Source organism: Pseudoalteromonas sp. NZS11_1 (assembly GCF_015864275.1).
Lineage (GTDB): Bacteria > Pseudomonadota > Gammaproteobacteria > Enterobacterales > Alteromonadaceae > Pseudoalteromonas > Pseudoalteromonas arctica.
In genome coordinates this window covers 57,672-115,342 of record NZ_JADYXK010000012.1, presented here as the reverse complement: position 1 = coordinate 115,342, position 57,671 = coordinate 57,672, and the positions used below count along the sequence as shown (strand labels likewise).

49 protein-coding genes, 1 pseudogene and 1 riboswitch (2 of these 51 cut by a window edge) are annotated in these 57,671 nt (G+C 40.1%); of the genes and pseudogenes, 22 read left to right on the top strand and 28 right to left on the bottom strand.

The features are described 5' to 3' along the window. From ntrC to glnA, 4 genes are all read right to left on the bottom strand, one after another. Window positions 1-672, bottom strand: partial view of a nitrogen regulation protein NR(I) gene (gene ntrC, locus I6F44_RS10710; RefSeq protein ID WP_007582175.1) — the 5' portion only. It extends 714 nt beyond the left edge of the window; 672 of the gene's 1,386 nt are visible here — the first part of the coding sequence; the start codon lies at window positions 670-672; the stop codon falls past the left edge of the window. Between the two features lie 14 nt (window positions 673-686). Next, window positions 687-1,757 carry a nitrogen regulation protein NR(II) gene (gene glnL, locus I6F44_RS10705; RefSeq protein ID WP_007582173.1) on the bottom strand — a complete coding sequence of 357 codons (1,071 nt, stop codon included), beginning with the start codon at window positions 1,755-1,757 and terminating at the stop codon, window positions 687-689. Window positions 1,758-1,839: 82 nt separating this feature from the next. Continuing rightward, window positions 1,840-2,355, bottom strand: a complete 516-nt coding sequence (locus I6F44_RS10700; RefSeq protein WP_197173755.1) for a DUF4124 domain-containing protein — start codon at window positions 2,353-2,355, stop codon at window positions 1,840-1,842. 113 nt (window positions 2,356-2,468) lie between these two features. Then, a complete protein-coding gene (glnA, locus tag I6F44_RS10695) occupies window positions 2,469-3,875 on the bottom strand; it encodes a glutamate--ammonia ligase (RefSeq protein ID WP_010554792.1) in 1,407 nt (468 codons plus the stop codon). A gap of 507 nt (window positions 3,876-4,382) precedes the next feature. Here glnA and typA point away from each other — a divergent pair. Together typA and I6F44_RS10685 are read left to right on the top strand one after the other, a co-directional pair. Continuing rightward, window positions 4,383-6,206: a translational GTPase TypA gene (typA, locus tag I6F44_RS10690; RefSeq protein WP_024589533.1), complete on the top strand. Its 1,824-nt coding sequence runs from the start codon at window positions 4,383-4,385 to the stop codon at window positions 6,204-6,206. A 144-nt stretch (window positions 6,207-6,350) separates the two neighbouring features. Next, on the top strand, window positions 6,351-6,965 hold the full coding sequence (locus tag I6F44_RS10685) for a hypothetical protein (protein WP_121953827.1): 615 nt from the start codon (window positions 6,351-6,353) through the stop codon (window positions 6,963-6,965). 155 nt (window positions 6,966-7,120) lie between these two features. Here I6F44_RS10685 and I6F44_RS10680 read toward each other — a convergent pair whose 3' ends face one another. From I6F44_RS10680 to I6F44_RS10670, 3 genes are all read right to left on the bottom strand, one after another. After that, on the bottom strand, window positions 7,121-7,849 hold the full coding sequence (locus I6F44_RS10680) for a CBM9 family sugar-binding protein (protein ID WP_197173754.1): 729 nt from the start codon (window positions 7,847-7,849) through the stop codon (window positions 7,121-7,123). A gap of 67 nt (window positions 7,850-7,916) precedes the next feature. Continuing rightward, window positions 7,917-8,996: an MBL fold metallo-hydrolase gene (locus I6F44_RS10675; RefSeq protein WP_121953825.1), complete on the bottom strand. Its 1,080-nt coding sequence runs from the start codon at window positions 8,994-8,996 to the stop codon at window positions 7,917-7,919. 74 nt (window positions 8,997-9,070) lie between these two features. Beyond that, window positions 9,071-9,727: a DUF2959 domain-containing protein gene (locus I6F44_RS10670; RefSeq protein WP_024597208.1), complete on the bottom strand. Its 657-nt coding sequence runs from the start codon at window positions 9,725-9,727 to the stop codon at window positions 9,071-9,073. Between the two features lie 87 nt (window positions 9,728-9,814). Between I6F44_RS10670 and I6F44_RS10665 the strand changes: the two genes are divergently transcribed. After that, window positions 9,815-10,720, top strand: coding sequence for a virulence factor BrkB family protein (locus tag I6F44_RS10665; RefSeq protein ID WP_121953823.1), 906 nt, complete (start codon window positions 9,815-9,817; stop codon window positions 10,718-10,720). Beyond that, complete coding sequence (gene dtd, locus I6F44_RS10660; protein WP_121953822.1) at window positions 10,721-11,158, top strand: D-aminoacyl-tRNA deacylase; 438 nt, start codon at window positions 10,721-10,723, stop codon at window positions 11,156-11,158. It begins immediately after the preceding gene. On the opposite strand, the gene I6F44_RS10655 is transcribed toward dtd, so the two are convergent. Next, window positions 11,147-11,860: a spermidine synthase gene (locus I6F44_RS10655; protein WP_121953821.1), complete on the bottom strand. Its 714-nt coding sequence runs from the start codon at window positions 11,858-11,860 to the stop codon at window positions 11,147-11,149. The genes dtd and I6F44_RS10655 overlap by 12 nt on opposite strands. 245 nt (window positions 11,861-12,105) lie before the next feature. Here I6F44_RS10655 and I6F44_RS10650 point away from each other — a divergent pair, with 245 nt between their 5' ends. Then, window positions 12,106-12,999 (top strand): bifunctional GNAT family N-acetyltransferase/hotdog fold thioesterase, encoded by an 894-nt coding sequence (locus I6F44_RS10650; RefSeq protein WP_076925800.1) that lies wholly within the window; start codon window positions 12,106-12,108, stop codon window positions 12,997-12,999. Window positions 13,000-13,057: 58 nt separating this feature from the next. Here the strand turns inward: I6F44_RS10650 and I6F44_RS10645 are convergent, their stop codons facing one another. From I6F44_RS10645 to dapA, 5 genes are all read right to left on the bottom strand, one after another. Further along, window positions 13,058-14,092 carry a phospholipase A gene (locus I6F44_RS10645; RefSeq protein ID WP_121953820.1) on the bottom strand — a complete coding sequence of 345 codons (1,035 nt, stop codon included), beginning with the start codon at window positions 14,090-14,092 and terminating at the stop codon, window positions 13,058-13,060. A gap of 215 nt (window positions 14,093-14,307) precedes the next feature. After that, entirely contained in the window at window positions 14,308-15,429 is a 1,122-nt protein-coding gene (locus tag I6F44_RS10640) for a succinylglutamate desuccinylase/aspartoacylase family protein (protein ID WP_121953819.1), read from the bottom strand. 5 nt (window positions 15,430-15,434) lie between these two features. Next, a complete protein-coding gene (locus I6F44_RS10635; protein WP_197173753.1) occupies window positions 15,435-16,640 on the bottom strand; it encodes a PLP-dependent decarboxylase in 1,206 nt (401 codons plus the stop codon). Further along, window positions 16,640-17,380: a 2,3,4,5-tetrahydropyridine-2,6-dicarboxylate N-succinyltransferase gene (locus I6F44_RS10630; protein WP_007376223.1), complete on the bottom strand. Its 741-nt coding sequence runs from the start codon at window positions 17,378-17,380 to the stop codon at window positions 16,640-16,642. Before I6F44_RS10630 ends, I6F44_RS10635 begins: the two co-directional genes overlap by 1 nt. A 15-nt stretch (window positions 17,381-17,395) precedes the next feature. Next, the gene (gene dapA, locus I6F44_RS10625) at window positions 17,396-18,280 is read right to left on the bottom strand and encodes a 4-hydroxy-tetrahydrodipicolinate synthase (RefSeq protein ID WP_024589542.1); all 885 of its coding nucleotides are present in this window, start codon (window positions 18,278-18,280) and stop codon (window positions 17,396-17,398) included. Between the two features lie 190 nt (window positions 18,281-18,470). Beyond that, window positions 18,471-18,670: riboswitch (Lysine riboswitch) on the bottom strand. Window positions 18,671-18,862: 192 nt separating this feature from the next. Between dapA and I6F44_RS10620 the strand changes: the two genes are divergently transcribed. The 6 genes from I6F44_RS10620 to I6F44_RS10595 all read left to right on the top strand — a co-directional run bounded on the left by I6F44_RS10620 (window position 18,863) and on the right by I6F44_RS10595 (window position 27,402). Further along, entirely contained in the window at window positions 18,863-19,558 is a 696-nt protein-coding gene (locus I6F44_RS10620; RefSeq protein ID WP_024589543.1) for a DNA-3-methyladenine glycosylase I, read from the top strand. Window positions 19,559-19,569: 11 nt separating this feature from the next. Then, window positions 19,570-20,982 carry a protein adenylyltransferase SelO gene (locus I6F44_RS10615; protein ID WP_197173752.1) on the top strand — a complete coding sequence of 471 codons (1,413 nt, stop codon included), beginning with the start codon at window positions 19,570-19,572 and terminating at the stop codon, window positions 20,980-20,982. Window positions 20,983-21,378: 396 nt separating this feature from the next. After that, a complete protein-coding gene (locus I6F44_RS10610; protein ID WP_024597215.1) occupies window positions 21,379-22,434 on the top strand; it encodes an OmpA family protein in 1,056 nt (351 codons plus the stop codon). Between the two features lie 292 nt (window positions 22,435-22,726). Beyond that, the gene (gene acnB / locus I6F44_RS10605) at window positions 22,727-25,324 is read left to right on the top strand and encodes a bifunctional aconitate hydratase 2/2-methylisocitrate dehydratase (RefSeq protein WP_007579986.1); all 2,598 of its coding nucleotides are present in this window, start codon (window positions 22,727-22,729) and stop codon (window positions 25,322-25,324) included. A gap of 200 nt (window positions 25,325-25,524) precedes the next feature. Continuing rightward, the gene (locus tag I6F44_RS10600) at window positions 25,525-26,157 is read left to right on the top strand and encodes a 2OG-Fe dioxygenase family protein (protein ID WP_007579988.1); all 633 of its coding nucleotides are present in this window, start codon (window positions 25,525-25,527) and stop codon (window positions 26,155-26,157) included. 9 nt (window positions 26,158-26,166) lie between these two features. Beyond that, on the top strand, window positions 26,167-27,402 hold the full coding sequence (locus I6F44_RS10595; protein WP_197152451.1) for a cysteine desulfurase-like protein: 1,236 nt from the start codon (window positions 26,167-26,169) through the stop codon (window positions 27,400-27,402). Window positions 27,403-27,422: 20 nt separating this feature from the next. On the opposite strand, the gene I6F44_RS10590 is transcribed toward I6F44_RS10595, so the two are convergent. Beyond that, a complete protein-coding gene (locus tag I6F44_RS10590; RefSeq protein ID WP_197152453.1) occupies window positions 27,423-28,127 on the bottom strand; it encodes a 2OG-Fe(II) oxygenase in 705 nt (234 codons plus the stop codon). 33 nt (window positions 28,128-28,160) lie between these two features. On the opposite strand from I6F44_RS10590, the gene I6F44_RS10585 reads away from it, so the two are divergent. The 7 genes from I6F44_RS10585 (at window position 28,161) to I6F44_RS10555 (ending at window position 39,152) form a co-directional block, all read left to right on the top strand. Beyond that, on the top strand, window positions 28,161-28,559 hold the full coding sequence (locus tag I6F44_RS10585) for an acyl-CoA thioesterase (protein ID WP_024589549.1): 399 nt from the start codon (window positions 28,161-28,163) through the stop codon (window positions 28,557-28,559). 200 nt (window positions 28,560-28,759) lie between these two features. Beyond that, on the top strand, window positions 28,760-29,734 hold the full coding sequence (locus I6F44_RS10580) for an aldose epimerase family protein (RefSeq protein ID WP_101216852.1): 975 nt from the start codon (window positions 28,760-28,762) through the stop codon (window positions 29,732-29,734). A 187-nt stretch (window positions 29,735-29,921) separates the two neighbouring features. Then, on the top strand, window positions 29,922-32,669 hold the full coding sequence (locus tag I6F44_RS10575) for a TonB-dependent receptor (RefSeq protein ID WP_197173751.1): 2,748 nt from the start codon (window positions 29,922-29,924) through the stop codon (window positions 32,667-32,669). Between the two features lie 194 nt (window positions 32,670-32,863). Beyond that, complete coding sequence (locus tag I6F44_RS10570; RefSeq protein WP_197173750.1) at window positions 32,864-34,390, top strand: tryptophan halogenase family protein; 1,527 nt, start codon at window positions 32,864-32,866, stop codon at window positions 34,388-34,390. A gap of 12 nt (window positions 34,391-34,402) precedes the next feature. Beyond that, the gene (locus I6F44_RS10565) at window positions 34,403-35,164 is read left to right on the top strand and encodes a SapC family protein (protein WP_197173749.1); all 762 of its coding nucleotides are present in this window, start codon (window positions 34,403-34,405) and stop codon (window positions 35,162-35,164) included. A gap of 53 nt (window positions 35,165-35,217) precedes the next feature. Further along, complete coding sequence (locus I6F44_RS10560) at window positions 35,218-36,696, top strand: SLC5 family protein (RefSeq protein ID WP_007580003.1); 1,479 nt, start codon at window positions 35,218-35,220, stop codon at window positions 36,694-36,696. A gap of 323 nt (window positions 36,697-37,019) precedes the next feature. Further along, the gene (locus I6F44_RS10555) at window positions 37,020-39,152 is read left to right on the top strand and encodes an alpha-galactosidase (protein ID WP_197173748.1); all 2,133 of its coding nucleotides are present in this window, start codon (window positions 37,020-37,022) and stop codon (window positions 39,150-39,152) included. A 180-nt stretch (window positions 39,153-39,332) separates the two neighbouring features. On the opposite strand, the gene recG is transcribed toward I6F44_RS10555, so the two are convergent. Genes recG through asnC form a run of 3 tightly spaced genes read right to left on the bottom strand, consistent with a single transcriptional unit; the run spans window position 39,333 to window position 42,668 of the window. Next, window positions 39,333-41,414, bottom strand: coding sequence for an ATP-dependent DNA helicase RecG (recG, locus tag I6F44_RS10550; protein WP_197173747.1), 2,082 nt, complete (start codon window positions 41,412-41,414; stop codon window positions 39,333-39,335). Window positions 41,415-41,472: 58 nt separating this feature from the next. Continuing rightward, window positions 41,473-42,159 (bottom strand): tRNA (guanosine(18)-2'-O)-methyltransferase TrmH, encoded by a 687-nt coding sequence (gene trmH, locus I6F44_RS10545; RefSeq protein WP_007580009.1) that lies wholly within the window; start codon window positions 42,157-42,159, stop codon window positions 41,473-41,475. A 41-nt stretch (window positions 42,160-42,200) separates the two neighbouring features. Further along, complete coding sequence (gene asnC / locus I6F44_RS10540; RefSeq protein ID WP_165722215.1) at window positions 42,201-42,668, bottom strand: transcriptional regulator AsnC; 468 nt, start codon at window positions 42,666-42,668, stop codon at window positions 42,201-42,203. 197 nt (window positions 42,669-42,865) lie between these two features. Between asnC and asnA the strand changes: the two genes are divergently transcribed. Then, window positions 42,866-43,861 carry an aspartate--ammonia ligase gene (gene asnA / locus I6F44_RS10535; protein WP_165722213.1) on the top strand — a complete coding sequence of 332 codons (996 nt, stop codon included), beginning with the start codon at window positions 42,866-42,868 and terminating at the stop codon, window positions 43,859-43,861. Between the two features lie 49 nt (window positions 43,862-43,910). Here asnA and I6F44_RS10530 read toward each other — a convergent pair whose 3' ends face one another. The 5 genes from I6F44_RS10530 to gmk form a co-directional block, all read right to left on the bottom strand. Further along, complete coding sequence (locus tag I6F44_RS10530) at window positions 43,911-45,518, bottom strand: DUF342 domain-containing protein (protein WP_007580013.1); 1,608 nt, start codon at window positions 45,516-45,518, stop codon at window positions 43,911-43,913. A gap of 151 nt (window positions 45,519-45,669) precedes the next feature. Beyond that, entirely contained in the window at window positions 45,670-46,062 is a 393-nt protein-coding gene (locus I6F44_RS10525) for a RidA family protein (protein WP_007580015.1), read from the bottom strand. Between the two features lie 12 nt (window positions 46,063-46,074). Then, window positions 46,075-48,180 carry a bifunctional GTP diphosphokinase/guanosine-3',5'-bis pyrophosphate 3'-pyrophosphohydrolase gene (spoT, locus tag I6F44_RS10520; protein WP_007580016.1) on the bottom strand — a complete coding sequence of 702 codons (2,106 nt, stop codon included), beginning with the start codon at window positions 48,178-48,180 and terminating at the stop codon, window positions 46,075-46,077. A gap of 388 nt (window positions 48,181-48,568) precedes the next feature. Then, window positions 48,569-48,844 carry a DNA-directed RNA polymerase subunit omega gene (gene rpoZ / locus I6F44_RS10515; protein WP_007378835.1) on the bottom strand — a complete coding sequence of 92 codons (276 nt, stop codon included), beginning with the start codon at window positions 48,842-48,844 and terminating at the stop codon, window positions 48,569-48,571. A 125-nt stretch (window positions 48,845-48,969) separates the two neighbouring features. Continuing rightward, a complete protein-coding gene (gmk, locus tag I6F44_RS10510) occupies window positions 48,970-49,590 on the bottom strand; it encodes a guanylate kinase (protein ID WP_197173746.1) in 621 nt (206 codons plus the stop codon). A gap of 515 nt (window positions 49,591-50,105) precedes the next feature. On the opposite strand from gmk, the gene I6F44_RS10505 reads away from it, so the two are divergent. After that, a complete protein-coding gene (locus tag I6F44_RS10505) occupies window positions 50,106-51,587 on the top strand; it encodes an NAD(P)H-hydrate dehydratase (RefSeq protein ID WP_197173745.1) in 1,482 nt (493 codons plus the stop codon). A gap of 16 nt (window positions 51,588-51,603) precedes the next feature. Here I6F44_RS10505 and I6F44_RS10500 read toward each other — a convergent pair. The 6 genes and pseudogenes from I6F44_RS10500 to I6F44_RS10475 all read right to left on the bottom strand — a co-directional run bounded on the left by I6F44_RS10500 (window position 51,604) and on the right by I6F44_RS10475 (window position 55,727). Then, a pseudogene (locus tag I6F44_RS10500) lies at window positions 51,604-52,034 on the bottom strand (VOC family protein). A 92-nt stretch (window positions 52,035-52,126) separates the two neighbouring features. After that, window positions 52,127-52,408 (bottom strand): hypothetical protein, encoded by a 282-nt coding sequence (locus I6F44_RS10495; protein ID WP_033016357.1) that lies wholly within the window; start codon window positions 52,406-52,408, stop codon window positions 52,127-52,129. A gap of 142 nt (window positions 52,409-52,550) precedes the next feature. Further along, a complete protein-coding gene (gene rnk, locus I6F44_RS10490; RefSeq protein ID WP_010555031.1) occupies window positions 52,551-52,964 on the bottom strand; it encodes a nucleoside diphosphate kinase regulator in 414 nt (137 codons plus the stop codon). Window positions 52,965-53,157: 193 nt separating this feature from the next. Continuing rightward, the gene (gene groL, locus I6F44_RS10485; protein ID WP_007580030.1) at window positions 53,158-54,804 is read right to left on the bottom strand and encodes a chaperonin GroEL; all 1,647 of its coding nucleotides are present in this window, start codon (window positions 54,802-54,804) and stop codon (window positions 53,158-53,160) included. Window positions 54,805-54,852: 48 nt separating this feature from the next. Next, window positions 54,853-55,140: a co-chaperone GroES gene (locus tag I6F44_RS10480; RefSeq protein WP_007580032.1), complete on the bottom strand. Its 288-nt coding sequence runs from the start codon at window positions 55,138-55,140 to the stop codon at window positions 54,853-54,855. 110 nt (window positions 55,141-55,250) lie between these two features. Then, window positions 55,251-55,727 (bottom strand): FxsA family protein, encoded by a 477-nt coding sequence (locus I6F44_RS10475; protein ID WP_197173744.1) that lies wholly within the window; start codon window positions 55,725-55,727, stop codon window positions 55,251-55,253. 178 nt (window positions 55,728-55,905) lie between these two features. Between I6F44_RS10475 and cutA the strand changes: the two genes are divergently transcribed. Beyond that, complete coding sequence (cutA, locus tag I6F44_RS10470; protein ID WP_007580036.1) at window positions 55,906-56,226, top strand: divalent-cation tolerance protein CutA; 321 nt, start codon at window positions 55,906-55,908, stop codon at window positions 56,224-56,226. Then, on the top strand, window positions 56,226-57,671 hold the 5' portion of the coding sequence (locus tag I6F44_RS10465) for a protein-disulfide reductase DsbD (protein WP_197173743.1). The gene runs 390 nt beyond the window's last position; only the first 1,446 of its 1,836 coding nucleotides appear in the window; it begins with the start codon at window positions 56,226-56,228; the stop codon falls past the right edge of the window. The genes cutA and I6F44_RS10465 overlap by 1 nt, the downstream gene beginning before the upstream one ends.

Below are 57,671 nucleotides of genomic sequence, written 5' to 3'. Positions count from 1 at the left end.
GCGGCCTTTACGCACGCTGTCGGCGCCCGTAAATGCGCCTTTTTCGTGGCCAAATAACTCTGACTCAACAAGCTCTTTTGGAATGGCTGCCATGTTAAGTGCAATAAATTGATTTTCTTTACGTGGGCTATGATTGTGCAGCGCACTGGCGACAAGTTCTTTACCTGTTCCAGATTCGCCATTTATTAATACGCTCATGCTAGAGGCCGATAGTTTACCTATCGCTCTAAACACTTCTTGCATTGCGGGCGCTTCACCAATTATGTGGGCACTTTTTGGTGGAGCTTGCTTTCGCTTAGTTTTTTTAGTGGAGTTTGCTCTGCATGCGCTTTCGACTAGCGCCACTGCTTCGTTTAAATCAAACGGCTTAGCAAGGTATTCAAAAGCACCTTTTTGGAATGCATTTACAGCTGAGTCTAAATCTGAGTGCGCAGTCATTATAATAACCGGCAGCCCAGGGTTTTGCTCTGCAATAAGTTCAAGCAACGCCATACCATCCATACCAGGCATTCGTACGTCAGAAACTAAAACAGTAGGTTGGCTAAACTTTAGTGCGCTTAGTACATCTTGCGCATTAGCAAAGCTCTCTGTGTTAAACCCTGCACGGGTTAGTGCTTTTTCAAGTACAAATCGAATAGAAGCATCATCATCTACAAGCCAAACTGTTTTCATGCAAACTCCAAACATTAATCTGCAAAGGGCAGATAGATATTAAATTCAGTATGTCCAGGCCAGCTATCACATTCTATATAGCCATCATGTTGATCTATCAGTGTTTGCGCTATTGAGAGTCCTAACCCAGAGCCACCTTCTTTATTGGTGATCATAGGGTAGAACAGTGTTTCGCGTACACTGGGATCAATACCTGGTCCGTTATCAGATATTTGGATCAACAAGGCTTTTTTAGGTGCTTTACCTGGGCGACGATGTTGATGATTAATGCGGGTTTTTATTGTTATTTCACCGCCATCTACAAGCGCCTGTTGGGCATTTCGAACAATGTTTAATACCACTTGCTGAATTTTGCCTTGATCAATGTATACATCAGGAATACTCGGGTCGTAATCTTTAACTAAGCTAATGTTAGAACAATTATCTAACGTACTTAGCCTTGCAACTGATTCAAGTGATTGATGTATATTGCCATACGATTTTTGCGGAAGTTGATTGGGCCCCAAAAGCCTATCTACTAGTTCGCGTAATCGGTCGGCTTGCTCAATGATGAGCTCAGCACATTGATCTCTTTCTTGTTGATCAACCTCATACTGCAATAACTGCGCCGCTCCGCGAATTCCACCTAAAGGATTTTTAATTTCGTGAGCTAAGCCTCTAATTAGGTTTCGGGCAGCTTGATATTGATGCATTTGATTAGACGCTTGGTCGTGCTTAATTTCGTCATCGGTTTGGCGCCACTCAAATAAAATATAAAGCGAGCCATTAAACTTAATTTGTCGTGTACTTACGGCTACTTTTGCATGGCGAGAATCGCTAAAAACCACGTCAGCTCTATGCTGCTGGCAATCTACGCCTTCAACTAATGAGTATTGTTCTATACGCTGTAAATCGATTGAATGGTAGTTAAAAAGGCTATCAAACGGTTGTTCTAACAAGCGCTTATTACCAAGGCCAAGCAGCTCGCTGGTACTGGTATTGGCATATACAACGGTGAAGTTTTTATCAAGTAGCATGATAGCGGTTGTTTGATTTTGCCAAATGGCATCGAGTAGCTCAGGGCTAAAGTTTTTATTATTAATCATAGCTGCACCATTTTAGTGCGTGGATGTTTGCAAGCAAGTTATATGGTTAAATACACTGCTGCACGTTTAGTAATGCCCCAATTTAGTTACCTAGGTTTAGCCCTTTTCGGTGCATAAAAAATATGCAGGGTTCGCTTGTAGCAATAACTTGGTTTTTACTATTAAAAAGCTTTAATTGTAGTGTGTGCTGACCACGTTCTACATCTCTAATTGCAAAGGTTGAGCTGTCACTGGCTGGGCCGTGTGCTTTACCATCAATAAAAAGTTGTATAGTAAAACCAGTTTCAAAGCGTGGTTTTATTCGGCTAGTTACATAAACAGTGCCGGTATTTTCACGAATAGTCTGGTTATGATCAGGTGAGGAAATAGCAATACTAAAGGCCGCTTGTTGAGGCTGCTCGTCAAAAATGTCAGTATTTGTTGCAGGCATATTAAGATCTTGGCTGGTGAGCTTTACTTCTTGGGCCCCTTTATGAGGGGTGTCTGAGAACACTAATACGCCATTTTTATCTTTCCAAGCGTATATTTTTGTTTCACCGGCATAACCATAATTACTTAATCCTAAAGTAATTAATAGTAATAAAATCTTGTTATTCACTCTGCAGCCCTGCATTTTTATCGGTAACTTAACTTTAGTGGAGATTGACTAATTTTACCATTAAAAAAGCCCGCAAAGCGGGCTTGAGAACACACATATTTTTTACAGCTTAATTAACAGCTGTAGTACATTTCAAACTCAACTGGGTGAGTTGTCATGTTAAGCTTTTCAACTTCTTTAGACTTAAGTTCGATGTAAGCATCGATTAAGTCATCAGTGAATACGCCACCTTGAGTTAAGAATTCACGGTCTGCGCTAAGTGCAGATAGTGCTTCGTCAAGTGATGCTGCAACAGTTGGAATTTCTGCTGCTTCTTCAGCTGGTAAGTCGTATAAATCTTTATCCATAGCATCGCCAGGATGGATCTTGTTTTTGATACCATCAAGGCCAGCCATAAGCATTGCTGAGAAAGCAAGGTATGGGTTAGCAGTTGGATCCGGGAAGCGTACTTCAATACGACGACCTTTTTCAGATGGAACCACTGGGATACGGATTGATGCAGAACGGTTACGTGCAGAGTATGCAAGCATAACTGGTGCTTCAAAACCTGGTACTAAACGTTTGTACGAGTTAGTAGACGCATTTGCAAAAGCGTTAATTGCTTTAGCATGCTTGATGATGCCGCCAATGTAGTAAAGTGCATCTTCAGAAAGGCCGCCGTACTTATCACCAGCAAAAAGGTTTACACCATCTTTAGCAAGTGACTGGTGACAATGCATACCAGAACCGTTATCACCAACAACTGGCTTAGGCATAAACGTTGCTGTTTTACCGTATAAGTGAGCCATGTTATGGATAACATATTTCATTTCTTGAATTTCATCCGCTTTTAATACCATTGTATTAAAGCGAGTAGCGATTTCGTTTTGACCTGCTGTTGCTACTTCGTGGTGATGTGCTTCTACTACTTGGCCCATTTCTTCTAGAACTAGACACGTAGCTGAACGCCAATCTTGGAAGTCATCAACTGGAGCAACTGGGAAGTAACCGCCTTTAACACCTGGACGGTGACCAGTGTTGCCATCTGCATATTCTTTATCTGAGTTCCAAGCAGCTTGCTTAGAATCAATTTTGTACATAGAACCAGACATATCTGATTTGTATTTAACATCGTCAAATACGAAAAATTCTGGCTCAGGGCCAAATAAAACAGTGTCTGCAATGCCTGTAGAACGCATGTAATCTTCAGCACGCTTAGCAACAGAACGCGGGTCGCGCTCATAGCCTTGTAGTGTAGAAGGCTCTACTACGTCACAACGTAAAATTAATGTCGCTTCTTCAGTGAAAGGGTCTAGTTTGATTGACTCAGGAACTGGCATTAATACCATGTCTGATTCGTTTATGCCTTTCCAGCCTGCAATTGAAGAACCGTCGAACATTTTACCGTCTTCGAAAAAATCTTCATCAACTTGGTGATGAGGAATCGATACATGTTGCTCTTTACCCTTAGTGTCAGTAAAGCGTAAATCAATGAACTTGACGTCATTTTCTTTAATAAAATCTAAAACCGATTGTGACATGTGTCCTCCAACTATTGGGTTTTGTTATTGCTGCATAATTGCTTTGGTATTTACTAAGCTGATTTTGTGCCATTATTGTAACTGGCTGTTTATAAATTAAAAAAATATCATTGCATCAAAATGGAATATATAAACGCACCATGTTGGTGCGTAAATATTCCATTTTAGTGCAAAATTTACAGAGCGTAATTTGTTGTTAATTTAATCAGCTGAAATTAGCATAACCTAAATGTAAAAGAGTAACAAAAAGATCGGAAAAATAGCCAAAAAGACTGTTTTTCAAAAAAATATTGAAATTTAATTCATATAATTGTCATATATAAAACAGATACTTAGTAAAAGTATTGAGAAAGTTTTAAAATATGTATTGGATAAACTTTCATCCATGTCATTAATGAGGGATAATATGCGCCCTTTTAAATCCTATGCTGGGACATCTCGCGAAAGCGTGGATGAGTGCGTAGATCTTGCAGGATCATTGAGAATTTAATTTCTCTGAGTAAATATATGAGCATCGAAAAGTTAAGAAATATAGCGATTATCGCGCACGTTGACCACGGTAAAACAACTCTGGTTGACAAACTACTTGAGCAATCAGGTACATTAGAAACACGCGGCGGTAACGAAGAGCGCGTGATGGACTCAAACGACATTGAGAAAGAACGTGGTATTACCATTTTGGCTAAAAACACAGCCATCTCTTGGAACGACTACCATATCAATATCGTAGATACTCCGGGACACGCCGATTTCGGTGGTGAAGTTGAACGCGTACTTTCGATGGCTGACTCAGTATTATTACTTGTTGATGCTCAAGAAGGTCCAATGCCACAAACGCGTTTCGTTACGCAAAAAGCATTCGCGCAAGGCTTAAAGCCAATCGTAGTTATCAATAAAATTGATAAGCCAGGTTCACGTCCTGATTGGGTTATGGATCAAATCTTTGATTTATTCGACAACCTTGGCGCAACTGACGAACAGTTAGACTTTAAAGTAATCTACGCTTCAGCTATCAACGGCTGGGCAACACTAGATTTAGACGAGCCATCAGACAACATGGAACCTATGTTCAAGATGATCGTTGACGAAGTATCACCACCGGATGCAGATCCTGAAGGTGACTTCCAAATGCAAATTTCTCAACTAGATTACAACTCTTATGTTGGTGTAGTTGGTATTGGTCGTATTAAACGTGGTTCTGTTGCTCCTAACCAACAAGTTACTATTATCAGTGCTGATGGCACTACACGTAATGGTAAAATTGGCGCAGTACAAAGCTACCTAGGTCTTGAACGTATCGAAACTGACAGAGCTTACGCTGGTAACATCGTAACTGTAACAGGTATTGGTGAGCTTAAGATTTCTGATACAGTTTGTTTCCCAGGAAACGTTGAAGCATTACCACCACTAAGTGTTGATGAGCCAACTGTAACAATGACATTCTCTGTAAATAACTCACCTTTCTGTGGTAAAGAAGGTAAGTTTGTAACGTCACGTAATATCCGTGAACGTTTAGACAAAGAATTAGTACACAACGTAGCACTTCGCGTTGAAGATACTGGTAGCCCAGATAGCTTCCGTGTTTCTGGTCGTGGTGAATTACACCTAGGTATCTTAATCGAGAACATGCGTCGTGAAGGTTACGAGCTTTCAGTTTCTCGTCCGGAAGTTATCTTACGTACTGTAGATGGCGTTCTAGAAGAACCGTTTGAAACAGTTACTATTGACTGTCAAGACGAGCATCAGGGTTCTGTTATGGAACAAGTTGGCCTACGTAAAGGTGAGCTTACTAACATGACTCCAGATGGCAAAGGCCGTATGCGTTTAGATTTCATGATCCCTAGCCGTGGTTTAATTGGTTTCCAAACTGATTTCATGACGCTTACTTCGGGTTCTGGTCTTATGTACCATACGTTCGATCATTACGGTCCTCACAAAGGTGGCGACATCGGTGTTCGTAAGAACGGCGTAATGATTGCAAATGCAACTGGTAAAGCACTTACTAACGCATTATTCAACTTACAAGAACGCGGCCGTTTATTCATCGGTCACGGTGTTGAAGTATACGAAGGTATGGTTATCGGTATTCATAACCGTGATAACGACCTTACAGTTAACGCCCTTAAAGGCAAGCAGTTAACTAACGTACGTGCATCTGGTACTGATGAAGCGCAAACGCTTTCTCCACACCTTAACTACTCACTTGAGCAAGCGCTTGAGTTCATCGATGATGACGAGCTAGTTGAAGTAACTCCACTAAACATTCGTATTCGTAAGCGTTACCTTACAGAAAACGAACGTAAACGTGCAGGTCGTGGACCTAAAGCATAATCTATTAATTTAGAATTATGATTTTAAAAGCCGCTGTATTGAAAAATACAGCGGCTTTTTTGTGGGTGAGATTCATTTATTTAAATTTAAATGAGTGCTATTTTGAATATTAAATAAATTGGAAAATGTAAAAAGGAATTAACTATGCATACTGGAATATTACTTAAAAACGATGATGGTGAAAAATATATTTTAGAGAAGCAATATGAACTGTATTACAATTTCACGGTAGACTGTTTTTTTTCAATACAAGCAGCGTATCCTAAATATAAAGAAGCTAGGGAGAGGTCAGGTCAGTTAAGTAAAGAAGATAGATTGCATATTCACTCTTTCATATTTTATTCAAATTCTTTCGTTTTATATGCTGCGCTCACATTAGAAGCATATATTAATTATTATGGCGCAAGGTATTTGAAGTTAAGCAATCGACTTAAAAATTTGAGGGTTAGAGATAAATGGAGAGATTATATAAAGTTAAAATTGGATATAGATCTTGATAAAGAGACTAATGAAAAAATAAGTAAAATAATTAACTTGAGGAATACTCTTGCTCACTCTAATGCTGAGAAAGTGCTTCTAAATACAAACGACAACGGCTGGGAAAAAAATATTCAAGCAAGGTTAGAAGTTTTAGATAAAGGACAATTCCTATTTGACTTGAACAGTATTTTTAAAAGAGTATTTGAGTTTGATGAGTCGGAAAAAAAAGACTTTGAAAATAATCATTGGATAGTGGATCTAGAAAAAACTCAAAATTAATATTGTTACAGGTCAAGTAGGTAATATTTTTACTTTGATCTTTATTTAAGCAATCGATAATGCAAAACCCCCATGTTTGTTGGTAGGGGATTTTTTTCGTTGGGTTTCGCTGCGCTCAACCCAACCTACTTAATTATTTTATTGGTGGGAGTAACTTACTTTTTAGGGAGTAGGGTGATTTTGCCAAATACATCTGCATCTATAAAGCCACGGTTTCTGTCGCCATTTACTGGTTGTACTTCGTGTGAGCCCATAAAGTGCTCGCGCACGTCACTGCCATCGTTATCGCAATACGCTAGCATAAATCCGATTACCTGCTTTTCGCTAAGTGTAATTGGGGTATTTTTAGCACCTTCTTTATAATCATTCGGGTAGAGTTTTATCGCTACTTCCCAGGTAATGTTAAAAGGCGTGGTGGTATTGCGCTTCCAATTACTAACTAGGTGGTCGGTATACAAATGGGCTTTTTTATCAGGTCCGTAATCGGCGGCTTGGTTATCAAGGCCAATATGGTATGCCAAAGCGGTGTGATTAAATTGATGATTACCACCTGATGCATCGCTATCAATAAATACTTCAAGCGCATCGTCATCCCAATATTTATACGTTGGATCGGCGTGTGTATCTATTAAAACGTCATCCACAATATCGGCTTGTAGGTATAAATAGTTTTGATCCCACAGTAAGCGATAACGCCCTTTAAAGTCGGCATCGTTTGATGGCAGTGTGCCATCCATTAAATAAGGCATATCGTGCCAAGCGGCTTTATCCCACGCACTTTCTGATACGCCATCAATAGTAATTGGAGTTGATGTATGTTCAACATCAATAGCCATTGTTGGCGTGCTTAATAAAAAGCTTAAGGCGAGTGCTAATTTTTTCATTAATTTCTCAATTTTATTGTGGATTTGTCTTAATGTAATAACAATCTTAAAACAGCTAAGTAAATAGTTATAGTGAAATACTTTCGCCTTCGTTTAAAATATACAGCGGTACTTTTGAATCCATTTTAGTGTACATATGCAATAAGCGCAGTAAGGCTGAATGACTGCTGTGGTCACCCATTTTCCAACTTGAGTTACCGTATCCCCACGGTATCATTACTTTGCAGTTAAGCTCTTGTGCTGCGTTGAGCGCATCCTCTGGTGTGGTGTGAACGTAACGATAAAATTTACCACTTTCTTTACTGTAGTAAGATGCGATTGGTATTAAGCACACATCTATATCGCCATATTTTTGCTGTATGTCTTTAAAGTGTTTTGAGTAGCCCGTATCGCCTGCAAAAAATAAGGTACTGCCGTTTTGTTCAAGCAGCCAGCCATTCCATAAGTCTTTATTGTTATCTTCGTAAATAAAGGGCACCAATACACGAGCGCTAAAATGATGAGCTGGCACGGCATTAATAACTAAGTCGTCAATGTTGGTTGTTGAATACCACGGCATTTCGCTAATATTAAAACCACCGGTAGGAAAGTTGTCGGCCATACCGAGTGGTGTTAAATAGCGAGGTTTATTGCCAATGCTTTGTATGTCGGCCTTATTAAAGTGATCGTAATGAATATGCGAATACATTACAGCATCAATATTTTCCAGTTCTTGCTCACTAGGCCAAGCGCCTGCTTTACGATAAATACCACCGCCGAGTTTAAAGCCAAGTGCGACTGGAGAATCAAACTGATTTTTTACCGGATCAAACAGCACACTTTGACCATTTGGGGTGTTAATTACAAAACTAGCGTGACCAAGCCAGCGTACGGTATAGCCAGTGCTAAGCTGTGGTTTAGTTTGCTGGCCTTGGTACTGGCAGTTTTCGCTGCCGGTTTTGCATAGTAAGTCTGGGTGGGCTGGGTAGCAGTTTTCAGTACAGGTAGTGGGATATGTTTTTTCACCTGTGTATAAATTTTTATAACGACCATTCTTATCATTAATAACAACAACTGAGTCGGGGCTGGATATATGATTAATATTATTAGGTGCACCGCAGGCCGTTAATATACATAAGAGCGTTGTTGCGATTAAAAAGCGTTTCATTGTAAATCCCTTTTAGCATTCCCTTTAACATAAAAAAGCCTGCAATTGAGCAGGCTTGTTTAAGTAACAAATAATTAGCCAGCGCTGTTCATTTGTTCAATAAATTTGTTTGAATCAGCAATCGATTTGTTCATGTCGTTCATCAACAATTGAATATCGCGCTTAAGGTTAGTGAATTCACCTTTAATAGCCGATACCGCTTGTGCATTTAAGTTATGCTTTAAGTATAAAACGTTATCATGAAGCGAAGTTAATACTGGCTCCATTTTACTCTCTGCGCTGCGCATTGAGCGTAATAGCTGATCAAATTGACGCTTAGTCGCGGCTAGCTTTTTGCTGCTTTCACGCTTAAGTGATGCGCTTTTGTATTGCTCCAACTCATCGCCCCATTCATCAAATAGCGCTTCTGCCACGTCTTCTACCTTATTGATGTTAGTTGAGACTTCGTTAGCGGCATTTAAGCTCGACTCGTAATCGTCGTTTAACTGATTATAAGTGTCTTGTAATTCGCCACCATTAAAATCGATTAGAGTCGTTAAGCGCTCTAGTGCCGATTTAAATTCTTCTTGTGACTCTTCTTGAGAGTCTTTGGTTTCTTCTACGCGGTCAATAAGAATATCGCGTTTATGAACACCCACTTTTTCCATTGCAGAGTAATAAGCTGATTGGCAGCCAGTTAAAGTAAGTGTTACTACAAGCATTGAAACACTGAGTAATGTTTGTTTTTTCATTTGAATTCCTGTTTACGTGCGTTAGTGCTGTAAATTATGGCGCTGATTGTTATTATAATCAAAACTATATAAGCACAAGTCAATTGTATGAATGATAAGCTCTCACATTACAAACAGCAAGTTAAGTCCTTTATACGCCAGCAACCTGGTTGGTGGATGCAGTATTTCAATCGTTGTATAGACGATCAAATAACGGTTAATGCAGGTTACCTTGCTTACGTGACACTTCTGTCGTTAGTGCCATTAATTGCGGTGGGTGTTGCTATATTTTCGGCTTTTCCGGGCTTTGAATCTACTCGCATGGAAATTGAGAGCTTTTTGTTTACCAACTTTGTCCCTACTTCTACCGATGTTATTAGAGAGCACATTAGCTCCTTTGCGGGCAATGCCAACCAAATGACGGCAGTAGGTATTGGTTTTTTAGCTGCAATAGCCTTACTGTTAATACGCAATGTAGACGCCACATTAAACCGAATTTGGCGAATTAAGAAAAAACGCCCAATGATGATCTCATTTGCTGTGTACTGGATGGTTTTGAGCTTAGGGCCTATGCTGCTCGGTGCCAGTATTGGTGTTACCTCTTACATTGTATCGTTGGTATCGTTTGCTGATCAGGGTATTCCTGGGTTTAGCGGATTTTTGTTAAAGTTATTGCCGTACGGGATTTCGATGGTGGGCTTTATTATGCTCTACACCTTAGTGCCTAATACGCGCGTGTCGTTTAGAGCGGCAATACCTGGCGCTTTTTTTGCGGCACTTTTATTTGAGCTGACTAAAAAAGGATTTGCACTTTATATTAGCCATTTTCCGTCGTACGAAGTTATTTACGGCGCAGTAGCTACCATTCCTATTTTGTTTGTATGGGTGTATTTGTCGTGGGTAGTTGTTTTGCTTGGCGCTGAATTTACAGCGTGCATTAGCCCAAATGATATTCCAGAAACACCTGAGCTTGAACTAGAAGATGATGAACCAGCACTAAAGGATACAGTTTAAATGCAAGGTTTAATACAGCGTGTAAAGTATGCCAAAGTAGAAATTAATAACCAAGTAGTAGGCGAGATTGGCAATGGTATATTGTTGCTATTAGGTGTCGAAAAACACGACGACAAGCAAACATCTGACAAACTTTTACACAAAGTAAGTAATTATCGTATTTTTACTGACGAAAACGACAAAATGAACTTAAGCCTTAAAGATATTAAAGGTGAGTTACTTGTGGTTTCGCAATTTACGCTAGCGGCTGACACTAAAAAGGGTATGCGCCCTAGTTTTTCATCTGCGGCAACGCCAAGCCAAGCTAACGAGCTTTACGAATACTTTGTAGCTCAAGCTAAAGAGTTGGGGCTTACAATAGCCACAGGTGAGTTTGGTGCCGATATGCAAGTAAGCTTGTGTAACGATGGGCCCGTTACGTTTAACTTATCTGTTTAAGTTTTTGGTTACCACGACAATATGATTTACATAGCCCGTAATTTTTTGCGGGCTAACATTACAACCAAATACATCGAGTAATAGCTGCTGAAGTTGCTTTAATTGCGATTCATGCTGCGATAAAAAGTTAATAAATAGCACGCCGTTGTTATTTAAAGCCGAGTAGATTTTTTTATAAAATGCCTCTTCAAATAAAAATCGAGGTGCATCTATTTGGCTAAATAAATCTAGAATAACCCAATCAACATTTAGCGCACTTTTTAAAACCTGTTGCGCATCGGCGCAAAGCAGTTGCTCATTTTTATTTGACGAAAAAAACTGGGTATAGCAATCAATAATATCGGCGTTTTTTTCAACCGATGTTATTTGTGCTTTAGGGTATTTATACTGTAAATAATTACGAATTGCTCCACCGCCAAGGCCAAGTTCTAACACATTTTGTGGCGGCTTAAGAGTTTGCCAATGCTTATCTAAGTACAATAAATGCGGAAAAAGTAATAAGCTCGGATTATTTAAATCAATAACAGATTGAAGGGTGTCGTTAATAAGTAACCAGCGTAACTGCTCGTGCTCACGTACTTGAATGTGATCACCACTGCATTTATGCCAATATATTAACTGACCAATGCTGTGGCTATTTTCAATAAATTGATCGCTTAGCAAACCCGTCAGTGAATTTATATAATTGATTTTTTCAGTCATATTCTCAGCATAAACTAGCAACGTTAAAGCGCAATGCCCTTTGCTATTATTTTTTACGTTATTTTGCAGGCATCACCAAAGTCGTATTTGCAGTTTTTTTAGGATGGAGTATGGTATTTGCCATAATAATACCAATCAATTTAATTATTTTATTTTTTTAGCTTGGTAGATAACCAATACGATTAGTATAACGCCGTAGCCTTTTTTGACTTTTATTTGCGGCTTATATAACAACAGGAGTATGTATGTTTCAGGTAAGCACCCCACAAAGTAGCGAAGATTGGCAAGCGTATTATCAATTGCGTTGGCAGGTATTACGCGCGCCTTGGGGCGAGCCTCGTGGCTCTGAACAAGACGATATGGAACAAGATTCTGAGCATCGCTTTATAAAAAATAAAGAAGGTGAAGTGCTAGGCGTAGCACGTTTGCACTTTAACAATCATGAGCAAGCACAAGTGCGTTATATGGCAGTTGCTGAGGGTAATCGTAACCAGCATATTGGTAGTCGCTTACTGCACGAGCTTGAAAAAATTGCATGGGTTCAAAATGCCGGTGAACTTGTATTGTTTGCACGCGAACGAGCACTTGAGTTTTATAAGCGCCACGGTTATGAATTAAAAGAAAAAGCGCATTTAGCGTATGGTGATGTTCAACACTTTAAAATGGTAAAGCAAAAGCCATGTGAACCAGGTTGGTTCCGCCACCCTAATTGGACGCAAGTACTACAAAATATATGGCGTGAGTCTATTCCAATTAGTGACGCGATGGGCATTAAGGTAGAAAGCTATACCGATTGGCAATTTACAACCAGTGCCGACCTTGACGCTAACTTAAACCTACATAACACGATGTTTGCAGGGTCTATTTATAGCTTGGCCACGCTAACAGGTTGGGGCGCTACGTACTTAGCACTTAAAGAAGCTGGGCTTGAAGGTAATATTGTATTGGCCGATGCTAACATTAAGTACTTAAAACCGCTTACTACAGACCCACGTGGTTGTGTTGATATACAAACATGTAAGGGCAAGTTAAGCGATTTAGAAACCGACGGTAAAGCAACCTATATTGTGCCTGTTACTATTTATGATGGTGACAATGTAGTTGCAGAGTTTGAAGGTGTGTTTGCGGTTAAAAAATAATTGTTTAATGTCGAAAAACAAAAAGCCAAGCAATGCTTGGCTTTTTTGTGAGCTCGTTTTATAACAAGTCAGTTAATAATATACCTACACCAATACGTTCTACATCCGCGTTGTAATCAATTAAGCTTTCGCCATAACCGTTAAAATATTGTGCATAACCACGAACGCGACCCCATAACGGAAATGACCAGTCGAGTTGAATTGCACCACGGTTTTCTGAATTTAAGTTGTTACGCGTCATGAAGCTAAATTCATGATCGTTAAGACGGTATGCACCACTAAATTCAAAATAGCCCATGTATTTGTATATGTCTGGGTTGTCGTCGCCTTTAGCTTCTAAAACGTTGTCTTTTTCGTCCTCAGCTATGCGGTACCAAGGTTTAAAACTAAAAACAAAGCCTCTGTTTTCCCAAATAAAGTCTGCATAAATACGGTTCCACGAACGCGAGTTTGGCTGGCTGCGACCATTTGATTGATGCGAAATACCTAGTGAAATTGCCATTTCGTCGCCCCATAATACGTTTTCTGGGTCGAGGTAGTTTATCCAAAATATTTCTGGTTCGTAGTTGGTTTCACGAAATGGAGAAGAGATTTCTGAGTTATAAAGCTGCCAGTAAGATTGCAGAGTAAAGCCAAAAAATATGGCTTGGTCTTCATCAGAAAAATCATCATATAGAGGCACTTTGATTGAAAGCTGGTATTTTGCTTCTAGGTTGTCTAGTGGCTCACCATCGTTATCATCTGTTAATTCGTCAAAACCATCAAAAGGGCGATCGTTTGGGTGTGATACGTACGAAAGCGGTAAAATATAGTTACGCTTATGTGGCGTAATTACGTTTCTATTTTTTTTACCGACTTCTTCTCGAGCTTGGCGTTTATCAAGCGCGGTAAGTTGTTTGTTTTCTTCAAGAGCTGAACACTTTTTACGAAGATCGTCTAATGTCTGTTTACCGTCTCCGCCAATTACTTCATTTAAAATACACTGCTTTACAAGTTCGATGTCGTTATCTTGCTCGTTTGTAGAAACTTCTTCTTGTGCGAAGGTCGCTGTACTTATTAAGGCAGAAAGTGTGATCCAGTGGCGCCAGCTCATTGTAATTCCTTGTGAGTTCGGGTTGTTGTATGCGTTAATTTAATTATAACGTCTTTTTACATATGTAACGGTGAACTTTTACTGAATTTGTATTCACAGCAATCATTATACGTATATAAAGTAAATATAGATCAGAAAAAAAGCGACCTAGGCCGCTTTTTTAATGCAGATTAGTTATTTTAGCTAATCTGCTCTCACGCAATGAGAAGGGTGAGCTAAAGCTCAAATATGTTAGTAAAAAACTTATAAAGCTCGGTGCCTTGGTTAACACTCGCTGAGGCAAAGTGCAAAATGGCAATTGCATCGCAATCTAGAGTAAGTGTCTGCAGTGGTTGCTCGCTTAAGTAGCGTTCCATCCGTAAAATATTAGCAATAGGCTCACCAGCTTTAATGTGCCCGCCAAGTGGTGCTATGTATTCAACCATACCGCCAATGGGGGCGTAGTAAGCAAAATAGTCATCTAAATTACACGCATAACGAGTAATATCAGCAGGGGTATTCGTTGCGTTTTGCAGTACGCCTTTGTGATTTAAGTAACTTAAAATGCTGTTAGCATCGTTTAGTGCTTCTTTTAAGTCTATTTTTTCTTGGCTGCCTAGCTCTACAGTAAATGCTTCTACAGGTATTGATAATTCGCGACCTTGCCCGCTAAGTGCATCACTTAAATGCCACCATGGGCAAAAGTTAGCTTCGTCCATAGCGCCGTCAAAATCACTAGGAATAAGCAGTACATGTTCAATATTAAAATAGCGCGCGCTGTCGGTTGCATAAGTTGGGCAGTACAAGTGTTTGCTTGAAATAGGGCCTGTGTGTAAATCGAGTACTATATCAGCCTGATGAGCGAGCTTTTGTAAGTTAAGCGCAATGCGTTTACCCGTATTAAGTAAATAAGCAGGGCCGTTGAGTTTGCTGTCTACTTCGTCAATAAGCGCCTGTTTAAAGTTACTTTTTAATGTAGCGTCATCATACTGAGTATGATTTTTTGCAAACTGCGTCACTAAATTTTTATTGTAGTGGTACATGCGATTCCAATTAGTACCCGTAATCGGGTCGAACCTACCAAGGGTAAACTCGCCAGATTTTTGATTGCAACCAATTGGGTTGGCATAGGGTACTAATGTAATATCGCCATTAAGATTAAGGTGTTTTAATTGCTCAAGTAGCTGAAAAATAACCGCGTTACCTTGCACTTCAGCGCCATGCATATTGGCCTGAATATAAACACTAGGTCCTGTGCCATCGCCTTTTAAGCGATAAACAGGAATTGTAAGTGGTAAGCCGTTTGCAACTTCCCCTACTACAATGTTCTCTTGGCTGATGTGGGTTGTATTACTCATAGTTATTACCTTAAATAATGACTGGCATTTTCAGCTTGGCGAACACAGGTAAGCTCACCGTTTTGCAGGGTATACTCGGCAGCTAGCTCGTGGCATAAAAAATACGGCATACTTTCGGTAAAGCCGTAAGCACCGCATTGGCTAAACACTAGCCAGTCGTGCTCATTTAAATCGCTTGGTAGGTTATGCTCACCCAAGCAATCAAGCGCGGTACAAAGCGGCCCGTATAAAGTGACCGCTTGAGTTTTTGCATTGGACTCGCGCAGTAACGCAGCAGGGAAATCTTGACTGGTAACAGCGGGGCGCAATAGGTGATTTATACCGCCGGTTAAAATGACTTGTTCTTGATTGTAGTTTTGTTTGCGTTCGACTACTGGGTTGGCGTAATGACCGCATTCGCCAACGGCATAGCGACCAAGCTCCATCCACAACTCTTCTACACCCGCATCACTTTTAATTTTAGCGAGCGCAGCTATTAAATCATCCCAATCAAGCGTTGCTTCATTTTGTGTATAAGGAATACCTAAACCGCCACCTAAATCTAAAACTTTAAGATTGATGTTTAAATCGCTGGCAAGTTGGCTAAGTGGTGCAATCATTTGTGACCACAATTCGCTTAGCTTTTGCGTGCTAAGCATGTTGCCCCACTGAAAAATATGTAAGCCGTCAAACTTAAGTGTAGGGTAGTCGGTTACATTGAGTGCTTGCCACTCATCACAACCCAAACCAAACGGCGTAAGGCTGTCGCCGCCCAGTGGGTTTTTTTCATCTTCAGGCCAGCGTAATTGCACTCGCAGTAATACTTGTAACTGCGTATTTTGTAGTTGCGCTTGTTGGTTTAACCAACGTACTTGATTGAGGCTTTCGGCTACGAATATACGTACTCCGCGCTCAATAAAGTGTTTAATTTGTTTAGGGCTTTTTGCAGGCCCTGTGTTGAGCACGCGCTGTGAGCTAATACCTTGTGCTAGCACTTGCTCAAGCTCACCTTTACTTGCTACGTCAAAATTAAAGCCAGCGCTGTCTAAGCTTTGAATAATTTTAGACAGTGGATTTGCTTTTACCGCGTACCACAGTTTTACATCGGTTTGCGCAACTAAACGTGCAAGATGCGCGTTTAGTTGATCTAGGTCGTAAACAAAAAAAGGTGTATCAAGTTGTTGTGTAATTGTATTTACAGCGGTTTTGATAGGCGTGCTCAAAAAGCTCATTATCGTAAAACCTCTTCAAGCAATAATGATGCATCGCTTTTTTCGTCGCGGTATTTAACTATTAACGCACACGACATGCTTAGGCCTTGCTCGCGCGCCCACTCGTTTGAAGCAGGGCGAGAGCCCGGTATTACAATGGCATATTCTGGGATTGGCTCGCCTTTATCAAGTTGGCGCTCGTTTACGCAGTCGTATACCGGAATAGTTGCTGATAAACGCACGCCTGGGGCAAGTACTGCGCCTTTTTTAATAACTACACCTTCAACAATAATACAGCCAGCGCCAATAAAGGCGTCGTCTTCTACAACTACTGGGCTTGCACCAATTGGCTCAAGTACACCACCAAGCTGCACTGCAGCACTTAAATGTACGTTTTTACCTACTTGTGCACACGAGCCAACTAATGCGTGGCTATCTACCATTGTGCCTTCGTCGATATATGCACCAATGTTTACATACGCTGGTGGCATAATAATCGTGCCTTTAGCAACATAAGCACCACGGCGAACACTAGAGCCACCCGGCACCATACGTACGCCATCGTCAGTACTAAATTCTTGCGGAGCTAAGTTATGCTTATCAACAAAACCACCGGCAAACTCAGTATTAGTGCCATTTTTAAAGGCATCCAAAATGCCTTGTTTTACTTCTACGTTAGCTTGCCATTGGCCGCTTTCGTTTTGTGATGCTGCGCGTACTGCGCCCGATTCTAAATTATTTAATAGTTCTAACCAGCTCATTATAAAAACCTGTATTTAATGCCAAGATAAAATGGTGTTGTTTGCAGTTGTGATGCAATCGGTTTGAGTTAACTCAAGGTGTGTTAAAGGTGGACGAAGTTGCGGGCTGCTTAAGCGACCTTGCAAATGCATCAATACCTTTACGGGAATAGGGTTTGCAACAGCAAATAGGCTATTAATAGCGCTTGACCACTGGGCAAATAAATTAGGGTGTTGACCACTTAAGCTGCGTTTAACAAACTCGTGAGTTTGTGCGGGCCATGCATTTGCAGCTACCGACACTAACCCTTTTGCGCCAGCTTGAGCAAAATAAGGCATTAGCGCATCGTCGCCACTAAAAATAGCTAAATTAGGTGCAGCTTGGCGATAAGCTTCAAACTGAGCAATGCTGCCGCTCGCTTCTTTTAACGCCCATAAATTTTTATTATTTTGTAAGTTTTGAATTGTTGCCGTTGGAATGCTAACAGCACTTCGACCCGGTACGTTATAAAGCATACACGGGTGAACACTTGCATTAAGTAGGCTTTCAAACCAATGAGTTTGACCTATAGCGCCAGGCTTTGCATAAAGCGGTGAGCCAAGTAAAAAGCTATGAATTGGGAGTGTATTACAGTAGTTAACCCACTCAATTTGTTGCTTTAAGTTACTACCGCCCACAGCAACCATGAGTGGTACTGCTGGTTTTAGCTGGCATACGTGTTCAACAATGGCTTGTTGCTCTTTTAGCGTTAGTGCTAAACCTTCGCCCGTGCTGCCAAGTAGTAAAATACCGTTATGCGCTGCTTCTTGATTGCTAACCAGTTTAGTTAACGTGTTGTAGTCAACATCGCCGTGTTGATCAAATGGCGTTACGAGCGCGGTCCACAATGAGTAGTCGTTTAAATTGAAGTTGTTGATCATCTCTCACGAACTTATAATTTGTACCAACTTTATTAAAAGCGTGATCATTTTAGCGATAACTAATTTAATGCAATTGGTATTATTCGAAGAGTTAAAAAGCTTTATGGAAGGAGCCGCATTAACGTCGTTCGAACTAATAATTCGAAGAGCGAATGGGCTTAAAATAATAGGGCGCACGGCCTTAATATTTAAGACCAGAAGCTCTCCACCAAACTAATAAGCTGCTTTTATAAGCAGCTATTGGTGACAGTCGCTAGGGTTCAACCTAGTCGCCCGAAATAAACACCTCGCAAAAGTGGTTACTTCTCGGCGTTAATTCCCCTCACGTATGCTCACTGGAGTTTGCGCTCCTAACATACGCTACCTGAATAACGCACCTCTTCTAGCCCTTTACACCTGTTTGTAGAGTAAAAACTTACAAACCTGTGCAATTTAAATAGGGTAATTACGGCGATTAAAGCATTTTAGCCGTCTAGGTGTCAAGCGACTAAATGCATATTCATTCATCCATAATGGGAGTGGTTACGTATTGGGTGCTTTTCTCGTACACTAGCAATATAAGTAGTGAGGTATTTAATTAGTATGGAAAAATTTAGCGATATTTATAAGCGAGCGGTAGAGCGAAAAGGCTCCGAAAAAATGCTTAAGTTATTACTTGCAAAACCGCTATCTAAAAAACAACTAAGCACGTTAAGTGACGACGATTGGCTTGAGGAATTTACTCGAAAAGTATTTCAAAGCGGCTTTTATTGGTCAGTCATTAATAATAAGTGGCCAGGCTTTAGAGAGGTTTTTTGGGATTTTAGCGTTGATAAGTTATTAATGATGCCACCTGATATGCTGGAACAAAAAGCAACGGATGAGCGAATCGTTCGTAACTATAAAAAAGTAAAAACAATTACCGAAAATGCTTACATGATCCACGAAATAGCAGGGGAACATGGCAGTTTTAGCCAGTTTGTCGCTAATTGGCCAGCAGACGATATTATTGGTTTATGGGCGTATTTAAAAAAACATGGTTCGCGTTTAGGCGGAAATACAGGACCTTATGCGCTACGAGCACTTGGTAAAGATACTTTTTTACTATCACGCGATGTAGAGAATTACTTACGTGCTCATAAAATTATAGACGGCGGCTTACAAACTAAAAAATCACTGAGTGCTGCCCAAGCTTTTTTTAATGAAATGCAAAAGCAAAGCGGCTTAAGTATGCAAGAGTTAAGTTTAATTGTTGCTTATGGCGTTGGTGACAACCGTGTTGGTATAAGTCAGCAATAATAGGAATTACCATGAAATTAGTGCCAAGATACACAGACATTACGGAAAACTTTGCGATAGAAGATTTCCCTGCAAGTGTTGCCTTTCCTCAGTTATTACTGTGGAACGAGAGCTTAGCAAAAGAGTTTAATATTAACGTTGCAGCTGATTTGCGTGCTAGCACTTTTAGCGGTAACGAAAAACAGGCGATTCCTGCAGTAGCACTTGGTTACTCTGGGCACCAATTTGGACATTTTTCACCACGTTTAGGCGATGGGCGAGCGCATTTACTGGGCGCTATTAATGATGATAAAAACCAGTTGTGGGATATTCAATTAAAAGGCTCTGGTGCTACTCCTTACTCAAGAGGGGGAGATGGGCGTTGTGCACTTGGTCCTGCTATTCGTGAATACGTAATGAGCGAGGCAATGCATGCACTAGGCATTAAAACCACACGCTGCTTAGCGGTTGTTGGTAGTGGTGAAACGGTTTATCGTAATCCGCCACAAGCGGGCGCCATAGTGACTCGTTTAGCAACGAGCCATATTCGTGTTGGCTCGTTTCAATATTTAGCGACGCAAGGCGATGTTGAAGGACTTAAAAATTTAGCCGATTTAGCTATAGAGCGACACTACCCAGAAATAACAGATACAGGATCGCAGCGCTATTTAGCATTTTTAGGCGCTGTGATTAAAAACCAAGTTAAGCTAGTTGTGAGCTGGATGCGTGTTGGCTTTATTCACGGAGTAATGAATACCGATAATACGCTAGTAAGCGGAGAAACCATTGATTACGGCCCGTGTGCCATGATGAATAGCTTTGACTTTGATACTGTATTTAGCTCTATCGACAAACAAGGTCGGTATGCATTTGGTAATCAACCTAATATAGCTAACTGGAACTGTGCTCGTTTAGCTGAGAGTTTAATACCGCTTATCAGCGATGATGACGAACAAGCTGTTTCGTTAATGACGCCATACATTAATAGCTTTGCTGAGCAATTTAATACTGAGTTTACGGCTATGTGGGCACAAAAACTGGGTTTAAATGAATCTTGCAATAGTAGTGGCGAGTTAATCGCAGAGTTGTTAACACTATTAAAAGATAACCAGCTCGATTACACCAATACTTTTGATGCGCTTACTGAATCCTTAAAAGAAGAAGTAGTAATAATACCAGAGTCGCTAATTGAATGGAGAGCTAAGTGGGTAAGCTTAACCGACGATAATAGTTATGAAGTAATGAGAACTGCAAATCCTCGTGTAATACCGCGTAATCATGTGATCGAAGAAATAATTGCACAATATAACGCTACTGGGTCTAGTGAGTTGCTACAGCGCTTTATAAAAATAGCCAGTAACCCGTATTCTGACAGTGAAAAATTATCAGAATTTCAAGCTACGCCGATAAATGAGAATGATTACCAGACTTTTTGTGGTACTTAACTCTTAACTTTAAATATAACCACATGATTAAAAAGAGTCATTTTTTAATCAAACATGCGCATATATCTAGGGGAATGTTAATTCTGGTGGTATTATGCGCCGAATTAAAGCCAAGCAATGTTTCTTTGCATTTACATTTATAAGTGCATTTAATTTAATTGCTCTTACATTCCTTGCTAAGTACTAATTTACAAAAAACTACTATATTTATTTTTCAATAAAGTTTTAATTTCGCCTATAGTAAGTGGATGTGTGTTGTGACTGGGCATAGAAAAAAGTTATAAACTTTATTTTTCGTTAAGTATTGATTAACAAAGGCTCAGTTAGTCTATATAAAACTGATTGAGCTAGTATCGATTAGCTACAATTTAAAATTGTTCAAATGGGAAGAAAACAATGAAATTAAAATCACTTACAATTGCAATCGCGTTGGCTGCAACTAGCGCATCTACATTCGCTGCTGATAAAGAAGAAGGTTTCTACATTGGCGCATTTGGCGACTACTATGACGCATCTTGGAAAAACATGCGTGCTCAAGCTGGTCTTGACGTAAATGAATCAACTGGCTGGGGTGTTGAAGCCGGTTACCGTTTCAGTGATTACTGGAGCGCACGTCTTGAATATGCAGATATGGATTTTAATGCTTTTGATAAAGTTGCTGGCAACCGCAACAGTATTGATGGCGAGCGTTACGGTATTGATGCTCTTTACCATTTAAATGGTGGTCCTTTCTACGGTCTTTTCGGTATTAAAGAAATGGACGTAGTAGATGACAACACATTCTTAAATGCAGGTGTTGGTTACCAACATTTCATTACAGATGGCTTATTTGTAAATGCTGAAACAGCTGTATACCAAGGTCTTGACCGTGGCTACACAGATGTAGGCGCTAAAATTGGTATTAACTACTTATTCGGCCAAAATTCAGCTCCTGTAGAGCCAGTTAAACCAGCTCCAGAAATTGTTGAAGTAGCTGTAGCTCCTACAGATAGCGACAACGACAACATTGCTGATGCAGATGATAAGTGTGCTAACACACCTATGACTGATGCAGTTGATGGCACTGGTTGTACTTTATATGAAGATAAAGAAGTAACTGTAAGCTTATTAGTGACTTTCCCTAACAATGCTTCAGCAGTATCTACTCAGTACTTAAACGATATTGAAAAAGTATCTGCATTCTTAAAAGAGTACCCAGATACAACAGTACTTTTAGAAGGTCACACTTCTTCTGTAGGTAAAGCAACTTACAACAAATGGTTATCTAAAAAACGTGCTGATGCAGTAGCTAAGCAATTAGTTTCTGATGGCATTGCTAAAGACCGTATTACTACAGTTGGTTTAGGTGAAGAGCGTCTTAAAAATGATGCAAACACTAAAGCTGCAAACGCAGAAAACCGCCGTGTAGAAGCGCATATCAAAACTATCAAAAACGTTAAAGTTTTACGTTAATTAAATAGTTTGTAATAAAAACCCAGCCAAGTGCTGGGTTTTTTTATGCCTGTAATAAATTAATATTGGTTAATGGTAATGATTCTTACTTAACAAGTATTCATGAAAATAGTTTTTACTACAACCACTATTCATAGTATTTATAATCGGTATAATCAGTTGCGTAACTGGATGGATTTTCATCTATCCATAAAAGCTTTATAATTACGCGTTAGAATACTATAAGTATTGGGTAACTTATTTGCGCTTGAAGCGCTACCGGATACTTTCACGTCACCAAGAGGGCAATATTGTGCTACAAGAATATCGTAAACACGTAGAAGAACGTGCCGCGTTAGGTATCGTACCAGCGCCATTAGATGCTCAGCAAACTGCTGATCTTATTGAATTAATCAAAACTCCACCTGCAGGTGAAGAAGAATTCATTTTAGATTTGTTCATTCAGCGTATACCAGCAGGTGTTGATGATGCTGCTTATATTAAAGCGGGCTTCTTAGCAGCTGTAGCTAAAGGTGAAACTAATTCTCCACTTGTTTCTAAAGAAAAAGCGGCAGAATTATTAGGTACAATGTTGGGCGGTTACAATATCGCACCAATGATTGACCTACTTGATGACGAAACACTTGCACCAATCGTAGTTAAAGGCCTTTCAAATACATTACTTATGTTTGATGCGTTTTACGATGTAGAAGAAAAAGCAAAAGCAGGTAATACATTCGCTAAGCAAATTATTGAGTCTTGGGCAAATGCAGAATGGTTTACTAATAAACCAGCTGTTGCTGAAAAGATTTCAGTTACTGTATTTAAAGTAACTGGCGAAACAAATACTGATGACTTGTCTCCTGCACCAGATGCATGGTCTCGTCCAGATATCCCACTTCATGCTTTAGCAATGCTAAAAATTGAACGCGATGGTATTACACCTGATAAAGCGGGCGAAGTTGGTCCAATTACTCAGATTGAAGAATTAAAAACTAAAGGTTTACCACTTGCTTACGTAGGTGATGTTGTTGGTACGGGTTCTTCTCGTAAGTCTGCAACTAACTCTGTACTTTGGTTTATGGGCGATGATATCCCGTTTGTACCAAACAAGCGTGTTGGCGGTGTATGTCTAGGTAATAAAATTGCTCCAATCTTCTTCAACACAATGGAAGATTCAGGCGCATTACCAATCGAATTAAATGTTGATGAACTCAACATGGGCGAGCAAATCGATATTTATCCGTACGAAGGTGTTGTTAAGCAACATGGTACTGATAAAGTGATTTCTACTTTTGAGCTTAAATCTGATGTGATTTTAGATGAAGTTCGTGCTGGTGGTCGTATTCCACTAATCATCGGTCGTGGTTTAACTGATAAAGCGCGTACATCTCTTGGCTTAGGCGCAACTGATACATTTAAAGTACCAACAGCAACAGAAGTTTCTGATAAAGGCTTCACACTAGCGCAAAAAATGGTTGGTAAAGCATGTAACGTTGCAGGTATTCGCCCAGGTCAGTACTGTGAGCCTAAAATGACAACTGTTGGTTCGCAAGATACAACAGGTCCTATGACACGTGATGAACTTAAAGATCTAGCATGTTTAGGTTTCTCTGCAGATTTAACAATGCAGTCTTTCTGTCATACATCAGCTTATCCTAAGCCTATCGATGTAAGCACTCACCATACGCTTCCTGATTTCATCATGAACCGTGGCGGTGTTTCACTTCGTCCAGGTGATGGTATTATTCACTCGTGGTTAAACCGTATGTTATTACCAGATACCGTAGGTACTGGTGGTGATTCACATACACGTTTCCCATTAGGTATTTCATTCCCAGCAGGTTCGGGTGCAGTAGCATTCGCAGCAGCAACCGGTGTTATGCCACTTGATATGCCTGAATCTATTTTGGTTCGTTTTAAAGGCGAAATGCAACCAGGTATCACTTTACGTGACCTTGTTCATGCAATCCCTTACTACGGTATCAAACAAGGTTTATTAACAGTTGAGAAAAAAGGTAAAATTAACGAATTCTCTGGTCGCGTACTAGAAATTGAAGGCGTTGAGCACCTAACTGTTGAGCAAGCGTTTGAATTATCAGATGCATCTGCAGAGCGTTCGGCAGCAGGTTGTACTGTTAAGTTATCTAAAGAGTCTATCTCTGAATACCTTGAATCAAACATTGTTATGCTTAAGTGGATGATTTCTGAAGGTTACGGCGATGTACGTACGATTGAACGTCGTATTACTGCAATGCAAGATTGGTTAGCTAACCCAGAACTAATGGAAGCTGACGCTGATGCAGAGTACAAGCATATCGTTGAAATTGATTTAGCTGAGATTAAAGAACCTGTTCTTTGTGCTCCAAATGACCCAGATGATGCGCGTCTTCTTTCTGATGTTGCTGGCGAGAAAATTGATGAAGTATTCATCGGTTCTTGTATGACTAACATTGGTCACTTCCGTGCTGCTGGTAAGTTGCTTGATGGCTTTAAAGGTCAACTTCCGACTCAGCTTTGGGTTGCTCCACCTACTAAGATGGACAAAGACCAACTTACAGAAGAAGGTTACTACGGTATTTTTGGTCGTGTTGGCGCACGTATCGAAACTCCAGGTTGTTCACTATGTATGGGTAACCAAGCACGTGTTGCAGATAAAGCAACGGTTGTGTCTACCTCTACACGTAACTTCCCTAACCGTTTAGGTAATGGCGCAAACGTATTCTTAGCATCATCTGAGCTTGCTGCAATTGCTGCAATCATTGGTAAATTACCAACAGTTGCTGAGTACCAAGAATATGCTGCGAAGATCAATGCAACGGCGTCAGATACATACCGTTACTTGAACTTCCACCGTATGCCTGCTTACACTAAAAAAGCAGACAACGTGATTATTCAACAAGCTGTATAATTTTTAGAGTTTGTTTAAAAACCCGCTTAGGCGGGTTTTTTATTGGCTAAAATAAATATTAGATAGTTCATGCTTCTTTTTTTATATTATTGTATTAAATCTAGTCTTAAGTTACTTTTAAAGTAATTAATCGCGCAAAAATTCCTATCAAAATGCATTAAAATCCTCATCAATATTCTCATTATTTTAGGCGAGATTTTATGACAGCATTAAACAACCAGAATTTACTTCAACTACGTTTTGTTAACCAAGCAAATATTGATTTGGTTAAGCCTTCTTTTGATAACCTGCCTGCAAATCCATATGCAGATGGTGCCTTTCGTAAACGTCGTTACTCAGTAGTTAAAATGCAAAATGGTGAAATAAAGTTACAACAAACCAAAGCATTTGTTCAAGACGATTCAATTAATACTTTTCAAGGTAATGTAGAGCGTACTTACGAAAACCTAGAGCAAAGTTTACTTGAGTCAGAAGGCATGAAAAGCATTGTAAATGAGTTTCGCCAACTTACCGGTATTGATGAACAGCGTGATATTGAAATTCATCAGTTCCGTATGCTTGCAATTAACAGTGATACACCTGCAGCGCCAGAAGGCGTGCATCAAGATGGTTTTGACCATGTATGTATATGCGGCGTTTCTCATGAAAACTTAGAAGGCGGCGAGCTACTTGTATACGAAAACAAGCAAGCTGAGCCTTGTTTTAAAATGGAAATAAAAGACGGCATGTTTGCATTAATAAACGACCGTCAAGTGTGGCATAACGCAACACCTATGAACAAAATTGATGCTAGCAAACCAGGTTACCTGGATTGTTTTGTATTAACGTCTTAAGGAATAAGCATGAACATAACGCAATTACGTGAGCAGTTTCCTGCATTAATGCAAAACGTTGATGGTAAATCGCCAATATTTTTAGACGGACCAGGTGGCTCGCAGGTACCAACATCGGTGCTTAATGCGATGACAGCTTATTTAGGTCATTATAATTCAAACTTAGGTGGCGCGTTTTTTTCAAGTGATAAAACGGTTGAGTTGATGGCGAATGCGCGTCAAGCCGCCGCTGATTTACTTAATGCACCTAGCTCACAACAAATTGTGTTTGGTCCAAACATGACCAGCCTAACATTTAGCTTTAGCCGTGCAATTTCACGTGGCTGGCAGGCTGGTGATGAAATAATTGTAACCAATGCTGATCACTTCTCAAATGTATCGTCGTGGCAACAAGCTGCAGAAGATAAAGGCGTAAAGGTAAATACAGCGCTTATTAACGAAGCAGATTGCAGCTTAGATATGGCGCAGTTTGAAAGCTTATTAAACAGCAACACTAAGCTTGTAGCGGTAACGTATGCTTCAAATACCACAGGTTCAATTAATAATATTAAACGTATTGTAGAGCTTGCTCACGCTGTAGGCGCACTTGTTTATGTTGATGCCGTACATTACGCACCGCATGAACTTGTTGACGTGCAAGCGCTTGATTGCGACTTTTTAGCCTGCTCTGCATATAAGTTTTTTGGCCCGCATTTAGGCATGGTTTACGGTAAAAAAGAACATTTAGATGGGTTTACGCCTTATAAAGTAGAACCCGCTAAAGACGTAGCACCAGGTCGTTGGGAAACCGGCACACAAAGCTTTGAAGCTATGGCGGGCTTTATTGCTGCTGTTGATTACATTGCAGCAATTAGCGAACTTGACGATAGCCATTCACGCCGCGAAAAGTTAAGCATAGCTTTTGCTAAAACTAAACAACACGAAATGGCGCTTAGTGAGCACTTTTTAACGCGCTTGGTAAACTACCCACGCATTAAGTTGTTTGGTATTGATGACTTTGATCGCTTAAATGAGCGTACACCTACTTTTGCTTTAATTTTTGAAGGGCTTGAGCCACGCGCCGTTTCAGAATTTTTAGGTAAGCAGCATATTTGTGTGTGGGATGGTAATTTTTACGCGCAAGGTTTGTGCAAGCAATTAGATGTGCTTGATAAAGGCGGTGTAGTGCGCATTGGTTGTATGCACTACAACACCATTGAAGAGCTAGATCAGTTGTTTAATTTATTTGATGAACTGCTCGGTTAAATAATACTGATTTTGGTGCGCTAACTCTTTGGCGCACCATATATTTGTTCTGCACGGTTAAACAATACCCACGATGTTAAAATATACTTATCGTTTGATACTGGCTTATTACCTCTGTGGGTATGTGTAAAGTAGCCAGGAGCTATTACCATAGTGCCTTTTTTAGGTGCTATTTTACGATTTTGATAGTAAAACTCCGTTTCACCGCCTTCATCAACATCGTTTAAATAAAACATAAATAACAACACGCGATGTAGTGCTTCATTGTGCTGTAGCTGCGGGTAAACTTCACTATGCCAGTAAGGGTAGCCACCTTTGTTTACTTCATATTTTTGCGCTTGAATATTACCAAGTCTAAAAATTTGCTGAACTAGCAAAGGTAATTGCGGTTTACCCACTTCTTCAAAATTTTCTTGGGTTAAATCGACTACTTCCCCTGTTTTTGGGTGATAGACCTTTAAGCCAAATGCCCCAATCATCATAAAAATATGCTCTTCAACATACTTAAAAACATGCTGTGCAGTCGTTTGTTGTATATGTTTTAATTGTTGTGCATATTCGGGGTGATTATTTAAGTGTAGGTCGTGACTGTCTTTTTTCTTTAAGTCGACACCGCCCGATGTTACCCCTTGTTTTACATGCGGGCTTTGCGCGAATGTGGAAATAAATTCATCGCAAAACTCATCGCTTAATGCGTTATCAACAACGCGTATAAAGTCCGTCATGGTTTACCTTTATATAATTATTATTGGATTTTTATGTTTATTGAAAAAGTGATGCCGCGCTTTAGCGAAACAGATGCACTCGGACACATTAACAATACCGTACTACCTGTATGGTTTGAAGTCGCACGTGGACCTATTTTTAAGTTTTTTACACCGGACTTAAATCCACATGATTGGAAATTGATTATCGCCAAAGTTGAAGTGTCGTTTGTAGGCGAATTATTTTATGGCCACGAAGTGACCGTAAAAACCTCTGTAGAGCATATAGGCACTAGCTCTTTTACGCTTAGGCAAGAAGCATGGCAACACGATAAATGCTGCGCAATAGGTAAGGCCGTTATGGTGAGGTATGATTTTATTGCTAAATCAAAACAAGCGCTTAGCATTGACGAAAAAGCAGCGCTTAACGAGCATATTTACCAAAGCAGTTAACCTTACGAGGCTTATATTTTACATAAGCCCATACTGAGCTGAATTATTGTAAATATATGATGGCAGCTGTAAATATTTGTCGAGAAATTTCAACGTATTTAGATTGAGTTACAGGCTTCAATTATATACTATTTATATTATATATTGTTGCGCCGTTATAACAGGAAATGTTAATTCGGTAATTTGATTGGAGAATGCGTGTGACATCTATTGCCAATAACCAACCTTTACAAGTTATTCAGCTCAGTGATGGTCAAAATTTAACAGCTGAAATTTTGCCATTTGGCGCAATAATAAAAAGCATTAAATTTAAAAAACAAGAAATGACGCTTAGCGTCGATGATCCTCAATACTATCTTGAAAACCCATTTTATCTTGGCGCTACAGTAGGTCGATACGCTAATCGCATTGCAAAGGGGCGTTTTAACTTATCTGGTACGCAGTATCAACTAGAAGCAAATAACGGCCCTAATAGCCTGCACGGCGGCGTTAAAGGCTTTAATAAAGTACTTTGGCAAGTAACCAAACAAACTGAAAGTGAAGTTGAACTTTATTATTGCTCGCCCGACGGCGAACAAGGTTTCCCCGGTGAGTTGCAGGTTTGGCAAACGATTAGCGCTAAAAACGGCGAGCTTACTCTGCACTTTAAAGCGCTAACCAATAAAGAAACGCTCGTTAACTTTACCAACCATTGCTATTTTAATCTTGATGGCAGCGAATCAATTAATGAACACCTTGTTCAAGTTAATGCCAATTACTATCTTCCTATTGATACAACTAGTATTCCACTTAATGAATCTGCATCAGTCACCGGTACCTGCTTTGACTTTACTAAGCCAGCTCAAGTTGGTGAGGCCTTAAGCGCCGTTCATCCTCAACTAGAAGCTGGAAATGGCTTTGATCACTGCTATATTTTTAATGATGACAGCAGTTTAAAGACGATGGCTACATTAACTTCGCCACACACGAACGTTAGTTTAACCCTTAAAAGTACGCAGCCAGGCATGCAGTTATACACCGCTAACTTTGTAGGTGCGCCTTTTAAAGCACGACAAGCTTTGTGTTTTGAAGCGCAAAATTGGCCAGATGCGCCAAATCGTGAAAATTTTCCAAAAGCTAATTTATTACCGGGAGAGGATTACGAACAGGTTATTATTTACTCTTTTTCTGAGTGAATACAGCATTCTAATGTTAATTTAAAGAAAATTAAAAGCAAAAATACAGTGATTAAATGCTATCCATAATTCAGGAAAAGGTTGCACTTTTTGCTGGTTTAAAGTATTTATAATATAAATAGTATTTGAAACTATATGCACTACCACAACGACACAACGACTACACACAATCAGGAGTTTTTAAAAAATGATAATTAACAATAAGTTATCGTTCAACAAGAAAACCGCGATCAGTATTGCTATCACAGGCATATTGGCAAGCGGAAACGTTGCAGCTCAAGGCGCTGAAGGCAATACGCCTACAGTAGTAAATGAAGATGTTGAAGTTATCGCAGTAACGGGTATCCGCAGCAGCTTACGTTCATCAATGTTAGATAAAAAAGCATCTAATGTTGTTACAGACGGGATTAAAGCAGAAGATCTTGGTAAATTTCCTGATTTAAACGTAGCAGAATCTCTGCAACGTATTACAGGTGTAGCAATTGACCGTAGTGGTGGTGAAGGCCAAGCGGTAACTATTCGTGGTTTTGGTCCACAATTTAATACTGTACTTGTTAATGGTCGTCAAATTGCGACAGACAGTGCAGGTCGTGAATTTAATTTTGATGTATTGGCGGCGGATCAAATCACCGGTGCTGATATTTATAAAAGTAATACAGCAACTCTTCAAGAAGGCGGCATTGGTGGTACGGTTAACGTAACTACAGCACGTCCTTTTGATTTTGGTGGTTTACATATTTTAGGTTCAGTTAAAGGTATGTACGAAAGCCTTTCTGAAGAAGTATCTCCATCAACATCATTCTTAATAAGTAATACGTTTAACGATGACAAGCTAGGTGTGCTTTTTGCCATCACTAATCAACAACGTAAACTTCAGAATAACCAAATTTTAACGGCTGGTTGGCGCGGTGGCCAAACAATCTCTAATCCAACGGATGGTGTATTGTTTGAAAATGCCTACATTCCACGTAACTGGGATCAAGTTGTTGATGAGCAAGACCGCGAGCGTACAAATGCAAGTTTAGTACTACAATATGCACCGTCTGACGATGTTACGATTACTGTTGATGGCATGATTTCAAAATTTGAAGTTGATTCAACAGTACGCGATTTAGCATCTTGGTTTGAACCAGACCGCGTAGGTAGTGCAACGATTGATCCAGAAACAGGTACTCTTTTAACTTTCTCTCAAGAAGTTGGCTTAGGCGCGCCAAGTGGCGACCCTGCAAGTGACTTTGTATCGCATACACGTAACTCACGTGATGTAACTAATAAAGCATTCGGTATTAACGTTGACTGGCAAGTAAACGAGTCATTAAAAGCAAAATTTGATGTATCTCGCTCAACAGCCGAAAATGACCGAGCAGGTACTGACCGTTTTAACGTTGTAGGTATTATTAATAGCTATACTTTTGACGGTACTGGCAGTATTCCTACTGTACAGCATGATGGTTTTGAAAATGGTTCGTTGCCTGATCCAAGCCTAGCGCGTCTTCACTACAACGAAATTGGTCTTCAATTTACAGATGAAGATGAAATTACTGAAGTAAAAGCTGATTTTGAATATGTGCCAGATAAAGGCCCTGTAGAGCGTATTAACTTTGGTGCTTATCGCCAAGAACGTGAAAAATCAAGCTTCCAAGTATTTGGTAGCCAATGTCAATTTTGTGGTTACGGGACAGAAGCGCCACTTGATGCAATTGATTTTGAAGCTTATACAGCGAGTAACTACTTCCCTGGTTTAATCGATACATTTTATAGCTACGATGGCGATAAAATGCTTGATTACTTAGCCGATCAAGGTTTCCCAGTAGAACCAACACTACAAAATAACCGTTACACAATTAACGAAGACATCACTAGCTTATACATGGACTTTACGCTTGGTTTTGACCTTTCAGATATGCCTGTAACAGTTAACTTTGGCGCGCGTTACTCAGAAACTGATATTGAAGTTGCTGCAATACAAAGCTTTATTAGCGATGTAATACCAACGTCAGATGCGACATTGTTTGCTAACGTATTTGGCCCGGCTACAAGCATTGAGCAAGGTACTAGCTACTCAAACTTACTCCCTTCTTTAAATGTTAAGTTAGAGCTGCAAGATAACATGATTTTACGCTTTGCAGCGTACGACAGTATTACTCGTCCAACGATGTCTCAGTTATCTCCTGCGACAAACTTTAACGAGCCACGTCGTCAAAACTTAACCGCAAGTGGCGGTAACCCTGCACTTAAACCATTCCAATCAGAAAACTGGGATATCTCTTACGAGTGGTACTACAACGATGCTAACTTATTTAGCTTTGCAGTATTTAGCAAAGAAGTAGATGACTTTATTGTTACCCTAACAGGTGCAGAAACATACGATATGACTGACCGCTCAGGTCCTGATTTTGCGTGTACTACATGTACAGACCAAGCAGATGACGAACTTATTGGTAGCTCAGAAGTTTACACAGTGACTCGTCCTCAAAATGGCGAATCAGCTAAAGTAACGGGTTACGAAGTTGGTGTAACTCATATGTTTGAAAATGGCTTTGGTTTTATTGCCAATGCAACAGTAGTAAACAGCGACATTAGCGTGGGCGCAGACACTACACAAACATTTGCACTTGAAGGTTTAGGCGATTCACAAAACTTAATATTTTTCTATGAGCAAGATAACTGGCAAGCACGTGTTGCATTTAACAACCGTGAAGGCTTTTTACGCTTAGTTGATAACGGCTTTAACGGTGAACCAGTGAACGTAGAAACTTACGGTCAGTGGGATATTAGTGCAAGCTACGATATTAACGAAAACTTCACTATTTTTGCGGAAGGCATCAATATTACTGAAGAAGAGCTAGTACAAACAGGTCGTTTTGCTAACCAAATCTATTCAGTAGAAGATAATGGCTCACGTTACGCGTTTGGTATTCGCGGATCGTTTTAATTAATGATGGAGGCGTATTTTTCGCCTCTTAGTTTTCATTACAGCACCAAGGTGCTAATACCAATTAGGTTAATTTAGCAGTAATGTATATTAGTTAACCTAATTGGCTAAAATGAATACACATTAAATCAAAATGCCCTAACGGGTATTTGTTGTATAAAACGTTATCAAAAATACTCAAAGAGTAGTCCATTATGAATAAAGCAATAAAAACAGTAGCAGTAGTTGGCGGTGGTACAGCAGGATGGCTGAGCGCTGCAATTATAGCTTCGTATCACCAAGGTCAAAATGGTGACGGCTTAAAAGTGATGTTGGTTGAATCATCAGACATTCCAACTATTGGCGTAGGTGAAGGTACCTGGCCCACGATGAAAAACACACTTCAGCAAATAGGCTTGCGTGAAGTTGATGTGTTTAAAGCCTGTAATGCTACCTTCAAACAAGGCGGGAAGTTTGTAAATTGGACTCATGGCAATAATGACTTTTACTACCATCCATTTACTGTACCGCTAGGCTACGGCCGTATAGATTTAGCCCCATATTTAGATAATGTTGAAGACTTTGCACAGCAAACTAATTTTCAACATGATATTTGCGAAGCAAGCTTAGCCCCAAGAGGTATAGCGCAAGGTGAATATCAAGGTAATTGTAATTACGCTTATCACTTAGATGCCGGCGCTTTTGCAGAAATGCTTAAACAGCATTGTAAAAGTAAGCTTGGCGTAGAGCATATTATTGGTACTGTTGATCAGGTAAAGCTTGATGACGGTGGTGCAATAAATGAGCTTACTCTAAAAGATCAAACCCGCACTATAAACGCCGATTTATTTATAGACTGTACTGGTTTTTCATCATTGTTATTAGGCCAAGCGCTCAACGTACCGTTTAAAAAAATGGACCACGTGCTATTTAACGACAGCGCACTGGCGATGCAAGTCCCTTACGATGAAAACGATAACTCCTTAGCCAGCCATACCATAGCAACAGCGCAAAACGCAGGATGGATTTGGGATATAGGTTTAACGCATCGCCGTGGTGTAGGGCATGTCTATTCAAGCAAATTTTTATCAGACGATGAAGCAGAGCAAAACCTAAGAGACTATTTAGGCGATGCAGCAAACGGTTTAACTGCCCGTAAAATTAGTTTTGAATCAGGATACCGTGAGAAGTTTTGGCATAAAAACTGTGTTGCCATTGGTATGTCGGCAGGGTTTGTAGAGCCGCTTGAAGCAACCGCTATTATGCTTGTTGAAATTTCAGCACGCTTTGTAGCCGAGCATATGCCAGCAGATACACAAGTAATGTCTATTGTAGCTAAACGCTTTAACGAGCAAATGGACTACCGCTGGCAGCGTATTATCGACTTTTTAAAGCTGCATTACATGCTAACCAAGCGCCCAGAACCTTACTGGCAAGCACATGTGCAGCCCAATACTATTCCACAAACCCTGCAAGAAGATTTACTTCTTTGGGGAAGCCGTGGCCCGCTTATTCAAGATTTTCATGGCGCATTAGAGTTATTCCCTGCTGCCAGTTATCAGTATGTTTTGTACGGTATGGGCTTTAAGCCTGACTTTACTAAACAAGCATATTTGTATTCACAACATGTGCAAGCCAAACAAATAATTGAACGTAACAGCCAGCTTACACAGCAGATGTTGCAAACTTTGCCGCCTCACCGTGCTTTTATAGAGCAGTGGTTAGCAGCTAACCCAGTTTAAGGATGTGTAACTATGGCTATTAGTGAACTAGTAAACACCAAACACCAAACATTAAAAATTAACCCCAATGCAGCCGTTGAATACGCAAAAACGCAGCATTTAGTTAATTTAAGAGCAAATGAAATAGCAAAAGCAGCCTGCGACTTACCTATTTTTTTAGCACGTAATACACAAAATGGCAGTTATACAGTATCAGCGTTAACCAGCTTTAGTGCAGGTCAAAGTTTATTGGTTAATAACAACCAATGGCAGGCACTTTACACACCGGTATGTATGCAAACCCAGCCTCTTTATTTAATGACCCGAGAAGCAAATAGTAGCGATTATTTTATCGCGATTGATGATCAAAGCTCAGCCGTAAACACGCAGCAAGGTGAGGCACTATTTGATGCTAAAGGTAACCCGAGTTTATTTTTAAGTGCACAGCAAAAACTGTTAGAAAGCGACTTAAAAAATGACTATCAAACGTATCAATTTACCCAAGAAATTGCTCGGTTAGGGCTCATTAAAAACATAGATATTGTATTGCAGTTTGAACAAGGCGAAACCCAAACTATTCAAGGTTTGAGCACCGTTGATGAAGACAAACTGCAAACATTAGATAGCAATACCATTGCAGAACTACAAAAGCAGGGTTACTTAAGTGTGCTTAACAGTATGCTTATTTCTCTGTTTCAGTTAAATGCATTGGTAAAGCTGCATAACCAACGTCCCGAACTTATGCCTTTAAAGCAGATTAAGTTAGAACTAAGTCGAGATGCGCACGCGCTGTAGCGTGCACTTTTTTATTACACAGACATTGCGCATAACGCGCAGGAGACACACACATGTCAGATAACATTTTACAGCTGGTGGTTTTTGTTTTTGTCACCGCTTTAATTGGTGGCCTTACTTATTGGAAATGCCGAGGCCAAAATCGCAATAACGGACAAAGCCAAACCAAAGAGTATTTTTTAGCGGGCGGTGGCCTTACTTGGATGTTTGTTGCAGGTTCAATCACATTAACTAATTTAAGTACTGATCAGCTTGTAGGTATGAATGGTAACCAAATGGCTTTACTGGTTTGGTGGGAGCTTGCAGCAATTATAGGTTTGATTATTTTAGCCAAAGTGTTCATTCCTGTTTATTACAAATACAACTGTACAACGACCACAGAGCTTTTAGAAAAGCGCTATAACAACAAACATATTCGCGCTGTGATTGGTGGTTTATTCTTTTTAGGTAATGCACTTATTTATATGCCAGCGGTTATTTATTCTGGCGCGCTATTTATGCAAACCATGTTTAAGGTTGATATTCCGCTAATGTATATCGCCACCGCATTTGCCATTATTGGTGCTGTTTATGCGTTTTTTGGCGGTCTGCGAGCAGTTGCTGTATCGGATACCTACAATGGCATACTTGTACTAGGCATGGCTGTTTTAGTCGTGTTTTTAGCACTTAATGCGATTGATTATGACTTTACGGGTATTCCTGAGGAGCGCTTAACACTCATAGGCGATGCTGACTCACCTATTCCGTGGCCAACACTTTTAACCGGTATGATCTTTATTCAAATGTATTACTGGGGTACTAACCAAACAATCACACAGCGAGCAATGGCAGCACCTAATGTTAAAGAAGCGCAAAAAGGTATATTTGCAGCTGCGGGTATTCGTTTTTTAATCGTCCCTGCAATTGTGGTATTACCGGGTATTATTTCGTTTAAACTTTATGGCGATATTGGCGACGCGGCTTATGGTCGAATTGTGGGTGATGTAATGCCAGCATGGTTAACCGGTGTATTCGCAGCGGCAATGGCAGCAGCTGTACTTTCTACTTACAACAGCTTATTAAATTCAGCTACAGCACTATATGTGTGTGACATTCACGAAGCGTACTTTAATAAAGAGCCAAGTGTTGTAAAGCTAAGTGGTTACGTAACATTGCTACTAACAAGCTTAACACTGGTACTTGTACCAATTTACCAGCAAGCAGACAGTATTATTAACTTACTACAGCAATTAAATGGCTTATTAAGTATGCCTATATTCTCTATTTTTGTAGTGGGCTTATTATTTAAAAATGTTGATGCACGAGCGGGTATTGCAGCAGTAATTTTAGGTGTTGTAATGTACGGCATGCTTACATTTGCAAACTCACCACTACATACTGACATTCATTACATTCACTTAATGCCAATTACACTGATTGTATGTGTAGCCTTTGCATTGATAGTAAATAAAGTGGTATTTGGTTTAAATGCGCAGTGGGCAGGTAAAACACCGGCACTTGATGACGCAGGCCAAGCACAAGTACAAAAATAACGTATAAATAGTTTAAGCTGACAAAGTCGGTCATGGGGCAACTCTGGCCGATTTTTTTATATGTATAAGAAATTAGTAACATCACTTTAAAGTTAAGGTTAGTTTATAGCTTTTTGCTACAGTGGTACTTCCAGTGAGTTTATCTGACTATTTGCGATGTAAAGACTATCAAAACCCAATTTATATGATATATACTATTATTGTTGAATGTCACTGTCTGATAGATTGTGGCTCAAGCAAAGAGATACATTTAGTACATAGTGTAGCTTACTAATTTTCGTTATATTTATAACTCACACAATGAACAAGAGGATAGGAAAATCATGGCCGACACTAAATCATTTTATCGATTAGACAGTGTAAACAGCACCGTTATTTTCGACTGCCAGAGCAAAACACCGGCGTTACTGTACTTTGGTAAACGCCTATCTGAGCAAACAACAGAAACAATGCTTACTCAGCTTGCTACCCGTCAAGAAGTAAAATGTGCCGTGGTTGAAGAAGCGCCTATTTCTCTATCTCCTTTATTAGGCGAAGGCTTTACTGGCGCGCCAGGCCTTGAGCTAGTAAATGATTCAATCGCATGGTCAGTTGGGCCAGAGCTTCAAGAAGTGCGTCAACCTTCAAGTGCGACTGTTGAGTTTGTAAGTGTAGATAAGCTCCGTGGTATTGAAGTCGTGCACAGCATTACGCTTGACAACAACAGTGACGTACTAAGTGCACATACTGTATTAACTAATTTAGGTGACTCACCACTGGGCGTTAATTTTTGCGCCGCGCCAACATTTCAATTGCCAGATAGCGTAAGCAAAATAGTGAGCTTTGAAGGTCGTTGGTCAAATGAATTTCAACGTCAATCGGTTGATTTAGTCTTAGGCAGTTTTGTTCGTGAAAACCGTAAAGGCAAAACATCACACGATGTATTCCCTGGTTTATTAGTGCATAACGAAAATGCAGGCGAGCAGCACGGCGAATGTTACGGCTTTCATTTAGGTTGGAGTGGTAATAATAAACTACGCGCAGAGCTTTTAGCTGAAGGTCGTCGTTATGTACAAATGGGTGAGCTATTACTTCCTGGTGAGCTTACGCTTGCTAAAGGTCAAACGTATCAAAGCCCGAGCATTTATGGCTCGTTTTCGAGTGAAGGTTTTAGTGCGCTTTCTCGTAATTTTCATCGTTTTGTTAAAGCTAATTTACTTAGCCAAGCACAGCGTGAAAAAACGCGTCCTGTGCATTACAACACATGGGAAGGCATTTACTTTGATCACGACGTAGATACGCTTAAGCAACTAGCCGACAAAGTGGCCCCGCTAGGTATTGAACGTTTTGTACTTGATGATGGTTGGTTTAAAGGCCGCCGTGGCGACAATGCAGGCTTAGGTGATTGGACAGTAGATTACAAAATTTACCCCGATGGTTTATCACCAGTTATAGATCATGTGAATAGCTTAGGTATGGAGTTTGGTATTTGGTTTGAACCAGAAATGGTCAACCCAGATAGTGATTTATACCGCGCGCATCCTGATTGGGTTTTAGGCTCCCAAAACAACGAACAGTTAAGCTTTAGAAATCAGCTAGTACTTGATTTAACGCGCTCTGAGGTTGTTGAGTACCTATACAAAGCGATTGACGATATTTTAGTTGAATACCCAACTATTAAGTACATTAAATGGGATATGAACCGCGATATTAACCATGCGGGTAATTTTGATGGTAAGCCAGCAGTGCATCAGCAAACATTAGCACTTTATCGTTTAATTGACCGTATTAAAGAGGCGCATCCAGGGCTTGAAATAGAAAGCTGTTCGTCAGGTGGTGCACGTGTAGATTACGGCGTACTTGCACACACAGACCGTGTATGGACGTCAGATTCAAACGATGCGCTTGATCGCCTTGAAATACAGCGTGGATGTTCGTTCTTTTTCCCATCGTCGGTTATGGGGGCACACGTAGGCCCACGCGATTGTCATATCACAGGGCGTAATGTAAGTATTGAAATGCGTGCTGCGGTATCAATGTTTGGCCACATGGGAATCGAAATGGACCCACGTGAACTGACCGATCACGAATACAATGCCCTTAAAGCGGCAATAGCACTTCACAAAAAGCATCGTGAGTTTATTCATAGCGCCGATTTATACCGCCTTGATAGCGACGATTTATCAATTAACTTTGGTTTAATTGATGAGCAAAAAACAAAAGCGTTATTTGCCTATAACAGCGTTCGCGAAACACCGCGTACAGCGCCTAATAAGCTTCGTTTTGTTGGTCTAGATGCCGATGCGCAGTACACACTTAATTTAGTGTGGCCGGTAAAATTTGAAGAGTATCGTCCATCTTCTATTGCAGCGGTAAATGGACAAACATTTACCGGTGAAGCGCTAATGCAGTTTGGCTTACAAATGCCAATATCATTCCCGCAAACATCGCTTATATTTGAGCTTAATAAAGCTTAAATTTAACTAAGAGCAGTAAAAGGCGCTAATCGCTTTTATACTGCTTAGCTTAGCTTAGCTTAGCTCAGTTTAGATATCAGTAGTCAGCTCTATATTGTTTAGGGCTGGCTTTTTTATATCCTTTGTAAGCTAATTTAGTAAATTAACTTAGTAAACTCAAAAGTATCGAAAATAGAGTGGTTACGCTTGCGCGTAATTTTGCTTGTTACCCAACCAACGTTGAATTAGTGGGTCAACAACCTCTGGGTGTTGCTTAAGCATTTGCTGTGCAATCGGTCTTACTTGATTAAGTATGTGCTTATCACGGGTAAGATCGGCAATTTTAAACTCGGCTAACCCTGTTTGTTTTGTACCGAGTACTTCACCAGGGCCACGAATTTCTAAATCGCGCTCTGCTATCACAAAACCATCGTTACTATCGCGTAGTACACCTAATCGCTTTTGAGCGGTATAAGACAGCGGCGCATGATATAAAAGCACACAATGCGATGCAGTAGCGCCACGGCCAACGCGCCCACGTAACTGATGCAGCTGTGCTAAGCCTAAGCGCTCAGGGTTTTCTATAATGATTAAGCTCGCATTAGGGACATCTACACCAACTTCAATAACCGTAGTGGCAACTAAAACATGTATATTGCCTGCTTTAAACTCGCTCATAATGGCTTGTTTTTCAGCTGATTTCATTCGCCCATGTACTAAACCTACGTTTAGCTCTGGTAATGCTTCTTTTAACTGTAGTGCACTGTCCTCCGCTGCTTGGCATTGCAGTACTTCAGATTCATCTATAAGTGTACATACCCAATAAACTTGGCGGCCTTGCTCGTTACACGCTAATTTAACGCGGGCAATAATATCGTCTCTGCGAGTATCTGGAAGTGCTACTGTTGTGATTGGCGTACGCCCAGGTGGTAACTCGTCAATCACAGAGGTTTCTAAGTCGGCATAGGCTGTCATAGCGAGCGTACGTGGGATAGGTGTTGCGGTCATAACTAGTTGATGAGGGTAACAATCACCAAACTTACCTTTTTCGCGTAGTGATAAACGCTGGTGGACACCAAAGCGGTGTTGTTCATCAATAACGATAAGCACTAAGTTATTAAACTTAACTTCATCTTGAAATAAAGCGTGAGTACCTACAATCATTTGGGCTTCACCAGAGGCTATTTTTTCAAGTGTTGCAACGCGCTCTTTGCCTTTTGTTTTACCGCCAAGCCAAGCAACTGTTATACCTAGTTGATTAAACCACGTTGTAAAATTAACGCCATGTTGCTCTGATAAAATTTCAGTAGGAGCCATTAAAGCTACTTGAAAGCCCTGCGCAATGGCTGTTAGTGCACTAAGTGCTGCTACTAGGGTTTTACCTGAGCCTACATCGCCTTGTACTAAACGCATCATGGGATACGCGTGTTGCATGTCACCTTTAATTTCAGCAACTACGCGGCTTTGCGCATTTGTGGGGGCAAAAGGAAGTTGCTCTAAAAATTGGCTTTCTAATGTGTTTACCGGATTTAATGCCACGGCTTTAACTTGTTGCCCTTGCTCTCTTACTTTCAATAAGCTGAGGTTTTGAGCAAGTAACTCCTCAAATACAAGGCGCTGTTGAGCAGGGTGAGTACCTTGCTCTAATGCAGTTACATCAACATCATTTGCTGGGCGGTGCAGTAATAATAAGGCGTCACTTAGTGGCATATTTGATGGCTGCCACTGTGAAGGCAGTAGTTCTTCTACTGAGTATTTATGCAGTAAATCAATAGCCTGTTCGCTTAAAGCTCTAATCGATAGTTGCTTTAAACCTTCGGTTGTTGAATAAACGGGTGTTAATGTGGTCGCTACCGGCTGCTCGTTGGAAGTATCGCTGATGCTGTATTCAGGATGACTCATTTCAAAACCAACACGGCCACGGCGCACTTCACCAAAACAACGTATTATTTTACCAGCACTAAATGCGTTTTTTTGTGCGGCGGTAAAATTAAAAAATCGTAGTGTTAGCCTGCCAGTACCATCATTGATTTGGCAAACAAGCATGCGCCTTTTACCAAACGTAATTTGGCTTGTTTCAATTGTTGCTTCAACACTTACGTGGCTATGAAGTGACAACTCGCTAATCGCGTATAAGCGAGTGCGATCTTCATAGCGAAGTGGCAAATGAAAAAGCATATCTTGCACAGTTAAAATACCTAGCTTTAACAAACGCTCAGCCATTTTTGGGCCGACCCCTTTGAGCTCTGTAATTGGGTATTGATTTAAGCTAGGTTTAGACAAATTATATCAATCTTATTATTTGTGAGTAGGCTAAGTGTACTTACAGAGCTTTAGTCCATCAAGTATGTTTTAAAGCTTGCCAAAATTGCTCGTCAGCGACTATTTCGCCGTTTTCATCAAGTGCAGGATAAGGTAATTTTTTTTGTTTACACTGCCTTGCAATAATAGGGTGGCAGCCTTCAAAGTAAAGTGGATGTTTAACTTCGGCGCTCAGCATATCTCTATTATATAAACCAGCCAGCTCGCGTTGGCGCTGTGCTTCAAACAATATTAGCGCAGCAGCAACCGAAACATTTAGTGATTGCACCATGCCTTGCATTGGAATAATAATATTTTGATCGGCATATTCTAGAGCTTTTTCTGATATCCCCGTTTTTTCTTGTCCAACAATAATAGCCGTTGGCTTGGTGTAATCTACTTCTCTAAAATCAACGGCATCTTCTGATAGATGAGTCGCTAATATTTGTATTTCTGGATTGCGTTCACGCATTGCAGTAACGGCATCATCAATATTTCTATGTAAGTGCGTCTCTAGCCAGTTTTTACTGCCACCTGAGGTATTATTTGTTAGCCATTTTTGCTTTTCAGGCCATACAGCATGTACGTGATGGCAACCAACCGCATCAGCACTTCGTACTATTGCAGATAAGTTATGGTGTTTGTGCACGTCTTCTAAACACACGGTTAGGTCTGTTTGACGGCGCGAAAGTACGTCTTCGATTCTTTGATAGCGAGTTTGCTGCATGGTTATCCTCTTTTTTCGGCAATTATACGAGATTTTTGCAGTTAAGGCATTACCGTACGGCTAATTGGATTTTGTAGAGAAATAAGTGTTTCTGTTGATTGAATGGCTTCTATTGCCTGTATTTTATTAATCAGCACATCTTGTAAGTGATCAATGGACTTTGTCATTACCTTTATAAATATACTGTAGTTACCTGTTGTGTAATAAGCCTCTACCACTTCCTCCAATGCTTCTAGCTTTATAAGCGTTTGCGGGTAATCTCGTGCGTTATTTAAATTAATGCCTATAAAGCAGCACACATCGTAGCCTAGCTGTTTAGTATTAATCGTTAATTGGGTGCCTGTAATGATCCCTGCTTGCTTCATTTTTTCAATTCTTACGTGAATTGTCCCTGCGCTTACATTAAATCTTTTTGCTAATTCGGCGTACGCAGTACGGGCATTTGCCATTAACGCATGAAGTATCTGTTTATCGAGATTATCGAGATTATCGATTAAATAATTTTCCATTATATTTTTCTCATAAAATTATCGAATATATGGTTTTTATACCATTTAATTAATGGTTTTTATATATTAAAGCTATTTTTGTTATGGGATATTGAATTAATCCTTTAAATCGTTACATTAACTTCATTAAGGGCGTTAATTAGATCGCTTTTTATCAATTAAGCAAGTAACAATAACTGGGAATGAGGCCAATTATTATGAGTTCACACTATGTGCAGCAACAGCAGCAAATAAGTAAAGTTAAGCAATTTTTTTCACAACAACTAGAAACCCAACTTGGGCTGGTTGAGGTTCAAGCCCCAATTTTGGCTAAGGTTGGCGACGGTACGCAAGATAACTTAAGCGGCCATGAAAACGCAGTTGCTGTAAATGTGAAAGCGATTACAGATAGCCGCTACGAAGTGGTGCATTCACTGGCTAAGTGGAAACGTAAAACACTGGCAACTTATGGCTTTAGTGTTGGTGAGGGTATTTACACTCAAATGAAGGCTTTGCGCCCAGATGAAGATTCATTAAGTCCTATTCATTCTGTATATGTTGATCAATGGGATTGGGAAAAAGTAATTAACGAAACGACAGAACGTTCGCTGGCAACACTAAAGCAAACTGTTCAATCTATTTATAAAGGGATAAAAGAGACGGAAGCTTTTGTAAGAGAGTCTTATGGCTTAACGCCTTTTTTACCGGACGATATTAAGTTTGTGCACAGTGAAGAGCTACGTAAAATGTATCCTGACTTTAGTGCTAAGCAACGCGAAAAAGCCATTGCACAAGAATATGGTGCTGTATTTTTGATTGGAATTGGTGGCGCGCTTGGAGATGGCAAAATTCATGATGTAAGAGCCCCAGATTACGATGATTGGTCTACGCCAACATGCGATCAATATATGGGTTTAAATGGTGATATTTTAGTATGGAACCCAGTACTTGAAGATGCATTTGAAATATCATCAATGGGTATACGTGTAAGCCCTGAGGTTTTAAAAGCGCAGTTAAGTACAACTGGAGATGAAGACCGCTTAGAGTTTGATTGGCATAAAGCGCTACTACAAAGTAAATTTCCGCAAACGATTGGCGGTGGAATAGGGCAGTCTCGCTTGGCTATGCTATTGCTACAAAAGCAGCATATTGGCCAAGTACAAGTGGGTGTATGGCCAAGTCAAACTTATGATACGGTAAGTGGCTTACTTTAAATTGTAAAAAAGTGAGTTAATTTGAGTGCTCAATAGAGCACTCAATTTTTTAGTGTGTTTTAAACTCTATTTCAATTTTATTATTTAAAAGTTTAACGTTGCACGGAGGGTAATTGCGGATTGTTTTAAGTACTTTATCAAAAATATGGATCTCTACACCTGAATGCAAAACAGAATTCACCGTTAAATTAGCGTCGCTAAGTAAATCGTGTAAGTCGTGATCTAAGTTTGAAAGACGTTTTTCTAATAGCTCTGCTTGCTCACAGTAATGTTTTTGAGTAGCTCCAATTTTAGTAATTAATATTTTCTTCTTTTCGGCATCCTTCACTAAATCAGTTTTTTCTAGCGCTGCTTGCAGCGTATCTAATTGTGCATCTGTTTTAGCTAAGTCTTTAAAGCAATTATCAGTATCCGCTGTTATTTCAGCGCCAGAAGCCGCTAGGTTAATAATCATTTTAGCGCCTGATTCATTCCCTATTTCGCCAGCAATGAGAGTTGTTGCATCAAGTATTTCACCACCAAATATTTTACCCTTAGGTAAGTCGGATTGGCCTACTTGCAGTAAGCGTTTAGCTTTTATTACACAATGGCTTGTTTGGCGATCAATAAAAATATTATTTGCATCGAGGTAACAATACTGTGAGTGAGATACATGAATATCACCTAGCGCAATTAGCTTGCAAGAAAGTGACTTACTATCCATTTTTTGATGGCCAATAATGCCTTGTTTAACCGTGATGTTTCCGCCTGCAGTAAGCTCGCCAGATTCAACCGTGCCAAATATAGTAATATCGCCTTTGGCAGTTACTTTCATCCCTGGGTCTATATTGCGAGTAACAATAACACTGCCTTGAAAGTCAATATGGCCGCTTTTTACATTTACATCTGAAATGGTAAAAATATCGTCGACACGCATACCATTATTAATTTCAACCGGAACACCAGCAATAGTAGAGACTAACTCAAGCGGATTCATTTTTGATATTTCAGTGCCTTCGCCGGCGACTAATTGTTTATTTTCTCCGGGTTTTGCGGGCAGTATGTCACCTATTACGGTAAAGCCTTCTTTACCGGGAGTTGCAGGTTGCTGGCGAATAAGCACAGAGCCAGGTTCTACGCTTGCAAGCTTGCCAAAGTCGCGCATATCCACACTGCCATCTTCTTTGAGCTTGGGCGCTTTTAAACGGTCTTTTAAAGTCTCTACGGTTGTTATTAGTTTAGTGGCTAAACCATCGCTTGGGAGCCTACCTTTAGCTAATATCCCCTTAACGACAGATCCTGCAGAGTGTTCAGATTGTTTTTGTAGCAGCTGTTCTAAAAAAGCTTGTTTATACCCACGCACAATACCTGCTTTAACGAGTTGTTTTTTTGCATCTTCTAAGCTTAATAACTTTCCACCTTGGGCAAGCGTTAGCTCGCCAATGGCCAGCATTTTATCGTCGCTAATTGTTACATTTAAAGTGGCATTGTGTTTTGTTGCTACAACGAGAGTTTGTTGTGTGTTTTCGTTTTTAAAAAAATCATTAATAGCGTCATGATCTATTTTACAGTCGCAAAAAGCTGACTTTTCGAGAGCCTCTAAAATAAATGCAGCGCTGGGAGGAATATGCTCTTTTACATCAAGTAAAACATTTCCATTGTTGGCAAGCTTAAACACGAGTTAATCCTTTTTTACTACTTAAGTTAAGTTTGTTTTTTAAAACACAACTACAGATTGCTAGAAATTTACTTATGAGTCAAGAAGTCAGATAAAACGAAGTGTGGAGCGAAAAATAAAGGCTATAGAGAAGCTCTATAGCCTGTAATACTTAATTGGTAGAAGGTAATTCCATTATTCCGTCTATTTCAACTTGTGCACCTTTTGGTAGTGCACGAACACCTAATGCAGCTCTAGCTGGGTAAGGTTGTTTAAAGTATTGGCTCATCACTTCATTTACAGTGGCGAAGTTAGATAGATCAGTTAGGTAAATATTGATTTTAACTAAATCATGAATTTTTCCGCCTGCTTCTTCACATACCGCAGCAATATTTTTAAATACTTGATGCGTTTGCTCGCTAAAATCTTCTGAAATCATTTCCATCGTTTCTGGAACTAATGGAATTTGACCAGATAAATAAACAGCGGTACCTACTTTAACTGCTTGGCTGTAAGTGCCAATAGCTGCAGGTGCTTTGTCGGTAGAGATAAATGCTTTATTCATGTGTTTCCTATTTTATTTTTTACGATAGACTTTTTGTACATCAGGCATAACGCGAATGCGGCGCATAATGTTAGCAACGTGGATACGGTTTTTAACGGTAACCCCTAAATCTATCACGTATAAATTACTTTCTTTTTCATCGGTGGCAATTTCGACAATATTGGCTTGGGTTGTAGCGACAACATTGGTTAGCTTAGCTAACGCGCCTTGATGGTTAATAATTTCAACTCTCAGAGCTGCAATATATTCTTTTTCTGGGTTATCGTCCCATTTTACAACTAAGTATTTAGAACGCTCATTTTCCCAACCACGAATATTTTTACATTCTTGGCGGTGAACGGTCAGGCCCTTACCTTGGCTTATATGAGCCGTAATGGCATCGCCTGGTACAGGTCGGCAACACTTAGAGTAATTCACTAACATGCCTTCAGTACCAATAATGGTCGCTTTAGCTTGGCTTGTTATATCAGTTAAATCGTCATTGTCATTTTGCAATAAGCGCTTGGCAATTAACATACTCATTAAGTTACCAGAGCCAATTTCTACAAGTAATTCAAGAAGCGTAGTTAGTTCGTGCTCTTCAAGTACTCTCGCTATATTTTCATCAGCAATGCTATCTAGTTTGTTTTCGCCTAATGCCGAATCAAGTAAACGACGCCCTAAAAGCATAGCCTCTTCATGATGCTGGCTTCTAAGGTAATTACGAACACCCAAGCGTGCTTTACCAGTAACAATAAAGTTTAGCCATGTTGCATTAGGGTGGGCACCTGAGCTTGTTATTATCTCTATGGTTTGCCCTGTATCTAATGGCCTACTTAAAGGATGTGGCTTGCGATTAACGCGAGCGCCTACACAAGTGTTGCCTACATCAGTATGAACAGCATACGCAAAATCGACTGCGGTAGCGCCCATTGGTAGCTCAACAATACGACCATCAGGTGTAAATACGTAAATTTCTTCTGGGAATAGCTCAGTTTTTACGTTTTCAATAAATTCAAACGATGAACCCGCACTTTGCTGAAGCTCTAATAAGCTTTGCATCCATTGGCGAGCACGTTGCTGCGAAGTATTACCGGCACCATCACCTGATTTTTTATACATCCAGTGCGCCGCTACACCTTTGTCGGCCATCTGATCCATATCGTGAGTACGAATTTGAATCTCAACAGGTATTCCGTGTGGGCCAACTAATGAAGTATGAAGCGATTGGTAACCATTAGTTTTTGGTACAGCAATATAATCTTTAAAGCGTGTTTCTATAGGCTTATAAAGACTATGAGCCACACCTAATACGCGATAACACGTATCCATAGAATCAACTGCAATTCTAAACGCGTAAATATCCATAACTTCGTTAAATAGCAGTTCTTTATTAAGCATTTTTTTATAAATACTATATAAATGTTTCTCACGGCCTGACACAGTCGCTTTAATGCCTGACTCTTCAAGACGTGCTTCTATTTCATGTTGGATATTAGTGATAACTTCTTTGCGATTACCACGTGCTTTAGCTACTTCAGATTTAAGTGCGCGATGACGCATAGGATATAAAGCTTGAAAACCTAAGTCTTCAAGCTCATTTTTAATATCGTGAATACCTAAGCGGTTTGCTATTGGCGCGTAAATCTCAAGCGTTTCACGTGCTATTCTGCGGCGCTTATCTGGGCGCAGTGCCCCTAAAGTACGCATATTGTGCGTTCTATCAGCAAGCTTGATTAAAATAACTCGAATATCCTGAGTCATTGCCATAATCATTTTGCGGTAGTTTTCAGCTTGGAATTCTTTTTTATCTTTAAAGCTGAGCTTATCGAGCTTACTTACACCTTCAACGAGTTCTGCCACAGTTTCGCCAAAAATTTCGGCTAAATCTTGTTGGCTAAAATCAGTATCTTCAATTACATCATGCATTAGCGCGGCCATGAGCGTTTCATGATCAAGATGCATGCCTGCAAGAATTTGGGTTACTTCGACTGGATGAGTTATGTAAGGTTCGCCACTTGAGCGAGTTTGTCCTTCATGGGCCTCTCGGGCTACCACGTAAGATTTTTGAACCAGCTCTACATCAGCAGCGGGCAAGTATTCTGAAATTTTCTTTTTAAGACCTTCAAAAAGATACATTCACACTCCAATGTTCTAGGGCCTGTTGACCTTTCAGGATTAAAATTTGTTCAATCTAGGGGCGATTTAATCGCGGCGCGAGGTTTTTAGCCTAGCGGGCTAAGTAAAAATCGAGCAACAAAGAGTAAATTGCCCCTAGGCAGAACCCTTTGGGCAGCGCATGTTTTGCATTTATGCTGCGTTATCGCCTACTTATGGGAAATAACCACACTACATAGGCTCTGCCTTGCCTAAATACCAAGCATACTGCTGCAAATTTAACCTCGAAAGATAAAAAGGCCCTAGTGAAGCAAATTAGGTAAGCTACGAATATACGATGAAATGAAAGGATTGCCAACGGCTATAGTAGAAATACTGCGCCGTTGGCTAAATCAGACCGGGAGGTCGATTATTGGTTGCCACCAACAATGGCAGCAACAGCAGCTAATTCTGCTGCTTCTTGGTGTTGTTGTTCTTCACGGTCAATTAAGTCCATTGAAGCGCTATCAACTAAACCTAATTCAATTTCACGTAAAGCAACTACCGTTGGCTTATCGTTTTCAGGGTCTACTAGTGGAGTTTTACCACCAACAGCAATTTGGCGGGCACGACGAGCCGCAACTAAAATTAAGTCAAAACGATTACCAACTGCATCTACTGCATCTTCAACTGTTACGCGGGCCATCACAGCACTCCAAAAATAATTTAAAAGCAAAGACGTAGTTTACTCCAAGGAGCCACTTTCGCCAATAGCCAGTGTTCAATTTTTATCAGTTTTACTTGCCTAAGCCTAATTTAAGTAAGCTTAAATTATTTAAGCAGACTATTTAGTAAAACTTGGTGACGATCTTCTTGCGCTTTTAGTGTTAAGCGATGAGCCATTACAATCATTTCTATGTCGGCAAGTGCGCTCTCAAAGTCATCATTAACAATTACAAAGTCGTATTCGTTATAATGTGATGTTTCAGATTGTGCTTTTGCCATACGAGAGGCAATAACTTCAGCCGAATCTTGGCCACGGTTATTTAAGCGTTGTTCTAATTCTTCTTTTGAAGGCGGTAGAATAAAAATAGTTTGTACGCTTGGCATAATTTTGCGCACTTGCTGAGCGCCTTGCCAATCAATATCTAAAAACACATCAATACCCGCATCAAGTTGCGACTCAATAGCCTGCTTTGATGTGCCGTAGTAATTATCGAATACTTGAGCCCATTCAAAAAAGTCATCTTTGGCAATAAGCGCTTTAAATTCGTCTGTAGATACAAAGTGATAATGCACGCCATTTTCTTCACCTGGGCGAGGGGCGCGAGTTGTATGTGATACAGATACTTTCATGTCAGCGTGTTTTTTTAATAACGCATTGATTAAGCTTGATTTACCAGCACCAGAAGGGGCTGACAAAATAAATAAGTTACCGCGAGTTTGTGCCATGTTTTTCTCTACCTAAAAATAAACAGGCTTGGGTTACAAGTAAGCCAAGCCTTTAATTAACTGTATTGTACTTTAATTAGTTCACCTTGCTCAAGTTAGTCGTGCTCATGTTGGTCATGTCCAAATTGGCTTGGGAGTATTTTGCTAAGTTAGGGCGTGTTGATTTTTGTGGATTGAAATTTGTTCAATCTAGGGGCGACTAAATCGCGGCGCGAGGTTTGTAACCTAGTGGGCTAAGTAAAAACCGATCAACAAAGAGTTGATCGTCCCTAGAAAGAACCCAAAGGGCAGCGCATGTTTGGTATTTATGCTGCGTTATCGCCTATTCATGGGGAATAACCACACTACATAGGCTCCGCCTTGCCTAAAAACCAAACATACTGCTGCAAATTCACCCACCAAAGTTCAACACGCCCTAGATTTTAAATAAAATTGCAGTTTAAAATTATCAACGGAGCTAGCCGCTAGATATAAGTATTTGATAAGGTGAAGTATCACCTATTAAAGGAGCCTTTATGCTTAATAAAACCTTATTTACCGCACAACAAGTAAGAGACAACGAAGCTTTAGCGGCTAAAAATAGTCATTGTGATTTATTTACCCTAATGCAGCGTGCAGGCGAGGCTGTATATAAGCAATGGCAGTTATTTGATGCACAGCATACATTAGTCATTGTTGGCCATGGTAACAATGCTGGAGATGGTTACGTTGTAGCTAGGCTTATTATGCAATCAGGTAAAAAGGTAACAGTATGTGCTGCTGAACCCGAAAAAACATTAAAAGGTGATGCTGCAAAAGCGCAGCAGCTATGGATAGAAGCGGGTGGGGTAGTTTCTCATTTTACAAAAGACACGCTTAGTAAGTGCGATATAGTTATTGATGCGCTCTTTGGTACTGGCCTTAAAAACGCAGTGCGTGATAGTTTTGCGAATATAATTAACGCTGTAAATAACAGTGGTAAGCCCGTAATAAGCATTGATATACCGTCAGGTATTGAAGCAAATACAGGGCAGCCTTTAGGGAGCGCAGTACAAGCGACTTCAACCGTTACTTTTGTGGGTATTAAGCAAGGGCTCACAACGACGGCAGGTAAACAATATAGCGGTAAGTTAGTATTTGATGATTTAGCAATTGGCGATGCGTTTACTTGTATCGCTCAATCTTCAGGAACACTTGTTAATATCAATAGCTTTAAAGGGATAGCCACGCGGGCAATCAATAGTCACAAAGGAAGCCACGGTAAACTTTTATGTGTTGGTGGCAATCAAGGTACTGCAGGTGCAATTAGGTTAAGTAGTGAAGCCGCTCTTAGAACGGGTGCTGGCATGGTAAGAGTGTATACACACGAAAGCTCAATAACGCCTATTAGTATTGGCAGACCAGAACTTATGGTAAGCAGTAATAACTTACATCAAGCGCTAGAGTGGGCAAGCTGCGTTGTTATTGGCCCAGGGCTTGGGCAAGACGAGTGGGCACAACAAACATTCGATGAAGTAATGCAATATTGCCAAAACAATAAAATGCCATTAGTTATAGATGCAGATGCCCTTAATTTACTGGCTAAGAAAGCTTCATCATACACGTTAGAGCAATGCGTACTTACTCCACATCCCGGCGAAGCTTCGCGACTGCTAAGTGTTAGCACCAGCGACATAGAATCAGACCGCTTTAACTATGCTCGTCTTTGCGCCAAGCGCTATACCGCGACTTGTGTATTAAAAGGCGCGGGAACATTAATAGATAATGCCCAGCACACGTGGGTATGTGAAGATGGCAACCCGGCATTGGCCGTTGGAGGCAGTGGCGATGTACTCACTGGTATTATTGGTGCCTTACTTGCTCAAGGTTTAAATATTGATGAAGCAGCACGCTATGGTGTAACACTGCACGCTAAAGCCGGTGATATTGCAAGTGAGCGAGACGGGCAAAGGGGAATGCTACCCAGTGATTTATTCCCAATTGTCAGAGAGTTAGTTAATAAAGTGACGCGAGTTTAAGCGTCACTTTATCGTACTAATTATTAAGCTGCAGTAAATCCCATTTTGTACCATATAAGTCTTCAAAAACCACTACGGTGCCATAGGGTTCTACTCGAGGCTTTTCGTTAAATGTAACGCCTTTAGAAAGCATTAAATTATAATCTCGCCAAAAGTCATTGGTATGCAAAAATAAAAACACGCGACCACCCGTTTGATTACCAATAGCACTCATCTGTTCGGGTGTTGTGGCTTTAGCAAGCAGTGGATTAGTCCTGCTCGAATTAGTCTCGTTTGAACAAGCCCGTTTGAATTTGGTGGTGAAATTAACACCCAGCGTTTACCCTCTCCTAAATCAGTATCCTCAACTAATTCAAAATTTAGCTTTTGAGTATAAAACTCAATGGCATCGTCGTAGTCTTTAACAACTAATGCAATGCTGCCTATATGCTGTTGAGCGTTAGTCATGTTTGGTTTACTCCGTACTATTAAATAAATGTACTTTTTATTATATTAGTTAGCGACTTCGCAGCGTATATGCCCGCAGTATGTAATGTGAATTAACTTGCGAGTTCGTCTTCATCATCGGGTGGATCACCTGAGTCTTCTTTGCGTTTTCTTTGTTCTTGTTTTGCTTTTTGTACATTTTCGTAGGTAGGTGGCGGAATAGGCATCAGTGAAATAAGCGGAAAGAATGCTAAAAATAAATAAGCCCCCTTAGACATACTTTTACCCCACGTGACCATTTTGAGCATAGCCCAAACTACGAATGAAAATAACCCAGTCACAAGGGCAATAAAAACAAAGAAGATGAATATTCCGTTATTACTTAATAAATCCATTTAATATAAATCTTAGTTATACGTAACTTAGATGTGGGTATAAATTAAACAATATCAATCTGCTTTATAATAAAAAGCAAAACCCAGCCGAGAGGCTGGGTCTACTTTAAATCGATTTTTTAGTACTAAGTGCATAAAGTGTTTATCTGTGTAATTCACCAGCACGTTCTGGTTGATAGGTTACTTCTTTTATTTTTACCTTTATTAAGCCGCCACTCGGTTTAGGCCACTCAATTTCGTCGCCTTGGTTTAGCCCAAGTAATGCGCTACCTACAGGTGATAATATCGATATTTTATCGCCGCTAGAGTCACTGTTCTTTGGGTACACCAAGGTTAACGTAAATTCTTCTTTAGAAGACTCAACAATAAAGTTTACAGTTGAGTTCATCGTTACAACTGACGATGGCATATCTTTAGGTTCGACTATTGTAGCTCGTGCCAGTTCAGCTTCCAATTCTTCTTTATTAGCAAAGCTACCTGCAGGCAATGATTCCATTAAGTCATACAATCTATCTGCATCGAGTGATGAGATGATTAGTTCAGGTTTTTTATTCATCTTAATATCCTTAATAATTTTTAATAAATAAAATTAACTCTGAGTATGGCTTGGCATGCATTTAAGAAGCAAAGGGATACGCGAAGTCATTTTATTAATTAGCCACACCTGTGGCTTTTACTTTATTTGTGCCCAATAGCTAAAAACCCAGCCGAAGCTGGGTTTTTATTTGAGCTAGGTGTTTAGGGGATGATTACATCATTCCGCCCATACCACCCATTCCGCCCATGCCACCCATATCAGCGCCACCAGCTTCATCTTTTGGGATTTCAGCTACCATTGCTTCAGTAGTGATCATTAGACCCGCAATAGACCCTGCAAATTGTAATGCAGAGCGTGTTACTTTAGTTGGATCTAGGATACCCATTTCAATCATGTCGTTGTATTCGCCAGTTGCTGCGTTGTAACCAAAGTTACCGTCGCCGCCTTTAACTGCGTTAATTACAACTGATGCTTCTTCGCCAGCGTTAGTTACGATTTGACGAAGTGGTGCTTCCATTGCACGAAGTGCAACTTTAATACCGTGGTTTTGATCTTCGTTGTCGCCAACTAAATCAACTAGCTTGCTAGCTGCACGTACAAGTGCAACACCGCCGCCAGGTACTACGCCTTCTTCAACCGCTGCACGAGTTGCATTTAATGCATCTTCAACGCGGTCTTTTTTCTCTTTCATTTCCATTTCAGTAGCAGCACCTACTTTGATTACTGCAACACCGCCAGCTAGTTTAGCCATGCGCTCTTGAAGTTTCTCTTTATCGTAGTCTGATGTTGCTTCTTCGATTTGTGCTTTAATTTGTGAAACACGACCGCTAATACCCGCTTCTTCACCAGCACCATCAATGATTGTTGTATCATCTTTAGTGATAATTACGCGCTTAGCTGTACCTAGGTCTTCAACTGTTGCTTTTTCAAGCTCTAAGCCGATTTCTTCAGAAATTACAGTACCGCCAGTTAATACAGCGATATCTTGTAGCATTGCTTTGCGACGGTCGCCAAAACCAGGTGCTTTAACCGCTGATACTTTAACAATACCGCGCATGTTATTAACTACTAATGTAGCTAGTGCTTCGCCTTCAAGGTCTTCTGCGATGATTAATAATGGTTTGCTTGCTTTAGCAACCGCTTCTAATGTTGGTAATAATTCGCGGATGTTAGATATTTTTTTATCTACAAGTAGAATAAATGGGTTATCTAGTTCAACAGTACCTTTTTCTGGGCTGTTGATAAAGTAAGGAGATAAGTAACCACGGTCAAACTGCATGCCTTCAACAACATCTAGTTCGTTTTCAAGTGATTGACCTTCTTCTACAGTAATAACACCACTGTTACGGCCTACTTTTTCCATTGCTTGTGCAATGATGTCGCCAATCTCTTTATCAGAGTTAGCTGAAATAGTACCTACTTGTGCAATTGCTTTAGTATCAGAACAAGGAACAGATAACGCTTTAAGCTCTGCAACAGCAGCAATAACTGCTTTGTCGATGCCGCGCTTAAGATCCATTGGGTTCATACCCGCTGCAACAGCTTTAAGGCCTTCATTAACAATAGACTGTGCAAGTACTGTAGCGGTAGTTGTACCATCGCCGGCTGCATCATTTGCTTTAGATGCAACTTCTTTAACCATTTGTGCGCCCATGTTCTCAAACTTGTCTTCAAGTTCGATTTCTTTTGCTACAGATACACCATCTTTAGTGATAACTGGTGAGCCAAATGATTTATCTAGTACAACGTTACGGCCTTTAGGACCTAATGTAACTTTTACTGCGTTTGCCAGGATGTTTACGCCAGTTAGCATTTTAGCGCGTGCGTCACCTGCAAAAAGTACTTCTTTTGCTGCCATGTTTTAAATTCCTCTAAATTCTTAAATGTTTATAAACGAAAAGTAGGTTTAGCCTACAATGCCTAAAATATTATCTTCACGCATGATCAGGTACTCTTGACCTTCGATCTTTTCAACTTTTTCAACATATGAGCCAAATAACACAGTGTCACCGGCTTTAACTTCTAACGCTCTCACGTCACCGTTTTCTAAAACGCGACCATTACCTACGGCTACAACTTCTCCGCGAGTTGATTTTTCAGCTGCAGAGCCAGTTAATACAATACCGCCAGCAGATTTTGTTTCTTCTTCTAGACGTTTAACGATTACGCGATCTTGTAAAGGACGAATGTTCATGTTTTTTAGTTCTCCTAACAGTTTCTGAACAGTACAGAAAAAAGCTTTTCTAATTTGCATTCATTAATGGGGGTAGAGTGAAAAATTCCAAGAGAAAAAACGATAAATTTTTAATCTTTTCGCTCATATTCACCATCAATAGTGGTTGGTCGTTCCATTTGCCCTTGCTCTCGTTCAGCATGTTGCTGCCCAGCAAACGGCGATGGCCCTTGTTGCATGCCTGTGCTCATTCTAACAGTTGCTTGGCTAGCAAGGCCTGCAGCCAATTTGTTACGAATTGCAGGGGTTAATAATAGTAGCCCAAATACGTCAGTCATAATGCCAGGAGTAAGGAGTAATACACCTGCAATTACAACGCATATTCCGGTAAATAATTCTTTGGCTGGCATTTGCCCTTGCGCCATTTGCGCTTGTACGTTTTGCAGCGCCCCCATACCTTGTGTTTTAACCATTTTGGCACCTAAAATCGCCGTAATAACAACAAGTGCAATTGTTGCAAATCCGCCAATCACGTCGCTTACTTGAATCAGCAAAGCGATTTCGATAATAGGGATGATAATAAACAACACAAATAAAAATCTAAACATAGCGCTCTCTAAATAATGACACTCAAAAGAGTTGATGAAATATAAATGAGGGTGACGAGGTCTCTTTTCAAGGTTAGGGCATAGGTATCGTCATTTTACTGATATTTTAGCGTCTACACATTGTATCGGCTATCAGATACTATGATGATAGACACTGTCCAATAAGTATAGGTTCATAATGACTACGCATTTTAAAATGATTTTTACGACCTGCAAAGACGAAGCAGAAGCACGCACACTTGCAAGGGCGTTGGTAGAAAAAAAACTAGCTGCTTGTGTAAATATTTTACCTAACATGGGCTCTATTTATATGTGGGAAGGCGAAGTGGCAGAAGCAACTGAGGCTAAGCTACTTATAAAAACGAAATCAGATAAAATGAACGATGTGTTTCTAACAATAAAAGAGTTACATAGCTACGAAGTGCCAGAGATTCAGGTTTTAGAAGTTTCTACGGGAAATTTGGCGTATTTTAATTGGATGGACGAGGTACTGAATTAATGCGTTTTTTCTTTTTATTGTTGGTTACATTATTAACCGTACCTGTAAAGGCTGCGACTAATAATGTGCTTGGTGATCTACTTGGGCCTCCTCAACACACTTTTTTACCTGTAGACCAAGCGTTTGTATTTGACTTTGATCAGCAAGGCAGCACCTTGTTTGTAGGTTGGGATATAGCACCAGACTATTATTTATATAAAAAGAAAATAGAAATCATTGCCAAGGGTGCAAACATCCAAGTAGGTGACTCTGGTAGTGGCGAAATTATTGAAGATGAATTTTTTGGTAAAACAGAAGTCTTTTTTAATACCGCGAGCGTTGTTAGTAAGTTAAGTAATATCACTGAGGGAGCGGTTGTTAAAGTTCGCTATCAGGGCTGTGCAAAAGCAGGGCTTTGTTATCCACCAGAAGTGATTAGCATTCCACTTAGTGTAATTAGTGGCGCACAGATTAAAAATGTAGATCAAAATAGCGCTACCGATGAAGCGGCAACAGCGCAAAGTACATTTGCAGCACTTAACGATCCAGCAGCTGAACCTACAACAAATTCGGATGACACCGAAAAAGAACTGACTTTTACTGAGCAATTAGCCAGTCAGAGCTTAATAACTAATTTACTCATATTTTTTGCTGTTGGTGTAGGCCTTGCTTTTACGCCGTGTGTATTTCCTATGTTTCCTATTTTGTCGAGCTTAATTGCGGGTCAGCAAAACCTTTCAACTAAAAAAGCGTTTGCGTTGTCGTTTGTATATATACAAGGTATGGCAGTTACCTATGCAGCGCTTGGCTTAGTTGTTGCTGCGCTTGGTGGGCAAGTGCAGGGGTATTTACAGCATCCATTTGTGTTAATCAGCTTTAGTTTATTATTTGTATTATTGGCTATGTCGATGTTTGGTTGGTACGAAATTAAACTGCCAAGCAGTATGATGAGCAAGCTAACCCAAGTAAGTAACAACCAAAAAGGCGGCAACTACGTTGGCGTATTTTTAATGGGTGTACTTTCGGGCTTAATAGCATCACCTTGTACTACTGCGCCACTGTCGGCGGCACTGTTATTTGTAGCGCAAAGTGGTGATTACTTAGTAGGTGGTTTAACACTGTACGTGCTCAGTTTAGGTATGGGGTTACCACTTTTATTACTTGGTACATCTGGCGGTAAATTGCTTCCTAAAGCCGGTGGTTGGATGGAGCAAGTTAAAACCTTGTTTGGTTTTGTGATGCTCGTTGTGCCGCTTATATTACTTGAGCGACTAATCAGCGCCGACATTATATTATTAATGGCAGGTGTGCTTGCATTAGCAACAGCACTGTACTTACATCATTGGCAAAGTAGCCAAACACAAAGCAAGTTAAAAACTGCATTATGGTTTGCTGCAACTCTATTAGTTATTACTGGCTTTACGTTGACTAAAAACTACTTTTGGCCAGTACAAGTACAAACAGTA

Bases quoted from the DNA above. Each gene is read 5' to 3' on its own strand.
- glnL (WP_007582173.1), bottom strand. From the start codon at position 1,757: ATGATTAATAATAAAAACTTTAGCCCTGAGCTACTCGATGCCATTTGG.
- glnA (WP_010554792.1), bottom strand. From the start codon at position 3,875: ATGTCACAATCGGTTTTAGATTTTATTAAAGAAAATGACGTCAAGTTC.
- typA (WP_024589533.1), top strand. From the start codon at position 4,383: ATGAGCATCGAAAAGTTAAGAAATATAGCGATTATCGCGCACGTTGAC.
- I6F44_RS10685 (WP_121953827.1), top strand. From the start codon at position 6,351: ATGCATACTGGAATATTACTTAAAAACGATGATGGTGAAAAATATATT.
- I6F44_RS10680 (WP_197173754.1), bottom strand. From the start codon at position 7,849: ATGAAAAAATTAGCACTCGCCTTAAGCTTTTTATTAAGCACGCCAACA.
- I6F44_RS10675 (WP_121953825.1), bottom strand. From the start codon at position 8,996: ATGAAACGCTTTTTAATCGCAACAACGCTCTTATGTATATTAACGGCC.
- I6F44_RS10670 (WP_024597208.1), bottom strand. From the start codon at position 9,727: ATGAAAAAACAAACATTACTCAGTGTTTCAATGCTTGTAGTAACACTT.
- I6F44_RS10665 (WP_121953823.1), top strand. From the start codon at position 9,815: ATGAATGATAAGCTCTCACATTACAAACAGCAAGTTAAGTCCTTTATA.
- dtd (WP_121953822.1), top strand. From the start codon at position 10,721: ATGCAAGGTTTAATACAGCGTGTAAAGTATGCCAAAGTAGAAATTAAT.
- I6F44_RS10655 (WP_121953821.1), bottom strand. From the start codon at position 11,860: ATGACTGAAAAAATCAATTATATAAATTCACTGACGGGTTTGCTAAGC.
- I6F44_RS10650 (WP_076925800.1), top strand. From the start codon at position 12,106: ATGTTTCAGGTAAGCACCCCACAAAGTAGCGAAGATTGGCAAGCGTAT.
- I6F44_RS10645 (WP_121953820.1), bottom strand. From the start codon at position 14,092: ATGAGCTGGCGCCACTGGATCACACTTTCTGCCTTAATAAGTACAGCG.
- I6F44_RS10640 (WP_121953819.1), bottom strand. From the start codon at position 15,429: ATGAGTAATACAACCCACATCAGCCAAGAGAACATTGTAGTAGGGGAA.
- I6F44_RS10635 (WP_197173753.1), bottom strand. From the start codon at position 16,640: ATGAGCTTTTTGAGCACGCCTATCAAAACCGCTGTAAATACAATTACA.
- I6F44_RS10630 (WP_007376223.1), bottom strand. From the start codon at position 17,380: ATGAGCTGGTTAGAACTATTAAATAATTTAGAATCGGGCGCAGTACGC.
- dapA (WP_024589542.1), bottom strand. From the start codon at position 18,280: ATGATCAACAACTTCAATTTAAACGACTACTCATTGTGGACCGCGCTC.
- I6F44_RS10620 (WP_024589543.1), top strand. From the start codon at position 18,863: ATGGAAAAATTTAGCGATATTTATAAGCGAGCGGTAGAGCGAAAAGGC.
- I6F44_RS10615 (WP_197173752.1), top strand. From the start codon at position 19,570: ATGAAATTAGTGCCAAGATACACAGACATTACGGAAAACTTTGCGATA.
- I6F44_RS10610 (WP_024597215.1), top strand. From the start codon at position 21,379: ATGAAATTAAAATCACTTACAATTGCAATCGCGTTGGCTGCAACTAGC.
- I6F44_RS10600 (WP_007579988.1), top strand. From the start codon at position 25,525: ATGACAGCATTAAACAACCAGAATTTACTTCAACTACGTTTTGTTAAC.
- I6F44_RS10595 (WP_197152451.1), top strand. From the start codon at position 26,167: ATGAACATAACGCAATTACGTGAGCAGTTTCCTGCATTAATGCAAAAC.
- I6F44_RS10590 (WP_197152453.1), bottom strand. From the start codon at position 28,127: ATGACGGACTTTATACGCGTTGTTGATAACGCATTAAGCGATGAGTTT.
- I6F44_RS10585 (WP_024589549.1), top strand. From the start codon at position 28,161: ATGTTTATTGAAAAAGTGATGCCGCGCTTTAGCGAAACAGATGCACTC.
- I6F44_RS10575 (WP_197173751.1), top strand. From the start codon at position 29,922: ATGATAATTAACAATAAGTTATCGTTCAACAAGAAAACCGCGATCAGT.
- I6F44_RS10570 (WP_197173750.1), top strand. From the start codon at position 32,864: ATGAATAAAGCAATAAAAACAGTAGCAGTAGTTGGCGGTGGTACAGCA.
- I6F44_RS10565 (WP_197173749.1), top strand. From the start codon at position 34,403: ATGGCTATTAGTGAACTAGTAAACACCAAACACCAAACATTAAAAATT.
- I6F44_RS10560 (WP_007580003.1), top strand. From the start codon at position 35,218: ATGTCAGATAACATTTTACAGCTGGTGGTTTTTGTTTTTGTCACCGCT.
- I6F44_RS10555 (WP_197173748.1), top strand. From the start codon at position 37,020: ATGGCCGACACTAAATCATTTTATCGATTAGACAGTGTAAACAGCACC.
- trmH (WP_007580009.1), bottom strand. From the start codon at position 42,159: ATGCAGCAAACTCGCTATCAAAGAATCGAAGACGTACTTTCGCGCCGT.
- asnC (WP_165722215.1), bottom strand. From the start codon at position 42,668: ATGGAAAATTATTTAATCGATAATCTCGATAATCTCGATAAACAGATA.
- asnA (WP_165722213.1), top strand. From the start codon at position 42,866: ATGAGTTCACACTATGTGCAGCAACAGCAGCAAATAAGTAAAGTTAAG.
- I6F44_RS10525 (WP_007580015.1), bottom strand. From the start codon at position 46,062: ATGAATAAAGCATTTATCTCTACCGACAAAGCACCTGCAGCTATTGGC.
- spoT (WP_007580016.1), bottom strand. From the start codon at position 48,180: ATGTATCTTTTTGAAGGTCTTAAAAAGAAAATTTCAGAATACTTGCCC.
- rpoZ (WP_007378835.1), bottom strand. From the start codon at position 48,844: ATGGCCCGCGTAACAGTTGAAGATGCAGTAGATGCAGTTGGTAATCGT.
- gmk (WP_197173746.1), bottom strand. From the start codon at position 49,590: ATGGCACAAACTCGCGGTAACTTATTTATTTTGTCAGCCCCTTCTGGT.
- I6F44_RS10505 (WP_197173745.1), top strand. From the start codon at position 50,106: ATGCTTAATAAAACCTTATTTACCGCACAACAAGTAAGAGACAACGAA.
- I6F44_RS10495 (WP_033016357.1), bottom strand. From the start codon at position 52,408: ATGGATTTATTAAGTAATAACGGAATATTCATCTTCTTTGTTTTTATT.
- rnk (WP_010555031.1), bottom strand. From the start codon at position 52,964: ATGAATAAAAAACCTGAACTAATCATCTCATCACTCGATGCAGATAGA.
- groL (WP_007580030.1), bottom strand. From the start codon at position 54,804: ATGGCAGCAAAAGAAGTACTTTTTGCAGGTGACGCACGCGCTAAAATG.
- I6F44_RS10480 (WP_007580032.1), bottom strand. From the start codon at position 55,140: ATGAACATTCGTCCTTTACAAGATCGCGTAATCGTTAAACGTCTAGAA.
- I6F44_RS10475 (WP_197173744.1), bottom strand. From the start codon at position 55,727: ATGTTTAGATTTTTATTTGTGTTGTTTATTATCATCCCTATTATCGAA.
- cutA (WP_007580036.1), top strand. From the start codon at position 55,906: ATGACTACGCATTTTAAAATGATTTTTACGACCTGCAAAGACGAAGCA.